General features: G+C 61.9%; 34 protein-coding genes and 3 pseudogenes (1 of these 37 running past the window's edge). 21 read left to right on the top strand and 16 right to left on the bottom strand.

Translation table 11 applies throughout. The annotated features are described in order from the left end of the window. The 4 genes and pseudogenes from F3J14_RS05575 to F3J14_RS05560 all read left to right on the top strand — a co-directional run. The coding region (locus F3J14_RS05575) for an amidohydrolase family protein (protein ID WP_247682136.1) at nt 1-566 on the top strand (566 nt) is incomplete at its 5' end. 48 nt (nt 567-614) lie between these two features. Continuing rightward, nucleotides 615-776 (top strand): annotated as a pseudogene (locus tag F3J14_RS05570) (MerR family transcriptional regulator); the annotation flags it as partial. Nucleotides 777-960: 184 nt separating this feature from the next. Continuing rightward, nucleotides 961-1,917: a hypothetical protein gene (locus tag F3J14_RS05565; protein ID WP_166722145.1), complete on the top strand. Its 957-nt coding sequence runs from the start codon at nt 961-963 to the stop codon at nt 1,915-1,917. Nucleotides 1,918-1,982: 65 nt separating this feature from the next. Continuing rightward, a complete protein-coding gene (locus F3J14_RS05560; RefSeq protein ID WP_166722144.1) occupies nt 1,983-2,432 on the top strand; it encodes a GNAT family N-acetyltransferase in 450 nt (149 codons plus the stop codon). 94 nt (nt 2,433-2,526) lie between these two features. On the opposite strand, the gene F3J14_RS05555 is transcribed toward F3J14_RS05560, so the two are convergent. The 4 genes from F3J14_RS05555 to F3J14_RS05540 form a co-directional block, all read right to left on the bottom strand. Then, a complete protein-coding gene (locus F3J14_RS05555) occupies nt 2,527-5,412 on the bottom strand; it encodes a bifunctional YncE family protein/alkaline phosphatase family protein (protein ID WP_166722143.1) in 2,886 nt (961 codons plus the stop codon). A gap of 269 nt (nt 5,413-5,681) precedes the next feature. After that, entirely contained in the window at nt 5,682-7,616 is a 1,935-nt protein-coding gene (locus F3J14_RS05550; RefSeq protein WP_166722142.1) for an SMP-30/gluconolaconase/LRE-like region family protein, read from the bottom strand. 435 nt (nt 7,617-8,051) lie between these two features. Continuing rightward, nucleotides 8,052-9,359 (bottom strand): dicarboxylate/amino acid:cation symporter, encoded by a 1,308-nt coding sequence (locus tag F3J14_RS05545; protein ID WP_166722141.1) that lies wholly within the window; start codon nt 9,357-9,359, stop codon nt 8,052-8,054. 336 nt (nt 9,360-9,695) lie between these two features. Further along, nucleotides 9,696-10,901, bottom strand: a complete 1,206-nt coding sequence (locus tag F3J14_RS05540; RefSeq protein ID WP_166722140.1) for an MFS transporter — start codon at nt 10,899-10,901, stop codon at nt 9,696-9,698. Nucleotides 10,902-11,204: 303 nt separating this feature from the next. On the opposite strand from F3J14_RS05540, the gene F3J14_RS05535 reads away from it, so the two are divergent. Next, nucleotides 11,205-13,352 (top strand): TonB-dependent siderophore receptor, encoded by a 2,148-nt coding sequence (locus F3J14_RS05535; protein WP_211080325.1) that lies wholly within the window; start codon nt 11,205-11,207, stop codon nt 13,350-13,352. A 125-nt stretch (nt 13,353-13,477) separates the two neighbouring features. On the opposite strand, the gene F3J14_RS05530 is transcribed toward F3J14_RS05535, so the two are convergent. Genes F3J14_RS05530 through F3J14_RS05520 form a run of 3 tightly spaced genes read right to left on the bottom strand, consistent with a single transcriptional unit; the run spans nt 13,478 to nt 15,230 of the window. Further along, nucleotides 13,478-13,663: a DUF1289 domain-containing protein gene (locus F3J14_RS05530; protein WP_057926233.1), complete on the bottom strand. Its 186-nt coding sequence runs from the start codon at nt 13,661-13,663 to the stop codon at nt 13,478-13,480. 2 nt (nt 13,664-13,665) lie between these two features. Next, nucleotides 13,666-14,946, bottom strand: a complete 1,281-nt coding sequence (dmeF, locus tag F3J14_RS05525) for a CDF family Co(II)/Ni(II) efflux transporter DmeF (protein ID WP_166722139.1) — start codon at nt 14,944-14,946, stop codon at nt 13,666-13,668. Between the two features lie 11 nt (nt 14,947-14,957). Beyond that, nucleotides 14,958-15,230 (bottom strand): metal/formaldehyde-sensitive transcriptional repressor, encoded by a 273-nt coding sequence (locus F3J14_RS05520; protein WP_166722138.1) that lies wholly within the window; start codon nt 15,228-15,230, stop codon nt 14,958-14,960. 174 nt (nt 15,231-15,404) lie between these two features. Between F3J14_RS05520 and F3J14_RS05515 the strand changes: the two genes are divergently transcribed. The 8 genes and pseudogenes from F3J14_RS05515 (at nt 15,405) to F3J14_RS05480 (ending at nt 22,461) form a co-directional block, all read left to right on the top strand. After that, a complete protein-coding gene (locus tag F3J14_RS05515) occupies nt 15,405-16,382 on the top strand; it encodes a chromate resistance protein ChrB domain-containing protein (RefSeq protein ID WP_166722137.1) in 978 nt (325 codons plus the stop codon). Beyond that, nucleotides 16,379-17,557, top strand: a complete 1,179-nt coding sequence (locus tag F3J14_RS05510; protein WP_166722136.1) for a chromate transporter — start codon at nt 16,379-16,381, stop codon at nt 17,555-17,557. Before F3J14_RS05515 ends, F3J14_RS05510 begins: the two co-directional genes overlap by 4 nt. Nucleotides 17,558-17,649: 92 nt before the next feature. Continuing rightward, nucleotides 17,650-17,817, top strand: a pseudogene (locus F3J14_RS05505) (chromate resistance protein ChrB domain-containing protein); the annotation flags it as partial. A gap of 137 nt (nt 17,818-17,954) precedes the next feature. Further along, nucleotides 17,955-19,112: an MFS transporter gene (locus tag F3J14_RS05500; RefSeq protein ID WP_348771940.1), complete on the top strand. Its 1,158-nt coding sequence runs from the start codon at nt 17,955-17,957 to the stop codon at nt 19,110-19,112. Continuing rightward, a complete protein-coding gene (locus tag F3J14_RS36070; RefSeq protein WP_166722133.1) occupies nt 19,051-19,254 on the top strand; it encodes a DUF1259 domain-containing protein in 204 nt (67 codons plus the stop codon). Before F3J14_RS05500 ends, F3J14_RS36070 begins: the two co-directional genes overlap by 62 nt. Before the next feature lie 76 nt (nt 19,255-19,330). Next, the gene (locus tag F3J14_RS05490; RefSeq protein WP_166722132.1) at nt 19,331-20,377 is read left to right on the top strand and encodes a YncE family protein; all 1,047 of its coding nucleotides are present in this window, start codon (nt 19,331-19,333) and stop codon (nt 20,375-20,377) included. 153 nt (nt 20,378-20,530) lie between these two features. Further along, the gene (locus F3J14_RS05485) at nt 20,531-21,685 is read left to right on the top strand and encodes a DUF3182 family protein (protein WP_166722131.1); all 1,155 of its coding nucleotides are present in this window, start codon (nt 20,531-20,533) and stop codon (nt 21,683-21,685) included. Continuing rightward, nucleotides 21,682-22,461, top strand: a complete 780-nt coding sequence (locus tag F3J14_RS05480) for an alpha/beta fold hydrolase (RefSeq protein WP_166722130.1) — start codon at nt 21,682-21,684, stop codon at nt 22,459-22,461. Before F3J14_RS05485 ends, F3J14_RS05480 begins: the two co-directional genes overlap by 4 nt. Nucleotides 22,462-22,803: 342 nt before the next feature. On the opposite strand, the gene thrS is transcribed toward F3J14_RS05480, so the two are convergent. The 4 genes from thrS to F3J14_RS05455 all read right to left on the bottom strand — a co-directional run bounded on the left by thrS (nt 22,804) and on the right by F3J14_RS05455 (nt 26,870). Then, nucleotides 22,804-24,012 carry a threonine--tRNA ligase gene (gene thrS, locus F3J14_RS05475; RefSeq protein WP_166722129.1) on the bottom strand — a complete coding sequence of 403 codons (1,209 nt, stop codon included), beginning with the start codon at nt 24,010-24,012 and terminating at the stop codon, nt 22,804-22,806. A 428-nt stretch (nt 24,013-24,440) separates the two neighbouring features. Next, entirely contained in the window at nt 24,441-25,235 is a 795-nt protein-coding gene (locus tag F3J14_RS05465; RefSeq protein ID WP_166722128.1) for an SDR family oxidoreductase, read from the bottom strand. Nucleotides 25,236-25,292: 57 nt separating this feature from the next. After that, on the bottom strand, nt 25,293-26,135 hold the full coding sequence (locus F3J14_RS05460; RefSeq protein ID WP_166722127.1) for a type 1 glutamine amidotransferase domain-containing protein: 843 nt from the start codon (nt 26,133-26,135) through the stop codon (nt 25,293-25,295). A gap of 21 nt (nt 26,136-26,156) precedes the next feature. After that, nucleotides 26,157-26,870, bottom strand: coding sequence for a type 1 glutamine amidotransferase domain-containing protein (locus tag F3J14_RS05455; RefSeq protein ID WP_166722126.1), 714 nt, complete (start codon nt 26,868-26,870; stop codon nt 26,157-26,159). Between the two features lie 121 nt (nt 26,871-26,991). Between F3J14_RS05455 and F3J14_RS05450 the strand changes: the two genes are divergently transcribed. Continuing rightward, nucleotides 26,992-27,900 (top strand): LysR family transcriptional regulator, encoded by a 909-nt coding sequence (locus F3J14_RS05450; RefSeq protein WP_166722125.1) that lies wholly within the window; start codon nt 26,992-26,994, stop codon nt 27,898-27,900. Nucleotides 27,901-28,331: 431 nt separating this feature from the next. Here the strand turns inward: F3J14_RS05450 and F3J14_RS05445 are convergent, their stop codons facing one another. Further along, nucleotides 28,332-29,045: a winged helix-turn-helix transcriptional regulator gene (locus tag F3J14_RS05445; RefSeq protein ID WP_348771939.1), complete on the bottom strand. Its 714-nt coding sequence runs from the start codon at nt 29,043-29,045 to the stop codon at nt 28,332-28,334. A gap of 745 nt (nt 29,046-29,790) precedes the next feature. On the opposite strand from F3J14_RS05445, the gene F3J14_RS05440 reads away from it, so the two are divergent. The 6 genes from F3J14_RS05440 (at nt 29,791) to F3J14_RS05415 (ending at nt 36,292) form a co-directional block, all read left to right on the top strand. Further along, nucleotides 29,791-31,443 (top strand): GMC family oxidoreductase, encoded by a 1,653-nt coding sequence (locus F3J14_RS05440; RefSeq protein ID WP_166722124.1) that lies wholly within the window; start codon nt 29,791-29,793, stop codon nt 31,441-31,443. Continuing rightward, nucleotides 31,421-31,666 (top strand): hypothetical protein, encoded by a 246-nt coding sequence (locus F3J14_RS05435; protein ID WP_166722123.1) that lies wholly within the window; start codon nt 31,421-31,423, stop codon nt 31,664-31,666. Before F3J14_RS05440 ends, F3J14_RS05435 begins: the two co-directional genes overlap by 23 nt. Then, a complete protein-coding gene (locus F3J14_RS05430; protein ID WP_247682134.1) occupies nt 31,663-32,652 on the top strand; it encodes an alpha/beta hydrolase in 990 nt (329 codons plus the stop codon). Before F3J14_RS05435 ends, F3J14_RS05430 begins: the two co-directional genes overlap by 4 nt. Before the next feature lie 211 nt (nt 32,653-32,863). Next, nucleotides 32,864-33,352, top strand: coding sequence for a DUF2384 domain-containing protein (locus F3J14_RS05425; RefSeq protein ID WP_348771938.1), 489 nt, complete (start codon nt 32,864-32,866; stop codon nt 33,350-33,352). A gap of 108 nt (nt 33,353-33,460) precedes the next feature. Beyond that, nucleotides 33,461-34,477 (top strand): hypothetical protein, encoded by a 1,017-nt coding sequence (locus F3J14_RS05420; RefSeq protein ID WP_166722122.1) that lies wholly within the window; start codon nt 33,461-33,463, stop codon nt 34,475-34,477. 633 nt (nt 34,478-35,110) lie between these two features. Next, nucleotides 35,111-36,292, top strand: coding sequence for a HEPN-associated N-terminal domain-containing protein (locus F3J14_RS05415; protein ID WP_348771937.1), 1,182 nt, complete (start codon nt 35,111-35,113; stop codon nt 36,290-36,292). 117 nt (nt 36,293-36,409) lie between these two features. Here F3J14_RS05415 and F3J14_RS05410 read toward each other — a convergent pair whose 3' ends face one another. Both F3J14_RS05410 and F3J14_RS05405 read right to left on the bottom strand, forming a co-directional pair. Next, entirely contained in the window at nt 36,410-37,747 is a 1,338-nt protein-coding gene (locus tag F3J14_RS05410; protein ID WP_166722120.1) for a hypothetical protein, read from the bottom strand. Nucleotides 37,748-37,782: 35 nt separating this feature from the next. Next, complete coding sequence (locus F3J14_RS05405; protein ID WP_166722119.1) at nt 37,783-38,484, bottom strand: hypothetical protein; 702 nt, start codon at nt 38,482-38,484, stop codon at nt 37,783-37,785. Nucleotides 38,485-39,290: 806 nt separating this feature from the next. Between F3J14_RS05405 and F3J14_RS05400 the strand changes: the two are divergent. Next, nucleotides 39,291-40,274, top strand: a pseudogene (locus F3J14_RS05400) (IS66 family transposase); the annotation flags it as partial. A 148-nt stretch (nt 40,275-40,422) separates the two neighbouring features. Here F3J14_RS05400 and F3J14_RS05395 read toward each other — a convergent pair. Then, nucleotides 40,423-45,228, bottom strand: coding sequence for a hypothetical protein (locus F3J14_RS05395; RefSeq protein WP_166722118.1), 4,806 nt, complete (start codon nt 45,226-45,228; stop codon nt 40,423-40,425). Nucleotides 45,229-45,243: 15 nt separating this feature from the next. Next, nucleotides 45,244-46,351 carry the end of an apolipoprotein A1/A4/E family protein gene (locus F3J14_RS05390; protein ID WP_166722117.1) on the bottom strand. Its footprint extends 4,850 nt past the window's final position, so the window shows 1,108 of its 5,958 coding nt (coding positions 4,851-5,958); its start codon lies off the right edge, out of view; it ends in the stop codon at nt 45,244-45,246.

The raw sequence follows: 46,351 nt of genomic DNA, 5'->3' as shown, positions 1-46,351 counted from the left end.
TGCGTGAGGGGTTCGGGGGGTGCATGGTGAGCGCGCGCGGATTGAGGGCAGCTACATGTTGTGGTTGCACGCGTGCACACCCTAATCGTTTTGTACTGAGGCCGGCCGCGCTGGAGCGCGTCGCCGCGCACGGCCTCGCCTGGGATCTGCGCGTGCCGTTCTGGCATCTCCGCGACGCGGCGGCGCTGCTGGCCGATGCGCCCGGTATCGACGTCGTGCTCGAACACGCGGGGCTGCCGTGGGATCGCTCGGAAGCGGGGCTCGCGCGCTGGCGCAGCGGCATGGAAGCACTGGCCGCATCGCCGCGCGTGACTGTGAAGATCTCCGAACTCGGCTTGCGCGATGCGGTGTGGAACGAGGCGGACAACGCGCGGATCATCCGCGACACGATCGCGATATTCGGCTGGCAGCGCTGCCTGTTCGCGAGCAATTTTCCGGTGGCGGGGTTGCGCGTGTCGTATCCGGCGCTGCTGCGTACGTTTGCCCGCGCGATGGCAGACCTCGACGATGCGGCGCGTCAGGCGATCTGGCATGACAATGCGATGCGCGTGTACCGGATTTCGTGAACGGGCTTGACCCGGCCCTTGGGGTCGCCTTTATGCTGGGGGTGACGAATGAGCACGTCCACGCTTCGCTTGAGCGCCTCGGCGGCAGCCGCGCGGCTCGGCGTATCGGTGAAGGCGCTGCGGCTCTATGAGCGGCACGGTCTCGTCGCGCCGGAGCGAACGCCGGCGGGCTATCGCGTCTACGGCTCCGAGGATCTCGCACGCGCGAGTCGGCGGTTGTAATCGGGAAAGTAGTGGAAAAGTTCGATGCTTGGCGGGCACTGTCGGGACACGTCGGACAATCGCCCTGGCCCGATGGCCAACGTCGCGCTCAGCCGAGCGATCGCGCATAACATACAAGGCATCCGAACGAATTCGATTCCTGTATCGTCCACGTCTCCAGCCGACATTTCGCATGACCGCACGCCATGAAAACCGTACCGGCCCGGCCGATTTCGGCCGCCTCGACACCATGAGCCGATTTCGCGTCACTTACGACGGGCCCGCACTCGAATCTTCCGAAATGGACGTGCGCGAACTCGCGCCCGCACTGCTTGCGATCGGGGATTTGCTGGAGGCGTCGACACGGGCACTGTGCGGCGATCAGGTTCGACCGCGCGTGAACGTGCGCGGCAGCTTCAAGACCGGCAGCTTCGGGATCGACTTCACGCTCGCGACCTCGCTTCTCGGCCGCATGCGCGACCTCCTGAGCGGCAACGAAAGCACGGCGCTGGCCAATGCGGTCACGATCCTGACCGCGCTCGGCATCGCCGCGCCGAAGGCGAGGAAGGGTCTCTTCGCCGTCCTCAAGTGGTTGCGCGGGCGCGAGATCCAGCGGGTGCAGATGCAGGACCACACCGCGATGCTGCACGTGGACGGCGAGCAACTCGAGATCGACCTGTCGGTCCTCACGCTGCTGCGCGACGTCGGCGTTCGACAGGCCACCGAGCACGTGCTTGCGCCGCTCGCGCGCGACGGCATCGTGATTTTCGCGACCGGCACCGACACCGAGGTGGTCGAGACGATCACCCGCGATGAGATCGCATGGTTTCACGCGCCCGGACAAACCGACGCGCTCCTTCTCGACGAACATCGAAAGATGGCGTTCTCGATCGTGTCGCTCGCGTTCAAGGACGACAACAAGTGGCGGCTGTACGACGGCGCGTCGACGATTCACGCGGCGATCACGGATGCCGGCTTCCTGTCGCGCGTGAACAACAGCCAGATCAGTTTCAGCAAGGGTGACGTGCTCGTCTGCAATGTCCGTATGCAGCAGTGGCAAACCTCGGACGGAGCGAAAACCGAATACGAAGTCACGGATGTCCTCGAGCACCGCCCGGCCGGGCGGCAGATTCCGTTGGCCGGCCTTTGACCCGCCTCGCGATTGCTGCAATCATTGGCGTCGAAGCTCGATCCCCGAGCGCAACCACATCGCTCATGAAACCGGCGATCCGCCTGCGTCCCGCATCCTCGTCGGACCTGCCCTTTCTGCTGACACTCCGTCGGCTCACGATGACCGAGCATCTGCAACGCGTCGGCGCGCCTACCGACGATGAAGCGCACCACCGGCGCATCGCGGCGAACTTCGACGACGCGATGATCGTCTGCGAAAGCGCCGACACCGGCGTCAACGCGATCGGATTGCTGAAGGTGACGCGCTCCGCCGACGAATGGCACGTTCACCAGATCCAGATCCTGCCGGCCCGACAACGGCAACGCATCGGCGAAGCCGTGCTGCGCGAGTTGCTGGTCGAAGCGGCACGCGCGCACGTGCCCGTATCGCTCAGCGTGCTGCACGGCAATCCCGCCCGGCGACTCTACGAACGCCTCGGTTTTCGCCTCGTATCGGAAACGGAACACAGTGCGAATCTGCTATGGCGCGCGTGAGATCGAGCATCCCAGTCGACCGCCCTCGCGCGCCTTGCAAAAAGCACGTCCCTCCCGCCGGGAGGGACGCCCTCCAGATCAACCGCCCGGACGATCAATCGTCGTCGCGGCTCGCCACCTTCTGCGTCACGCCCCTCAGCTTCGGATACGGCTTCGATCCCATCATGCCTTTCCACAAGACCCGGTTGAACTGATCCGCCGGCACCTCGTCGGCATCGTCGAAGTCGAACTTCGCCGTGACCTTCGCCCAGTACGCCGCGTCATGCGTCGGCGTGACATCGGGCCCGGCCGCGTAGTGCAGCAGGTTCTCGCCCGCCCCTTCGGCCAGTCGCAGCCCGGTACCCTTCAGCGCCGTCGACGCGACGGCCGTATAGCTCCACGACGCCGGGCCATGCACGTCGAACACGTCGCTCATCGGTCGCTGGTAGGCGGTATTCAGGTTCATGTGCTGCGTGCCGAGCACGTCCTCGATGGTCCGCAGCGCGTTGACCTGGCTGTAGCGCGTCCGGATCACCGCGCCCTGCTTCACATACGGCCCGACGATGTACGCCGGCCCGCGATGCGAATCCACGTGGTCGGGACCATCCTGCACATCGTCCTCGGTCACGACGATCAACGTGTCGTTCGCATACGGGCTCTTCGCGACGGCCTCGACGAGCCGGCCGACCGCCAGGTCGTTGTCGGCCTGCTGCGTTTCCGGCGTATTCACGCCGGCGAACGCCGTGCCGAACGCGCCCATGTGATCGTGGGACAGGCGCACCAGCGACAGCGTCGGCAGGTTGCCGCTCGCGACATACTGGTCGAACTCGCGTTTCCACTCGTTCAGGCGCCACTGGTCCGGATAGGTCTGGTCGAAACCGCGGAAGTACACGTCGGTCATCGACGCCAGCCGCGGGTCCAGTGCGGCGACCTGGACGACGCCGGACGCGTGCGGGTCGACGATCGGGTTCGCGGCGGTGCCGATGCTGCCGATGTTGTTGACGAGGAATCCGTAGTTGCGGACCGTGCCGCCGCCAGCGAGCACCGCATCGAAGATGTAGCCGCGCTGGCGGCCGAACGGCGCATCGGACGACGCATGGTTGCCGGTGCCGGGCAGCAGGTTCGCCGCGCCGCCCGGCAGGCCGGCGGCCGCGTTGCTGTAGTTCGTCGTGCCGGCCGGGCCGGCTGCCGCATCACGCTGCTGCACCGATTCCCAGTTGACCGGCACGCTGCGGTTCGTGCCCTCGCTCTCGTACGACAGGCCGCGATTGACCGCCGCGTAGTTGATTTGCTGCGTGATCGTCTCGGTATTGGTGACGCGCCCCTGAAGCGCCCAGGACCAGCCGTCCATGCTGCCGTCGCCAGGGTTCATGAAGTTGTCGAGCGTCACGAACTGGCTCGCCAGCCGATGGAAGTTCGGCGTGATGTTCCGGCCGAACTGGGCGAGCCGCGGATCGCCGTCGGCCCCGTTGCCGATGTCGCCGAGTACCTGGTCGAACGTGCGGTTTTCCTTGACGACGTAGATCACGTGCTTGATGTGACGGCGCAGAAAGCCCATCACTTCGTTATCCCGGTCGTTGTCTTCCGGCCGATAGAAGTTGTTGCGCGCGGCCTGCTGCGTCAGCTTCGGCAGTTCGCCCGCCGCGGGCACCGGCGCGCTCACGAGCGACGCGCGCTCGAGCTGAAACTGGTATTCGTTCGACGCGCGCGACGCGGCGGCCTGCGCCGGGGTCGCGCCGGACAGGTGGTCCGGGTTCGGGCCGGTCGTGCTCTTGCCGTTCACCACGTACATCCACGTGCCGTCCGCGCTGAACGTCACGTCGTGCGGCTCGAAGGCGGTCGGAATCAATCCGGTGACGCGATACGCGCGCTCGCCGACGAGCGGAATGACGGCGATTTCGTTCGCGCCGGCGTTGGTCGCATACAGCGTTCGGCCGTCGCGCGACAGCGTGACCGCGTACGTCGCCGCGCCCGTGTGCGTCTGGCCGTGCGCCAGCACACCGGCCGGTGCGCGCGCGTCGATCCGCGTCACGATCGCGTTGGTGTTCGTGTCGATCACCGCGACCTGGTCGGCGTTGTCCTGCGCGACGAACAGCCTCGATTGCGACGCGTCGAGCGTCATGCCGAGCGCGTTGCCGTCCAGCTTGATGCGCTTGACCAGCCGCCCGCGAGACGGCGACGACACGTCGACGGCGATGATTTCGCGATCGCGATCCGACGACACATACGCGACACCGTTGCCCTTCACGACGACCGCGAACGGGAACGTGCCGCCGGCGTCGCCGCTGCGGCCTTCGTTGCCCGCAAAGAACGGGCGCAGGTCATGCTCGTAGCGCACGTTGTTGGTCGCGGTATCGATCACGCTGATCGAATCGTTGTAGTTGTTCGCGACCACCAGCGTCTTGCCGTCGGCCGACAACGCGAGGCCCGCCGCGTTCGGCTGCACGCGGATGCCGACGCCCTTGCCGCCGTGGCCGAGCGCGATCGTGGTCGACAGCGCCCACGTGCCGCCGTGCTGCGCATAGACGTAGACCGCGTCGTCGCTGCCGCCGGTCGCGTAGAGCGTGCTCCCGTCATGCGAGAACGCCAGGCCGACGAATGCGTTGGTCTGCTGAAGCACCTGCCGGAGCACGGGGCGCGTCTTGTTCGCCCCCGCAACGTCGTACAGGAAGATGAATTGCGTCGAGTTCGCGGTGTCGACGGAACCGTCCGGTTTGTACAGCGAGTTCTGGCCGGCGGTGATGATCGCCAGCGTCTTGCCGTCCGGGCTCAATTGCGAACGCACGGCCTCCCCCGCGACGAAATGCGGATAGGCCGGCAACCCGGGATTCAGGAACTGCTGGACCGCGCCACGAACGGCCAGCGGCGTGACGAACTGACCGCTCGGCACGCGAGCGGCATCGGCGGCGTCGAACCCGTCCGCGTGCGCCTGCGACGCAAGCAGCACGGCCGACATGATGGCTCCGAGCCGGAGCGCGCGCTTGACCTGGCTATGTTTCATAGGAATCCTCTGGAACAGTGGGGGCGATTATCGTCTGACGTGTCCGGCATGATCCTGGCCTTGTCTGCCCGTGTCGCGCGGTGGCGAGGGCCTGTGCCAAGCGATCGAATGGGTTGCGTCGGCTATCGCCGACGTGCCGGAATTACAGCGCCGCCCAGTGTCAAGCGGATGACCGGCTCCATTGCCGGCCGACCTATTACATATGGTTACAGCGAAGACGTTTCGATGACAGCCACCGTGGTGTCATCGTCGCATTCGACGCGCCGCCCTCAAGGCGTCCACCGATAAACGGTGATGCTGTTCCCCTTCACGTTGTTCTTCGTCACCACGTACTCGCCGTTCGAGCGGCGGTACGCGCGCACGCTGTACATCGCATCGATCGCGCTGCTGGTATCCACCGTCGCCGGGCTGGCATTGACGAGCGTCGTGTCGAGGTTGCCTGTGTCGAGGTTGAATGCGTCGATGTTCGGCCACAGCGGCCCGCTGCTGCTGAACCAGTAGCCGACGAACAAGTGATTGCCGGCTGCGTCGATCGACTTCGCGCCGCTATGCGGCAGCGTGATCACCGGATTCGGCTTCGTCGTGTTGCCCGCGCTCCAGCCGTGATACACCTCGATACGCGTACCGATCGACGTCCAGTCCGTACTCCCGACCACGCCCTGCGCAAGCACCATCGTGTCGCTGTCGGCGAGATAGACCACGCGCGTCAGCGGCTGGATGCTGGCGGGCACCGGCGTCGGCACGCCCGGCCCCCACGAAGGCTTGCCGCTCGCATCGAAGCCGGTCAGCGGATAGTGATAAATGGCGCCGGTCTTGTCGAGGCCGGCCCATACGCCGCCCTTGCTGTCGAGGCTGAAGCCGGCCGACACGCGCCGGGTCGTGTTGAACGCGGGCCCCGGGATCGATCCGTCGGGAATCGCGACATAGCCGTTGGCCGCGTTGAAGTGGAAGAAGTAGTAAACCGGCGGATTCTGTCCCGCTGCAACGAGGATCCGGTTCGCCCCGACCGACGTCAGCAGCCCGAAGTGCTCGTCGCGCTGCGTGTCGTTCATGTTGATGCGCGGATCCGACGGATACGTGAACGGATCGACCGTATTCGCGACGAAGGTGCCGCCCGCGGTGCCGCCGTAGATGTGCGTGCCGCTGTAGAACAGCGCGCCGTCCGTGACCGGATCCGGTGCGGCGATACCTTCGAAGTTGAGCGACTGCAGCGTCCACCGCAGGCTGCCGGTGCTGCTGTACGCGTGAATGTCGGTCGCGCCGTTGCGGCCGAGATCCCAGCTGCCGCCCCACGGGTTGTTGAGCACGTACAGATTGCCGCCCGTGTCCTTGCCGATCCCGACGATCCGGGTGAAGCGCTTCGCGCCGACCTGCCCCTTGATGCCCGCCGTCGTGTCGAGATAGCCGCCGCGCACGCCGAACGTGCCAGCCAGCGCGGGCCGGCCCGATACGGTATAGCGCTTGATGTTCATGTCGGGGCCTTCGTCGCCGACCAGCAGCTCGCCTGCCGCCGCATCGACATAGAGCGCCGACGGCTGCGAGCCGGCTGCGAGCCGGATCGTGTTCAGCAGCGCACCGGCCGGGCTGAATTCGACGATCGCGCCGGCGCTTTTCTGTGCGACCCAGACGTTCCCCGCGCCGTCGACTGCGAGCGCGCCCGGCGCGGACACGCCGATGTCCCGCTGCCAGACGCCGTCGGTCGTGAACACCCGCACGCGGTTACCGTAGAAATCGCTCGCGTAGAGCAGCGAGCCGGCCGTGGCGAGCCCGGTGACGACGTCGATGCGCGGCTGGTTCGTCGCGGCGGTGACCTGAATGAGCTTGTCGCGAAAGCGCGTCGCGCGGTTGTAGCGCCCGACCGCGCCGCTGCCGTAGCTGCTGCCGGGCTGCAGCGCGACGAACAGCGACGTCGCGTTGCCCGTGATCGCGCTGCCCTGGAATTCGGAATGCGCGCCGATCGAGCCGACACTCTTGCCGTTCTGGTAGATCGCGACGCCGCCCTCATCCTCGTCCCACATCGACGCGGTGTAGATCACGCCTTCGGGCGCGACCCACATCGAACGCGCGACGTTACCGACGTGCGCCGCGAGCGTGCCATACGTGTTCGCCAGCCAGTCGGTGGTGTTGCCCGCGTAGCCGGACGGCGCAATCGCGGCGATCGCGGCGGCGAGCAGCACGGCCCGAATCGATTTTCTGGCGACCATGGCTGAGGTTCTCCTGAATGGTGGAATCATTTACCCGAGGGGCAGCCGGATGGTTTGAATTAGGCAATGCGTAAATACTTCCGCTAAATCATCCGGTGCAGTCGGTATTACATCGGGCGTGCATTCGATAATCGGCAGCGTCGAGAATAGCTTTATATAAATCAAAAAAAATTACGAACCGCTCGCGCAGACGGCGTGCGCAATTGCGCGAGAGTGAATGATCACTCACGCGTGCACGCTTGATATCAGGGAAGTCAGGCTTGCGCCTTCGGGAATATCGCCGCCGGCTCGAATGCGACGTATTGAAATAACGGAGGGTTTTTCGGCAATTCGGGAAAATCGCCGGATGCGGGTAAACGAATGACCGCTGGGGGTATCGCGCCGGCCTGAATTCAGGTCGAATTCAGGCCGGCGCACATCACGACAACAGGGAAATCACGCGGACGTCGCCGTTTCCCGCACCTCCACCTGCTTGATCTCGCCGCCGCCGCCCGAATCCGCGTCGTCGCGCGGATCGCCGAGCTGGCCCTCCCACTTCGCGACCACGGCCGCCGCGATCGAGTTGCCGACGGCGTTGGTCGCCGAGCGCCCCATGTCGAGGAACATGTCGACACCCATGATCAGCAGCAGCCCGGATTCCGGCAGATGGAACTGATTGAGCGTCGCTGCGATCACGACGAGCGATGCGCGCGGCACGCCCGCCATCCCCTTCGACGTCACCATCAGCATCAGCAGCATCGTGATTTGCGTGCCGAGCGGCAGGTCGATCCCGTACACCTGCGAGATGAACAGCACCGCGAACGTGCAGTACATCATCGAGCCGTCGAGGTTGAACGAATACCCGATCGGCAGCACGAAGCTCGAGATCTTGCGGTTCACGCCGAACCGGTCGAGCGCGTCGAGCAGCTTCGGATACGCGGCTTCGGAACTCGCGGTCGCGAACGACAGCAGGAACGGCTCGCGAATCAGGCGGATCAGCGTGAACGCGCGCTTGCCGAGGAACGTCACGCCCGCGAGCGTCAGCACGCCCCACAGCAGCGCCAGCGCCAGATAGAAGCTCGCCATGAACTTCGCGAACGTGAGCAGGATGCCGAGCCCTTCCGTCGTGATCGTCGACGCCAGCGCGGCAAACACGGCGACCGGCGCGAACCACATCACCGCGCCCGTCACCTTCAGCATGACCTGCGCGAGATCGTCGATCACGCCGGTCAGGCGCTTGCCGGCGTCGCCGAGCGCGGACAGCGCGGTGCCGAAGAAGATCGAGAACACGACGATCTGCAGGATCTCGTTGTTCGCCATCGCCTCGGCGATCGACTTCGGCACCAGGTGGACGACGAAGTCCTTCAACGTGAATGTGGCCGTCTTCAGGTTCAGCGTCGCATCGGCGGCCGGCAGCGGCAGGCTCAGGTGGCTCCCCGGCTTCAGGATCGTCGCGGTCACGAGACCGAGCACCAGCGACGTGAACGACGCGATGAAGAACCAGCCGAACGCCTTCACGCCCACGCGGCCGACCGACCCGCTGTCGCCCATCTGCGCGATGCCGACCGTCAGCGTCGCGAACACCAGCGGCGCGATGATCATCTTGATCAGCCGCAGGAACACGTCGGACAGCAACGACACGTAGCCGGCGACTTCCCTGGCCATTTTCGGGTCGGGAAACGCGCTATGACAGGCGTAGCCCACGGCGATGCCCAGCGCCATCGCGATGACGATGTACCGGGTGATGTTGTGCTTCTTGTTCATTAGCAATCCAAATTACGGAACATGTGTTTCCAACGGCAGGTCGATCGCCGGCATCGAAACGGGAACGGAATTCCGCGAGCGCGGCGCGCGCCATTTCGACTGCCGGAGCCCGTCCGTGGGCATGGCCACGGCGAACGGGGGGCATTCTATCGCAAACCCCGGACGATCTTTCAATTCTGAAAGGGAGGATGGCGAGGCAAGGCGGGCGTAGGCGCCGGAGCAAGCGTTCTGCCGCAGCGGGACTGGGCCACGCCGCCGGTTCGGGATAGGCGCACTGTCGCGCCGGCGGTCAGCCTGGCCGTCCGCGGGACATCCACGAAACCGCCATGCGACGCATCACGCCGCCGACGTGCCCGGTCTCGGCATGAACCGGCACAGGCACAGCGGCACCACGACCAGCGCGGCGCCCGCGAGAAACGTGGTCGACGCGCCGAAATGCGTCCACAGCGCGCCGGCGATGCTGCTCGCGAGCAGCATGCAGATGCCGCTCACCAGGTTGAATACGCCGAACGCGGTGCCGCGCAGCGTGGCCGGCGAGGTTTCCGACACCATCGCGGCGAGGATGCCCTGCGTAAAGCCCATGTGCAGCCCCCACACGGCCACGCCGACGAACATCGAGATCGTCGACGTGCCGATGCCCAGCAGCAGGTCGGCCGCGATCAGCAGCACCATGCCGGCCGCGAGCAGCACGCGGCGATCCAGCCGGTCCGACAGGATGCCGACCGGCCAGGCGGACAGCGAATAGGCGACGCTCATCGCGACCATCACCGCCGGGATCCATGCGGCGTCGAGCCCGGTCTGCTGCGCGCGCAGCACCAGGAACGCCTCGCTGAAACGCGCGAGCGTGAAGGTCGCGCCGGCCGCGACGACGAACCAGTAGCTGCGCGGAAACTCGCGCAGCGCGCGCCAGCGCAGCGGCGAGCGGAAGCGCCGTTGCGATTCCGCCCGATCGGGCTCCCGCACGCCGAAGACGATCAGCGCGATCGCGATGAAGGCCGGCACCACGGCAAACCAGAGCACGGTCCGGATGCGGTCCCCGAACCACAGCATCAGCGCGATGGCGAGCATCGGGCCGAGAAACGCGCCCACGGTATCCATCGACTGACGCAGGCCGAAGCACGCGCCGCGGATTTCGGGCGGTGCGACGTCGGCCACCAGCGCGTCCCGCGGTGCGCCGCGAATCCCCTTGCCGACGCGATCGAGCAGGCGGGCCGTCACGACCACGGCCGGGGTGGACGCCAGCGGAAACAACGGCTTGGTCAACGCCGCGAGGCCGTAACCGAGCAGCAGCAGTCCCTTGCGGCGCCCGAGCCAGTCGCTGATCGCGCCGGAGAACACCTTCACGATCATCGCGGTCGCCTCGGCCGCCCCTTCGAGGATGCCGAGCGCGACGACGCTCATCCCCATCGTCGACACCAGATAGATCGGCAACAGCGCATGGATCAGCTCGGACGACAGGTCCATGAACAGGCTGACGAGGCCCAGCGCCCACACGGTCCGCGGAATCGCAGGCTTGCCGGCAATCGGTGATGGAACGCTCATGACGGGTTGACATCAAGGTTGGGGGCGGCGTACGCCGGGGTTCCTGTCGCAGCGAGCACTTACTACGGCGAATCCGTGCGGGACCCTGTGTCCTGCGAGATTCTCGAGCACATTCTGGACGAGACCAGCGCACATATCGACTGGATCGACACGCAATGCGTAAGAGCAGCCCCATCGCGCGGCACAAACATCAGACAAATCAACAATCCAGTGCAATGCAACACTTGTTGACCTTCGAATCCTTTCAAATGATAATGCGTCGCGTTACGAAATTACGAATCATTACGCACGATAGGTTGGGAGATGAGACGAGTATTGCACCCGGCACGACGAGCCGTCCTGGCCGCCGTTGCGTGCCAGCCGATCATGGTTGGCGCAGCCTTCGCGCAGGAAAACACCGCTGCGCCGACGAGCACGACGACCAACATGTTGCCGGCCGTGTCGGTGAGCGCGAGCGCCGTTCGCGATCCGGGAGAAGGCTACAACCCAACGAACGCGGTCAGCGCCACCCGGATCGACGCACCGCTGCGCGATATCCCGCAGACGGTGAACGTGATCACGGCCGAAGTGATGCGTGATCAGCACGCAAATTCCCTGCAAGACGTGTTGAAGAACGTCGCGGGCGTCGGGTTTTCCACCGGCGACGGTCAGCGCGACCAGGTCACCATTCGCGGCTTCTCCGCGATTGCCGACCAGTTCGTCGACGGCATTCGCGACGATGCGCTCTATTTCCGCGATCTGTCGAACGTCGATCGGGTAGAAGTCGTCAAGGGCCCTGCTGCCGTTCTTTATGGCCGGGGTTCTTCAGGTGGACTAATCAATCGTGTGACGAAAAAACCCGGAGTCGACGTCACCAACCTCGGTGTCAGCTACGGTTCGTGGGCCGATCGTCGGGTCGAAGCCGACGTCGGCCGCGTGCTCGCGAACGGCGCGGCCTCGTTCCGGATAACCGGCGCGCACGAGGAAGCCAAGAGCTATCGGTCGCAGCAGTTTCTGAATCGCACGGCGGTCGCGCCGTCGTTCGAATTCCGCATCGCGCCGAAGACGACGGTGTTGCTGCAGGCCGACTACCTCGAAGATCGCCGCGTGACGGACTTCGGCATCCCGGCCTACAAGGGACGGCCGGTCGACGTGCCGGCATCCGCCTATTACGGCGCGGCGAACGCCGGCGAGGTCGACTACTCGCGATCGCGTGTCTATTCGAGCACCGCGACGATCAAGCACGAGTTCAACGAACAGTGGTCGATCCGCAATGCCACTCGCTACTATCACTATTCGCTCGACCGGAACAACACGCTCGTCGGCAGCGTCAACGAAGCGAACCGGACGTTCACGCTGAATCACGGCAACGTCTATCGCGAGGAACACGGCTGGTTCAACCAGACCGATCTCACGCAAAAAGCCACGCTGTTCGGCATGAAGCACGAGTTGCTGTACGGGATGGAATTCGGCCAGCAGAACAAGGATCTCGTCAATTATTCGACTGCCGTCGCCGGCGCGAACGGCAAGCCGATGAATTTCGACCTGTTCGCGCCGGCGCTGCCGACGCTGCCGCTGCACACGTCGACCACGCCGGCCGCCAACAACCTCGGCATCTTCAAGACGCTCGGGTTCTACACGCAGGACCTGATCAGCTTCAACGATCAGTGGAAGGCGCTGGTCGGCATCCGCTACGACCGCTTCGAGCAGGAGACGCTCGACCGCCGTCCCAAACAGCCGGGCCTGTCGCGTACCGACACCGCATGGAGCCCGCGCCTGGGCCTGGTCTGGCAGCCGACTCGGACGCAGTCGTACTACGTGTCGTGGAGCCGCTCGTTCCAGCCGTCGGGCGAGGCGTTCTCGCTCGCGGCCAACAATGCGGAACTCGCGCCGGAAACGACGACCAACACCGAGATCGGTGCAAAGTACGACTGGCTCGGCGGCAAGGCCACCACGACGATCTCGGTGTTCCGGCTGGATCGCAGCAACATCAAGATCACCAACGGGGCCGGCACGGCGCTGATTCCGATCGGCGAGCAGCGGACCGACGGCGTGGAACTCAGCGGCGCAGCCGAGCTCAGCCACGGCTGGCGCGTGCTGGCAGGCTACGCGTACCTGGATGCAACCGTCACGAACTCGACCGCTGCATTGCAGGGCAAGCGGGCAACGCTCACGCCGCGTCACTCCGGCAATCTGTGGCTGACCAAGAATCTCGGTAGCGGCTTCGGCGTTGGCGGCGGCCTGAACTTCGTCGGCGGGCGGATGGCCGATCCGCAGAACACCGTGACCTTGCCGGGTTACGTGACGGCCGACATGATGGCCTGGTACGCGCGCGGCCCGATGTCGCTTCAGTTGAACCTCTACAACCTGTTCAACAAGGGCTATATCGTCTCGGCACACGGCTCGAACGCGAACCTCAACCTGCCGGGGGCACCGCGCAGCGTCATGGCGACGTTGCGATACGAGATGTAGAAGCGGTGCGTTGCCGATGACGCGTGCCGGGCCGGGCCGGCTGGCGGCCCTACGCGACGTGCCTCGTCGGCAAGATAGGGACGCGGTCGCGCGGCGTGTCGCTGTCCGGCCGCGCAAGCCTGCAATCAGTCGGTCGTGTCCCGCGTCAGCTTCGCGTGCCGCCGCGCGCGGTCGTTCACGATCTGGTGGCGCCGGTGGTCCGTCATCTTCTTCCAGCCGCGCGCTTCTTCGCGCGTGCGCAGGCATGCCACGCAGTAGCCGGTCCGGCCGTCGAACGAACACACGTCGACGCAAGGGGATTTGACCGCCATGTCTACTGCCCTCGCGTCGCCGGCACCACTTCGACGGTGACATGCGACAGGTTGCCGAAGCGCTGGAGCACGCCGTGATAGAAGCGCGCATCCCGCTTCGGGTCCGCCGTCGCCACCGACACGACCGCGCTCATGTGCCCCGGCCCGAGCCGCCAGACATGCAGGTCGCCGACGCGGTCGCCAACGCCTTCGATTGCATCGCGCACATTGTCCGTCAGACGACGGTCCGAATTCATGTCGAGCAGGATGCCACCGGTGTCGCGCATCAGGCCGTACGACCAGTTCGCGATCACGAGCGCGCCGATGATGCCGGCCAGCGGATCCATCCACACCCAGCCGAACGCGCGCGCGAGCAGCAGCCCGACGATCGTCAGCACGGACACGGCCGCATCGGCGATCACGTGGATATACGCGGAACGGATGTTGTGGTCGCGCGCCGCCGCCGCGGACGCGCCATGGTCGTGCTCCTCGAACGCCAGTGCGTGCTCGCGGCCGTTCAAGCGGACGATCGCCTTGAATTCATGTGGCTCGGGAATGTCGTCGGTCGACTCCAGGTAAGCGCCGCGACTTTGCATCGCGAACGTCTGCCGCGTGCCGTCCGGACGGATCGTCGTCACCGACACGGCGCTCGCCTCGACGCGCTTCGTATCGTTCGTCGCGGGGGCCACACGGAAAACCGGCGGGACGCCATCCTCGAACACCGATACGAGAAACACGCCTTGCCGATCGAAGATCCGGTGCGCGTCCTCCTCGTGTTCGTGAGCGTCGTGCGCATGCCCGTGGTGATGGTGATGACCATGACCGTGGCTATGGCCATGATGATCGCCGCTCAGCAGCCAGACGCTCGCGACGTTGACGAGCAGGCCGACAACCGCGATCGGAATGGCCTCGCCGAAATGAATCGGTACCGGGGCGAGCAGGCGCGCAACCGCCTCGTACCCGATCAGCAGCGCGATCATCGCGAGCACGATCGCGCTCGTGAAGCCCGCGAGATCGCCGAGCTTGCCCGTGCCGAACACGAAGCGCGGGTCGCTCGCATGCTTGCGCGCGTAGGTGTAGGCGAGCGCGGCGATCAGCATCGCGCCCGCATGCGTCGACATGTGCAGGCCGTCCGCGATGAGCGCCAGCGAGCCGAACATCGACCCGCATGCGATCTCCGCCACCATCATCGCCGCGCACAGCGCGATGACCATCCAGGTCCTGCGTTCGTTCTGCTCGTGCGCCGCGCCGAGAAAGATGTGGTCGTGCCCGGCGCCGAAGGCGTCGTTCCTGAAGCCGTTCATTTCGCCCTCGATTACTTGAAGTAGCTGTGGACGACTTCGATCAGCTGTTCGGTCGCGCTGCCTTCATCGGCGTGATGTTCGGCGTCGACCAGATGGCTGCGGATGTGATCCTCCAGCACGACCGCGAGCAGGCCGTTCATCGCGCCGCGGCCGCTCGTGATGAGGCGCAGGATTTCGTTGCAACCGCGCTCGTCCTCCAGCGCGCGTTCGATCGCTTCGACCTGTCCCTTGATGCGGCGGACACGGTTCAGCAGCTTCTGCTTTTCCTGGATGGTGTGGCTCATGGCAGTCCCTTCATATACCGGGGGGGACTATATATCAGATCGGTTTTCCATATAGGGGGAGGGGTATATCCGCCAAACGTCAGACGAAGAAGGGGATTGCCCCGCCGCCATGCCATCGCAGCCCTTGCCAAAGTTTTCTTGTAGAATTCATAACGCTTGCGTAGCATCTTCTACATGAATACGCTCACGACATGGTCGCTCCTCGTGCTCACGCTTCCCACGCAGAACGCGACGGCGCGCATGCGGTTCTGGCGTTCCCTCAAGGCGAAGGGCTGCGCGGTATTGCGCGACGGCATCTATCTACTCCCGCACTCGGAGGAGCATGAAGCGGCCCTGCGCGAGCTCGCAGACGCGATTGCCGAGAGCGGCGGCACTGCCCACCTGTTGCGCGCGCCGAGTCTCGACGCGTCACAGGACCTGGAGTTCCGGACGCTCTTCGATCGAGGCGACGACTACACCGCCTTCATTCAGACCCTCGCGGAAGCCCGCAAGACCTTTGCCGGACAGTCCGCCACGGAACTCACGCGCTTGCTACGGCGCGTGCGCAAGGACTTCGACGCGATCCGGGCAATCGATTACTTCCCGAGCGACGCAGCGACCCGCGCCGAAGTCGCGCTGCAGGACTTCGTCGCGCTGGTCGATACCGTGCTGTCGCCGGGCGAGCCGCACGCTGCCGAGCGCCCCGTCCGCCAGCTCGCAATGGACGAGTACCAGGGACGAACCTGGGCGACGCGCCAGCGCATGTGGGTCGATCGTGTCGCCAGCGCGTGGCTGATCCGCCGCTTCATCGACACCCGCGCACGCTTCATCTGGCTCGCGTCGCCGGCAGATTGTCCCGCCGACGCGCTGGGCTTCGATTTCGACGGCGCTGCATTCACCCATGTCGGCGAGCGCGTCACGTTCGAGGTTCTGCTCGCGAGTTTCGGGCTCGACGCGAATGCTGCACTCGTGCGGCTCGGCGAGATCGTGCATGCGCTCGACGTAGGCGGCCCCGCGGCGCCCGAAGCGATCGGCTTCGAGGCCGTGATGGCCGGCACGCGCCAGCGCGCGGAGAACGACGACCAGTTGCTCGAGCACATGAGCGCCGTGCTCGACGCGCTGTACGCGCATTTCTCATCGACCGGAAAGAACGGGAACGGAGCCAGGTCATGACCACCGCCATCGCCGCGACCGAACCGACCTACTCGCTCGGCGAGCTGGTCGCCTACATGCTGCGTCTCGGGACGTTCGGCTTCGGCGGGCCGGTCGCGCTCGCCGGCTACATGCGTCGCGACCTGGTCGAGCGTCGCGGCTGGATCACGGAAGCCGACTACAAGGAAGGACTCACGCTGGCCCAGCTCGCGCCGGGGCCGATGGCCGCGCAGCTCGCGATCTATCTCGGGTTCGTCCACTATCGTCTCCTGGGCGCGACGCTCGTCGGATTCGCGTTCGTGCTGCCGTCGTTCCTGATGGTGCTCGCGCTCGGATTCGCGTACGCACACTTCGGCGGGCTGTCGTGGATGCAGGCGGTTTTCTATGGTGTCGGCGCCGCGGTGGTCGGCATCATCGCGATGAGCGCGTACAAGCTGACCACCAAAACCGTCGGCAACGACAAGTTGCTTTGGGCGATCTTCCTGACGCTCACCGTCGTCACGTTCGTCACCGAATCGGAAATCGCGTGGCTCTTCATCGCGGCCGGCTTGATCGGCTGGCTGTGGCGCGCGCCGCCCAAGTGGCTGCATCGGGGCGGGCTGAACGCGGTGGCCGCCGCCAACCTGCCGGCCGCCAGCGGAATACTGAGCGGCATCGACCTGCCGCAGCTCGTGCAGATCGGCGCGTTCTTCACGAAGGCGGGCGCGTTCGTGTTCGGCTCCGGGCTCGCGATCGTGCCGTTCCTCTACGGCGGCGTCGTCACCGAACATCACTGGCTGAACGACAGGCAGTTCGTGGATGCCGTTGCGGTCGCGATGATCACGCCCGGCCCGGTCGTGATCACCGTCGGCTTCATCGGGTATCTCGTGGCCGGCTTGCCCGGCGCGTGCGTCGCGGCACTCGGCACGTTCCTGCCTTGCTATCTGTTTACCGTCATTCCCGCGCCGTACATGAAGAAGTACGGGCACCGTCCGGACGTCAAGGCATTCGTGGACGGGATCACCGCCGCAGCCGTCGGGGCGATCACGGGCTCCGTCCTGGTAATCGCGAAACGCTCGATCGTCGACATACCGACCGCACTGGTCGCCGTCGCAACCGTGCTGCTGCTGTGGCGCTTCAGGAAGCTGCAGGAGCCGGTCATCGTCACTGCGGCGGCGCTCTTCGGGCTCGTGGCCTATCCGTTGCTGCATCATTGATTCATGCTGCGGGGTCGCGACCAACACGCATCGGGCGATGTTCGAGCGGCGGCATTGCCGCATAACCTCGCCCGCTGAACAGGAGAAACACGATGAAGCGGATGACGCGTGAACGGCCGAAAATCGATCGCATCGCATGTCCGTGGCCGATCACCCGGTTTGTCGACGACGCTCCGGAATTTCTCTATGTCCCGGCTCCGGCCGTCCTGCGATTGGCGGGTGAAACGGGGGCGGCTCCATGCGACGTGCCGGATGTCGAGCGTGATGTACGACGCGCTCTACGCGTGGTTCCTGCGTGATGCACGTGCCTGGCAATCGGTCCGTGTCCTGGCTCGCCGGCCGAATGCTGCCGGCCGGTGCCGACCGGGCTGCATGGCTCATCTTCGCAAGCCGCGGCATGCGCGGTTTCTGCGATGGATTCATTGCCGTGCTACTGCCCGCGTATTTGCTGTCGCTCGGGTTATCGCAACTGGACGTCGGGTTGATCAGCACGACGACGCTGATGGGCTCCGCGATTGCGACGATCATGGTCGGCATGCTGGCGAGCCGCTTCACGCAACGGCGCATGTTGATGCTCGCCGCGACGCTGATGGCGGCAACGGGTATCGGCTTCGTGAGTTTCGCCACGTTGTGGCCGCTGCTCGTCGTCGCTTTCGTCGGCACGCTCAATCCAAGCTCGGGTGACGTCAGCCTGTTTCTGCCGCTCGAACAGTCGCGTCTGGCGGAAGCCGCCGGCGGCGACGCCCGCACTGCACTGTTCGCACGATACAGCCTCGTCGGGGCCGTATCGGCGGCGATCGGTTCCCTGACGGCGGGACTGCCGATCTGGATCGCGTCGCATACCGGAATCCCGGCGCTTGGCGCGATGCGCGGCATGTTTCTCGTCTACGCGGTGACGGGCGTTGCCGTCTTCCTGCTGTATCGGCGATTGCCGCGCCCCGATACCCACGCGTCGAAGGCGGCGCCCCCGCTCGGCCCGTCGCGCCCCATCGTCATGCGGCTTGCGATGCTGTTCAGCGTCGACGCGTTCGCGGGCGGTCTCGTCGTCAACTCGCTGTTGTCGCTGTGGCTGATGCAACGCTTCGGGCTCTCGATCGCCGCCGCTGGCCAGTTCTTCTTCTGGGCCGGCCTGCTTTCGGCCGGCTCGCAGCTCGCTGCCGCTCCGCTATCGCGCAAGATCGGCCTGCTGAACACGATGGTGTTCACGCACATCCCTTCGAGCGTATGCCTGATCGGCGCAGCGTACGCGCCGTCGCTACCGCTCACGTTAGCGCTGCTGCTGATGCGCAGTGCACTTTCGCAAATGGATGTGCCAACGCGGACCGCCTACGTGATGGCAGTCGTCACGCCGGCGGAACGACCGGCGGCTGCCAGCTTTACAACTGTGCCGCGCAGCCTCGCGGCTGCCGTCGCGCCGACGTTGGCGGGAGGCTTGTTCAGCCTTGGTTGGCTTGGCGCGCCTCTGGTCGCATGCGGCGCACTGAAGATCGCGTATGACCTTTCGCTGCTGGCGGCTTTTCGACGCGTCGAACCAAACGACGAGCGGGCGCGATAAATGCGGCCGTGCCCTCCATCGGCACATGCCCGGAGAAACGCCGCGCATTCCGTTCCTGCATTACGAGGGCAGCGGCAAAGCCGTCGATCCGGCGAAAGCGGTCAAAACCGCTCCGGATGCGCAAAGCGCAGTCGGGCGATAACGCCGCCCGGCGTTGACGACCATGCCGCCGACGAGCATGCGTGCCGCGGCGGCGATCGTGTCGCAGGAGATGTGTCATGAAAACTCGGCGCCCCGGACGCGTGAACCGCGCCGTCGGAAATTACCTCGTCATTCTCGTTCTGTCCGCCATTGCGGGGGCGTTCGTACCCGCCATTGCGCAGACTGCCGCGCAAGAAGGCAAGGATCGTTTGCCGCTGACCCACGTCGTCGATATCCCATTGCCGGGGCGGCCGACCCGGCTCGACTACGAAAGCTACGATCCCGCCCGCCATCTGCTATTCATTGCGCATCTCGGCGACGGCGAGGTGATCGTCGTCGACATGAATGCGTCGCGCGCGGTCGCCCGCGTTCCCGGCATTTCCTCGGTTCATGGCGTGCTCGCCATTCCGGAGCTGTCGCGCGTCTATGCATCGGCGACGGGAACGAACGAGATCGTCGCCGTCGACGAAGCAACCCTGAAGGTCGTCGCACGGATACCGGGTGGCCGGTATCCGGACGGCATCGCCTATGCGCCCGACATGCACAAGATTTATGTATCGGACGAGACCGGCAACACCGAGACCGTCATCGACGTTCAAAGCAATCGGCGTGTCGCGACGATTCCGCTTGGCGGCGAGGTCGGCAACACACAATACGATCCGGCATCGCGGCACATTTTCGTCAACGTTCAGACGCGTAACGAACCCGTCGAAATCGATCCGACCGTCGACCGGATCGTTCGGCGGTTTGCGTTGCCGGGCGCCGACCGCAACCACGGGCTGCTGATCGATTCCAGCGACGGGCTCGCGTTCATCGCGTGTCAGGGCAACGACAAGCTGCTCGTCTTCGATATGGCTGCACGGCAGGTCGTCCAGGCATTCGGCATCGGCAAGGATCCGGACGTACTCGCATTCGACCCGGCGCTGAACAGGCTCTATGTGGCCGCCGAATCTGGCGTGGTGTCGGTCTTCGGCATCAACCGCTCGAAGGTAAGCCTGATCGGCGAGGGCTGGGTGGGTTCCGACGCTCACGCGGTCGCCGTCGACCACGACACGCACCGTTCGTATTTTCCGCTGAAGAATCTCGACGGACGCCCGGTGCTGCGTGTCATGGCGCCGCGCTGACCCGGCCGGAGCCTCCCGTCCGCCCCGGCATGCCAGCCCGGGAACGTAGGCGAATGAATCTTGCTACACCACCGCCACGAGCGGATTCGACAGGCGATACCGCCCGCGACGATGCATTCCTGACAATCGCGCCGCCGGCGCGAAGGGGGCGATTTGAAACCACGGGTCAACCTGGCGCGCGTAACGCCGGCACTGCCGGTCGTCCTCATCCATTTTCGGGACGATGGGACGCCGCACGTCGGTCATGGAGCCGACACGCTGCGCCAGCTCGGCGCGCAGATCGCCGAACTGAAGGGAACACGGCTTGCGGGCGAGTTCCGTCGGACGGAACGATACCCCGCAAACCGTTACGTGATCCCGAACGACACGCTCACCGTGTCGCAGGCACGCGAACTGGGGGTCCGATCAGTACGCGACCTATTCGGTGGCGTCGTGCCGTTTCCGTTCGTCGCGACCAAGGTGATTGCCCATCGTCTGGTCGAAGGGGCCCGCGTCAAGCCGCCCGGTTGGTCCGTCCCGTTCGCGGAACGCACCGCGGCGCTCGGACTGCCCGGTTACTCCGCGTTTTCGCGCGAGGATGCGTGCGATGCCGCGCAGCGCCTGTGGCAGGACGGCCGCGTGCGAATCAAGCGGCCCTCCGGGATTGGCGGAACGGGGCAGACACTCGTGGCCGACATGGCAGAACTGGAAGCGGAGCTTGACGCGTTCGGCGACGTGGCGTTGCGCACCGGCGGCATCGTCGTCGAGCGCCATCTCGATTCGATCGAGACGTTGAGCGTCGGGCAGGTCACGCTGGACGATCTGGTGGCGAGCTACTGGGGCGTTCAGCATCTGACCGTCAACAACCACGGCCATGAAGTGTATGGCGGCACCGACCTCGTCGTCGTCCGCGGCGGCTTCGACGTGCTGGCGCGGCTCGACGTCACGGCCGAGGTCAGTGAGGCGATCGCGAAGGCATGCGCATTCGATGCCGCCGTGCAACGCGATTACGCGGGGTTTTTTGCGTCGCGGCGCAACTACGATGTCGCGTTCGGCACCGATGCACAAGGCGTGCGCCATTGCGGCGTACTGGAGCAGTCGTGGCGGATCGGCGGCGCATCCGGCGCGGAAATCGGCGCGTTGCGCATGTTCAGGACGGACCTGGAGGTGGACGCAGTGGCCGCCGCGACGCGCGAGATTTACGGCGACGACCCGGTGATACCGGCCGGTGCGCAGATCGTCTATCGCGGTGTCGATGCGCAGGCCGGCGCCCTCACCAAGTACTACATGGTCGATCGTCATCCCTTCCGAAGGAGCAGCGAGACATGACAGCGGAGCATTATCGTGTGCGCATCAAGGTCGAGAACGGCTACCTCGACGGTACCGTGCTCGCGCCGAAGACCACCGTGGCGGGCGTTCTGTTCGTGCACGGCTGGGGCGGCAACCAGGAGCAGTATCTCGAGCGGGCGCGGCAGGCGGCGGCACTCGGATGCGTCTGTCTGACGTTCGATCTGACCGGGCATGGACGTACGCTGGAGGAGCAGCAAAACGTGACGCGCGAAACCCATCTTCGCGATTTGCTCGCCGCTTACGACACGCTCGTTGACCACCCGTTGATCGACCGCGATGCCATCGCCGTGGTCGGCAGCAGCTATGGCGGCTATCTCGCGACCATCCTGACGGAGCTGCGCCCCGTGCGCTGGCTGGGCCTGCGCGTACCGGCGCTCTATCTCGACGACGGCTGGAATACGCCGAAGCGCGCGCTGCACGTCGAGCACGATCTCGTCGCGTATCGCAAACGCATCGTGCCGGCGTCCGACAATCGCGCACTGCGCGCGGCGTCTCGCTTTCGCGGCGACGTGTTGCTCGTCGAATCGGAGCACGATGAGATCGTGCCGCACACGGCGATCGCCAGCTATCTGCAGGCATGCCTGTCGGCGCATTCGCTGACGTACCGGATTCTCGAAGGCGCCGATCACGGGCTCTCGGACGCTGCCAGCCAGCGCGCGTACACCGCCCTCGTCGAGAAGTGGCTGGTCGAGATGATCACGGGTCAGCGTGCGGGTGAGCGCGGATCCGCCGGACCGGGCCCGACGGACGCATAGCGCGCCTGTCGGCAACCGATGCCGCACGCATTGCCGGACTTTGCTGATGCAATCTAACACCGTGAAATTGCTCGTCGCCGTCGAAGGCTGCGACGGTTCAGGGAAAATCTACCCTGATTCATGCGTTCGAGGCACGGGCAACACGGCGGAATGTCATTTTCCTGGACGGCCTCATACGGTGCAGACTCACGATAACCTTCGGCCCATTGAATTACTCGCTCGCTGGCTTCTCTCATAATTTTATTAGAATTACTTATTGAATTGTGGTTGTTGATGGATTCGACTGATCCGCCACGTGCCCTCTATTCGCCTGAGGTCGCCGAAAACATCCCTGTTTTCAGGTCAGAACACCCGCGTCGCAGACGGAACGCGCGCATGCTGCTTCAGGTACGCGAGCGCATCGTTGATCGTCAGCACGTGCTGCTCCCCGTCCCTCAATCGTAACGACACTTCGCCAGCCAGCGCCTCCTTGCGTCCTGCTATCGCGACGATCGGCGCGGCCAGTTCCCTCGCATCGAAGATCTTGCGCGGCAGGCGCTCGGCACGGAAATCCCGAAGCACCCGACAGCCAATGTCTTCGAAGGCGAACGCCGTGTTGTCGGCAAATTCGCGGTCATCCTTCACAATGTTCGCAACGACGATCTGGTCCGGTGCCAGCCAAGTGGGCAACCATCCCTCGTAGTGTTCGAGAAGAATACCGATGAACCGTTCGAGGCTTCCCAGCACCGCGTGGTGCAACATGACGGGCGTCGCCTTCGCACCGTCCTCTGCGACATATGACGCACCGAGCCGCTCCGGCAATACGAAATCGAGCTGGATCGTCCCGCACTGCCATTTCCGTCCTTGACGATCGAGCAGATGAAATTCGAGCTTGGGGCCATAGAATGCCCCTTCTCCCGCCTGGATCGCAAAGTCCAGACCTGCCGCTCGCGCAGCGGATGCCAGCATCGCTTCCGAGCGGTCCCAGACGGCATCGTCACCCGCGCGGACCGCCGGCCTCGTTGACAAAGCCACATCGAATTCGCCGAATCCGAAGTCTGCGTAGATCGTCTTCAGCAATACGCAGAATCGTGCGACTTCAACCTCGACCTGATCCGGCATGCAGAGCACATGAGCGTCGTCCTGCGTGAACGCACGGGCACGCATGAGGCCATGTAGCGCCCCGGACGGTTCGGCCCGGTGGACCGCGCCAAATTCAGAATATCGGATCGGGAGATCACGGTACGACCGACTGCCTTTTTTGAAAATCTGCACGTGGCACGGGCAACTCATCGGTTTGAGACAGTACGGGTTGTTGTCACTCTCGAGCGAAAACATGTTTCGCCCGAACTTCTCCCAATGGCCGCTCTGTTCCCAAAGATCGCGCGAGACGATCTGAGGAGTCCGCACTTCAGCAAAGCCGGCCTGACGCATCCGGACCCGGATGTATTCCTCGACGACCCGATAAAGAACCATGCCGCGCGGATGCCAGAAGATGGCGCCGGGACTTTCATCCTGCTGGTGAAACAGATCGAGTTTGTTGCCGAGCACCCGGTGATCGAAATCGTCCATCATGTTCTCCGTTGACGTTGGTACGGCCGAACGGAGCATAAAAAAAGCCCCGTCCGTTTCCGGCGGGGCTTGAGGATGGTGTGAGGCACTGACTTACGACGTGCAACCTCCCCCCGGCCCGCCATTGGCGGTCGTGGTGGTGGTCGTGGTAGTCGTAACGAAAAGTGCGTTCATGTGGCTAATCTAGGCAACCTGTTAACGTCTGTCAATAGAGCGCTCGAATCTAACTTCAGCAACGCCACTTCCTGATTCATTAAGAATCCTCAATCAGCAAAACAAATGAAAGCGACAGAAGGCTGGGAGAGGGGCTTACTGGGCTGGAAGTTGTTCGACAAGTTCCCGCTGCGCTTGCACCAGCACCGCCTCACAACCTTGCTTCGCTTCGACGAGCGCGACGATGACATGGGCGGACATATCGACGCACCTGTTCAGAGAATCGACCGAAAGGTGCCGCCTTCGACGCGCACCGCCGCGCCGTTGGACGCCGCGCCCAACGGACTGGCCAGCAATGCCACCATGGCAGCGATCTCGTCGGCTTCGATCATGCGGGCGATCAGGGAGCTCGGGCGATAGGTCTCAAAGAAGTGCGATTCGATTTCCGCATCGCTCATACCCGGTCGCGGCGCGGTCTGCCGCAAATACGCGACGATGCCTTCAGAGCGCGTCGCAGACGGCAGCACACTGTTGACGGTCACGCCCGTACCCTTCGTCAGTTCGGCCATGCCGCGCGAAACCGCGAGCTGAGCCGATTTGCTGACGCCGTAGTGCACCATGTCCGGCGGCGTGAACGCACCGACTTCGCTGGACATGAAGATCACACGCCCCCAGTTCTTCGCGAGCATGCGAGGAAAGTAATGGCGTGACAGTCGCACCCCCGACATCACGTTGACGTCGATCATTCGCAGCCAGTCGTCATCGGTGATTTCGGCGAACGGCTTGGCTTCGTAGTAGCCGAGATTGTTCACGAGAATATCCGTATCCGGCTGTGCGTCGATCAGTTCGGCAACGCCTCGCGCGCCGCTCACGTCGGCCACAATTCCGCGCACGCTGCCCTCAGGGACGTCCGCGGAGATCTGAGCGACGGCTTCGTCGAGTTTGTCGCGGTGACGCCCCGTGATCGTGACCGACACGCCCTCGCCGACCAACGTTCGTGCGATAGCCATGCCGATGCCGGCGGTAGCACCCGTGACGATCGCGGTTTTGCCTTCAAGTTGCAGATCCATGTGTTGTTTCCCCTTTGCATCATCGAAGAACCGGCGATGCCGGTCCGTTGCGTGGCGTTACTTCAGCCGCTTCAGCATTTCACCGGCGACGTCGAGTGCGGACGCCGGGTTCTGTCCGGTGATCAATTCGCGATCGGTCACCATGTGCGGGGTGAACGGAACCTCGTTGCTGCTATAGATGCCGCCGGCTCGTTGCAACGCGGTCTGCGGATAGAATTTCATCGCTCCGCCGCCGAGCAGTGCTTTGGCCTGCTCTTCTTCCGCGTTGCTGATCACCGTCATCCGGTAACCGGCATAGATCCATTTCGGATTGCCGTCGCCTGCGTTTCCGGCGGCGAGTCTTCGCGTAAAGCCCGACGCGTCCGGCAGAGTCGACAGCAGCGCAATCGGACCATGGCAAACGAGCGCCGTGGTTTTGCCGCGCGCATGAAAATCGGCCAGCAGCCTGCCCACCGCGGGACTGGTCAGAAGATCCTGCATCGGCGCATGACCGCCGGGAACATAGACGGCATCGAAGTGGCCGTAACCGATCTGCTCGACCCGCGACAGACTGATCATGGGAGAGTGCGCACGCGACGTGATCTGCAGCTTGTCGAGCAAAGCCCGGTAGTCGCGCATCGCCTTTTCGTCGCCGTTGAAGTACATCTTGTCGGCAGACGTGGCATCCATCGTGGGCGCCTTGCCCTCGGGTGTGGCGAAGGTCACCTGATGGCCTGCATCAAGCAGGGCCTTCACGGGCTGCATCAGTTCGTTCAGGTAGAAGCCCGTCGCGAACACCTTGCCGTCCTTCAGATCGAGGTGATCGGAATCCGACAACACCACGAGCACGTTGGCCGCGTGAGCACTGTACGCTGCAATGCCGAGCATGACGGCAACGGCGAGCTTGCGCATCGAATGCATAGCGTTCTCCATGGGGAAATTTCAGGCCTGTCCTGAACGGTTCAGCAACAGATAGCGAATCGCCGCGCCCACGCCGGAAGCCGACTGCGGGTTCTGGCCGGTCACGAGACGCCCGTCGACGACGACCTTCGCCGTCCAGTTCGATACCGGATGGTGATGCGCACCTCGCTGCGTCAACGTGCTCGCAAGCAGGAAAGGCACGACGCGGTCGAGCTGGACCGCGCGTTCCTCTTCATCCGTGAATGCGCTGAGGTTCTTGCCGGCAACCAGGTAAGTACCGTCGCCCAGCGTCACATCGACCAGCGCGGCCGGACCATGGCATACCGCGCCGACCACGCCACCCGCCTCATAAATCGCGCGAGTCACCTTTTGCACGTCGGCATTGCCCGGGAAATCCCACATTGCACCGTGGCCGCCCGCAAAGAAGACAGCGGCGTATTTCGACGCGTCGACATCGCCCAGGCGCTGCGTGTGGCGCAGCGCGTCGCGGAAAGCACTGTCGTTCCAGTAGCGCGCGTTGACTTCATCCGTCAGGTCGAGACCATCGACCGGCGGCTCGCCGCCCTGAATCGACGCGAATTCGACCGGGATGCCCGCCGCGTCGAGTTCGGCAAGCGGATGCGTCACTTCGCCGAGGTAAAAGCCGGTCGGCTCGCCGGTCGCGCCTTTCGTCGCGTGGCTCGTGAGTACGAACAGCACGGACAGGCCCTGCCGGTCGCGAGGTACACGATTCATGGTTTGCTCCTTGATTTCAGTGAGTGACCGGACGACGCAGTCACGATGCGCTCACTTTATTTGGACCATTCAAGGAGATAAACTGAGTCAAAAGCAAATATTCTGTTCTTTGGAGGACAAGATGGCGCGAAGATTCGACCATCTCGGTGACGTGGAAGCATTCGTCACGGTGATCGACAAAGGCTCGATGACTGCGGGCGCGGTGGCGCTGGGCAGCACACCGTCCGTTCTCAGCCGCGCCATTACGCGTCTGGAGACCCGGCTGGGCGTGCAATTGCTGCGCCGTTCGACTCGACGGTTGAGCCTGACGGAGCAAGGCAGGCTCTATCTGGAGCAATCGCGCGCGGCGTTCTTGCTGATCGACGACGCCGAGCGTGCCATTCAGGGGCACGGCGGCACGTTGACAGGCCATGTCCGCCTCAGCGTACCGACGACGTACGGACACTATCGTCTGCCGCCGCTGCTGCGGCAGTTCACGCAGCAGCACCCGGAGGTTCGCGTGGAGTTGAACATCGCGAACCGGAACGTGGATCTGGTGGCCGAAGGGTTCGATCTGGCGATCCGGCTCGGTGAATTGCCGGACAGCGGCCTGGTCGCACGCAAGCTCGAGGACGCGCCGCTATGCCTTGTCGCGTCGCCGGAGTACGTGGCGCGCGCAGGCATGCCGGAAAACGTGGCGGATCTGGCGCACCATCTCTGTTTGCCTTTCATGCTGCCCAGCAGCGGCCGTATCGCGCCCTGGGTGTTCCGGGACGGCGGGCAGGACGTCGATTGGCTCCCGCCGTCGAACGTCGCGGTTTCCGACGACGTGCTGGGGGTCGTTTCGATGGCGCAGAGCGGCGCCGGCATCTGCCAGACCTATGACTTCATTGTTCAGGATCGCGTGCGGGCCGGGCATCTCGTCGAAGTGCTGCCTCATCTTCGTGGCCGCTCACGGCCGTTTTCGGTGATCTATGCGCCGCATCGTCGGTTGTCTGCGGCGTCGCGGGCTTTGATCGACATGATTGTTGCGTCTACCGCTGATCACTGAAGGGACAACAGAAGGGTTGGGCTGGCTCAGCTTGGCGAACGTGAATTTCTTGCGATTGCGTAACGCCATCCATGACGACCCCCGACCGTGCCGATCCGGGGTACGACCGGGGAGATCCTCACCAATTCGGATCGTGACTGAGACTGAGGGCGGGACTCATGCCTCCGATTCGAGGCGTGAGGGTATTTATTAGTGAGGCCGTGCGCTCGCCGAGCAGATACTGGTCGGCCAGGGAGCTCGTTTGAACCCAAAGATTTCTGCGCCGTTACCTTCATGGCGCGTCTTCTCGCATCGGTTGCCAACCAAGCTTGCTTACATGGCAAGCCGGATTCGCTGCGCGATGATGCAGGCAGCGCAAATGGATGGCCGGAATTCGTGGGGTATCTGAAGCTTTGGATATTTGTGAGTCTCAGCCGAACTTCGGCAAGACATCAGGGCTTGTATTCGAGAATCTTGAATACCTGTGTGAACGCCTGCTTGCTTCCTTGCAGGAGGGATACACGCCCTTCGCGGAGTGCATGCGTTGGAGTGACTTCGCGCAAAGCCAGAGCCATGAATGTCCCCATGTCGCACTGTATCTTGACGTCGGGGGGCTCAGTGCTGGGACCGGAGCGGATCAGCACCTTTCCGCGGTTCACCGGGACATGGAAAACCTCCGCGCCCACATGGAACTCATACAATGTTTGTAAGCCGGCGCTCGCTGCAGGATCGCTCGCCCCCGTCAAGCACAGCGCGATGAGTTCCGCACGGGCCGTGGACGGATCGATGCGTTCATCGAGCGGCAGGCGCAGCCCCCAGAGCCCGAGTGCAATCACAGGCTTGCGCAGTTGTTCACCCATTTCCGTCAGTTCATAAGCTGGCGTAGCGGCGGACGTTGGCAACGTGGTCGGTTGAACGACATCGTTCTCTACCAGCATAGCCAAGCGCTCGGACAGCCTATTTGCTCCCATGGCCGGCAAGATCGCCAGCAGATCCTTGAACCGCTTCGGGCCCAGCAAGAGTTCGCGGATCACGAGAAGCGTCCAACGATCGCCGAGGACGTCTAATGCCCGGGCCATTGGGCAAAGTTGACCGTAGGTTTTGTTTGGCATGTCACATTGTACAAGGCCCTGCTTAAGCAAAGCCGGTTGGAAGGTGATGGTCACGGCTCAGACTGGAAATCGACGGACGGCCTTGCGGACACCTGCATCCGTAGGGAATCGATGTTCCAGACGAGGCGCGCCCTGCCATCGCGAATCTGCCGCCGCGCAGGGTATCCGTTGAGCCACGTCCTGAATTTCCTCGGGGCAACACACCCAGTGCACACGTCGGGTCGTCCCAGAAGGCGGTGACCGGCCACGCGATCGCTGCCGCAGCGAAAGGGGTATTCATTGTCGCGCCTTCTCGCGCAGAGACGCCATGGCAAGCGCGGCGGTCTGATCGAACGGCAGTGGGACCTTGAGGTCTCGCGATGTCAGCGTCGTAACCGGACCCATGCGTTTTCTCCAGTCTTGGGGTTCTGAGCGCGCACCACACACCATACTATATTGTTTGTATAGTATTTGCGCTATACAAAGCGTATAGTGTTGTCGTCCGTGGTCGCAACGTCGGTTCCGCACTTGTGCTTTTCGCCCCGGTCGGGGCGGTCCGATACTGCGCCCAAGCTAACGCGGCGTGATGGTTGGCGGACTGAACGAGGTCTTCGCTTACAAATACGGAGACCTTAATGATTGGAGGCACTCATTTCATTCGTGCGACTTGATCCCCACGAGATCGTTGTGGATCGCGGTCCTTCGTCGAATACGCTGCTGCAGACTACTAGAACCAGGAAAACGGAGACAAACCCATGGACGTCTTATTCGCTAATGTGCGCGTGGAGACCGCGATCGCCGAAGGCTCGAGGTGCCCCCGATGAGTACTTCATATGATTTTGACTACATCGTCATCGGTTCGGGTTTCGGCGGTAGCGTGTCCGCCTGCCGCCTCACTGAAAAAGGCTATTCGGTTGGTGTGATGGAGATGGGGCGGCGTTGGACTGCAGAGGATTTTCCCAAGACCAACTGGGACGCACGGCGCTGGATGTGGCGACCTGGTTTGAAAATGTTCGGTTTCTACAATATGCGTTTGTTCCGCCACGTCATGGTCTTGAGTGGAAATGCAGTCGGCGGTGGTTCCATCACATACGCGAACGCCTTACTGGTACCACCCGACAAGGTGTGGGACGAGGGCTCGTGGGCAGGGCTGAAGGACTGGAAACGCATCATGCCCCAGTACTACGCCATGGCGGAACGAATGCTCGGCGTAACCGAGAACCAAATTCTGGGCGAGGCCGATTTTCGGCTCAAGAAGATGGCGGACATGCAGGGCGTAGGCGATACATTTCACAACGGCCGTGTGGCGACGTTCTTCGCGCCAGAAGGTGAGGCCGGCGGCAAAACCTATGCCGATCCCTACTTCGACGGCGAAGGTCCGGAGCGCGGGACGTGCGTCGGTTGCGGTGGCTGCATGGTCGGTTGCAAGCACAACGCCAAGAATACGCTCGACAAGAATTATCTTTATTTTGCTGAGAAACGTGGCGCGCAGGTTTTTGCCGAAACCAGGGTGGTGGACGTGCGCCCACTCGACGGCAAGGAAGACGGAAGCAACGGCTACGAAGTCTTCACTGAGCGCTCGACCACCTGGTTCAATAAGCAACGACGCAGCTTCCGCTGCCGCGGGGTGGTATTTGCCGCGTCCTCATTGGGCACAATGGAATTGTTGTTCCGGCTCAAGCAGAGCGGCTCCCTACCGCGCATCAGTGATGACCTCGGCAAGCGCGTGCGCACAAATGCCGAGTCTCTCGTTGGCGTGCGCTTTCCGGCCAAAGACAAGAGCATGTCGCTCGGCGTAGCCGGTGGCGCCGGCGTCTATATCGACGAACGGACGCACATCGGCGCGGTGCGCTATCCGGAAGGTTCGGACGCTACAGGTCTGATGATGACCTTACTATCTGGCGGGCGTGCCGGATGGACGCGGATTTTTACCTGGCTATGGACGCTGGCAACACATCCGGTGAAAGCAATACGCGTGCATAACCCCTTCGGATTTGCACGCCAGACCATACTGTTCGTTGTAATGCAGACGGTGGACGCCTTTATCAACATGCAGTTCAAGCGTCGCTGGTATTGGCCGTTTGGCAAGCAATTGTGCACTGAAGGCGGCCCGATCCCTACCTTCATCCCTGAAGCCAACAACTTTGTTGAAAAGGGGGCGAAGGCGTTGGGCGGCATCCCGACGACGTTGCTGACGGAAATTCTATTCAACATTCCGACCACGGCGCATTGCATGGGCGGATGCGCAATGGCGGACTCGCCCGAGCGCGGCGTGATGGACGCTCAGAACCACGTCTTCGGTTATCAAAATTTGCTGATCTGTGATGGCTCGATGCTCAGTGCCAACCTTGGTGTGAATCCCAGTCTCACTATCACCGCGCTGACTGAGCACGCGATGTCCCACATTCCAGCAAAGTCGTCGCACGCTCCCCATCGTCCGAGTGTCTCCTATGACCACTCCGCATACAACTAACGCCACCCCGTTGAACCAGCCCTTGAGCCTTCCCAATGGCGGCGTGCTCCACAACGGTCTCGCCAAGTCGTCCATGAGTGAGGCGCTGGGTACGTACGACAACCATTTGACGCGCAGATCCGTCGAACTGTATCGGCACTGGGCGGCTTCAGGTATCGCACCAAGTACATGCGGGCTTAATGGCGGACACGATTTTTTTGCTATTGGCGTCGTCAAAGAATGATCATGGAGATTAATGCAATGCGTCGTCTATTGAAGTCAGGTGTCATCGGACTAGCCCTGGCCGCAACGCTCATTTCCTCGCCAGTTCGGGCAGTCGAGTTATCGTCAGCTAACGAGAAGACGAGTACGCCGATACAGCAACAGGAACTCGAAGTCAGCTGGAAGGACGTGCCAACGCAGACCATCACTGCAGGCGGAGTGGATTTCGCGTATCGGGAGCTTGGGAAGGAACATGTTGGCACACCGGTGATCTTCCTTACCCACTTGGCTGCCGTGCTCGACAATTGGGACCCCCGAGTGGTGGACGGCCTCGCGGCGGAGCATCATGTGGTCACGTTCGACAATCGTGGTGTCGGAGCTTCCAGTGGCGCACCATCGAATTCGATTGAGCAGATGGCCGATGATGCCATCAACTTCATCAAGGCCATGGGGTTCACGAAGGTCGATCTTTTTGGCTTTTCGATGGGCGGCATGGTTGCCCAGGAAGTCGTGCTGAAGCAGCCGCAACTCGTCCGCAAGATGATTCTCGCGGGAACGGGTCCTGCCGGTGGGGAAGGCATCAGTGCCGTGACCAGCGTTACCTTTTACGACATGCTTCGAGGTTTCCTCACCGGCCAGGATCCGAAGCAATATCTGTTCTTCACTCGTACGCCAAACGGTATCGAAGCTGGAAAGGCGTTTCTGGCGCGTTTGACGGAGCGTTCGGAAAACCGCGACAAGAAAATCTCCGTGACCGCTTTTCTGGCTCAATTGGAGGCGATTCGCGCATGGGGCCGGAAAGAGCCTGAGAACCTATCGCTGGTGCAGAACCCGGTGCTAATTGTCAACGGCGATAGCGATCGGATGGTCCCAAGCAAGAACTCGGAAGATCTGGCGCGGCGCCTGCCGAACAGCATGCTCATCATCTACCCTGATTCGGGCCATGGCGGGGTGTTTCAGTTCTATGCCGACTTCGTGCCGAAGGCGCTCGAGTTCCTTGGCCAATAAGTTTGAAGTAGCGCCCATAAGTGTGGGCTCGCAGAAAAGGTGTCTTTGGGCCCCTCGACAGATCAAGGGCTTGGACATCTTTTTTGAGAACACCGCATGCTTCTTGTCTCAGAAAAGATGTCCGCAGCCCGGAAATTCTCGGAAAAGTTGTCCTTCGGAATGTCACGGCCCTGCCTAGGCGCCTCGACGGAACTCGGCGACCGGCAGCGCAATGGAGGAACGTTTCAGCGGCCAGCGATGTCGGCACTTCTTGTGCTATAAATGTGCACATAGTGTGCGCCGAGAAAGCTTCCATGAACCCCAGTCTGGCCCGAGATTCAACGCCCCACCCCTCGATTTCGATCACTTCCTGGCGTCTTTGAAGGACTCGGAGAGCGCTGCTCCGATCGTCTCGGCGCGACGCTTCGCGGCCGCCCTGCATATCGATATGCGGACACTCGCACGGCTGGCCCATGTCCATCGCAATACCATCAGTCGTCTTCCCGGCGCCGAAAGCGTGCAAAAGTATCTTCGAGACGCGCTGCGGGTCATCCGAGCTGCAACCGATATCTCCGGAGATATACGGAGCACGCTGTTTTGGTATCGCAATGAACCGCTGCCGACCTTTGGCTACAAGACTGCCGAAGAGCTGATATCAGAGGGACGCACTGAAGACCTGCTGCGTTACGTCACATCGCTCGAGGCCGGTGCGGCCGGATAGGGTCGGGTATCCACGTTGCGGGTCTGCAAAATCGTGGCCGCTCTCATGTCATAGCCGGCGTATGCTCGGCGTGTTTACCGGGGCAGCACAGTCTCCGACGATTTGGAAGTGGTGCCGAGAGGGCTGAGCCGTAAATCTGTTCTACAGGATTGCCTTCGTCCAGCATTGCAATGTCCTACTGCATCCGCATTTCTTCCCGGAAATTTTAATTGGAAGTTTTTTAATATGGCATCGAGTCACGAAAAGCTTGACGAAAAATATACAGACATAACCAATAATAAAAGAACCTACGATCCTTTGATTGTAGACGATGGTTTGCCGTCAAAATGCTTGCTGTGTCCTTGCGAGGAACTCGACGAGCGAGGCCATATCATCCCGAAGTTTGTGATGAGATGGTTGAAACGGGCAAACAAGATAAATAATTTTTATTTTGACAATGATGAGAAATCCAAAGTATCGGACACCATGTCGCTCAGGATTTTATGTCCGGATTGCGAGGACAAATTCTCATCGCAAGAAAAATTTTTCACTGACAATTTTTTCAAGCGATTTTATCGAGGTGAGCAGGAGTTGGCTGCCGGAGATAACATTTATCACTTTGCGATGTCAGTGGCATGGAGGATTCTAGCCGTAACGCCATTGATGAGAGAGCATGCCGGGACCAATAAATACTACAAATCCCTCAGCGATTGGACGGCCCACTTTCTGAACTCGCCCGCCGAAAGAGTTCCGGTTGATGTGTACTTTTTCCATGGCAAAGAGATTGAGGAGAACATCAGCTCAGACTCAATTAATCGGAATCTTCTTAAATACTCCATTTCTCAGGGGATATTTTGCCAAAATTTTAGAAAGATGTTCGGTAGAGAGGCGTTCCGCATTACTAAAGAGCCAGTACCGTTGGTCAGATTCAAGTTGGGAATTTATTATTTTCTTGTTGCCCCATCCGGTTATTTGCAGACTTTAAGTTTCAAAAAAATGATTGACTCTTGCGAAGGCGACCGAGTTCACGTCCTTCACCATTCCGAGGAATTGATGGGATTTTTAAGGCATGCATCGAACGGCGATTTTAATGAGGTTAATGGCTCTGTCATTCCGGAAAATTTAGAGTACGATATGCTGAGGTGATGCTTTTATGCATGCCCATCTGCGCAAACACGCCAACTCCCGCTAAGGCCGATCTGCTGTTCCGGAGAAGCGGGCTTCGATGACCGGACCGTTCCATTACCGGTCTTACGACGGCACGACAATGGGTCGGCAACGACCACTGGAATTGTTCGTCGACGTCACAATGGGCAGGTGACATCCCACAATCGAACGGCTGACGTCGATGCCAGTGCGGTGCGACCATTCGTCGACATCGCGGATTTCGCACGCCAGGCGTAGCTCGGCCGGTACGACCTGAGGTGCTCACGCGCCAACGCGCTACGCACGCTCGCGGACTGCAACCATCGCGACGCGCAGTGGCGCACGGCCGCCGCGGCACCCAATCGGGATGTGCGCGATGACACGACGCCGGCCCCATAGCCCAATCCCGATTGGGTGCCGCGACGGTCTGCCGATCGTGGCTGGATCCCGATCATATCGACGCGAGACTCACTGCCTGATTGGCTACAAAATTCCGCCTCAGGTCACCCGTGCCCCATCTGTGGAGGAACAAACCGGATAAGCTCCCGCACAAGCAATCGTATGCGGACTCCTCTTCAACTAGTTGTTCACGCGCGCAAGGACAGCTAGGTGCTCGTGGCATCGTGAGATACGATGGCGGCGTACTGCCCCCCAATTCCGATCAGTCATTCTGCATTTATCAACCTACCCATGAGCCTGGATCGCGTTTGCTCCTCTTGCTTCTCTGATCATGACTTGCGTGCTTGGGTTCGGAACCAAGATGGCCCCCGTGGCTGCTGCGTCTGCAACAAGTTTGACTCCCCAACAGCGGAGTTCCACAAAATTGTGAATCGCATCGAGGAATGCCTTAGGCGTTACTACGGTAGAGCGGTTGATCAACTTGGGTATTGTTCAGCGGAAGGGGGATATTTAGGGGAGCACTGGGATTCGTGGGACATGCTCGCCAAGGTCGGGTTGGATTTTCCTCGAGACTATAGCGGAAGGCTGAACTCGGCTATTGCTGGCGCCATGATTGATGAGCCCTGGTGCGACTTCGATGTCGGCGCGCTTGACCTTGATCATGCGTTGTGGAGCAGCTGGGAATCGTTCTGCTCGACAGTAAAGCACGAACGGAGGTTCTTTTTTCACGCCAGCGGCAGGGACGACCAAGACTCGTTCACTCCGGCATCACTGTTGAGTAGCATCGCTCATGCGAGTGAAGACCTCGGTTTGATAACGGAGATTCCCCCCGGATTGGGATTTTGGCGTGCTCGGCCAGATCTTCAGAAGGGGCAGCGCGTCGGGGCATCGAATTTTGGGCCACCTCCAGCCCACCTCGCTCGTCAAAGCAATCGCATGAATCCTGCCGGTATCCCGATGCTATATCTCGCATCGTCGCAGGCGACAGCTCTAAAGGAAACTCGCACGGAACAAGCAAAGGTAGGGCGCTGGCGCACAGCGCGCTCGATACGGATTCTAGATCTTCGCCGCCTACCACCTGTGCCTGGCGTGTTTTCCGATTCCGCACGCGCACCAGCCCTGACGCTCAAATTCCTGCATGACTTTGCCGACGACATCATGAAGCCGGTCGCGCGGGACGAGCAGGTTCATATTGACTACCTGCCCTCACAGGTTGTTACTGAGTTCATGCGTGACCATTCGTTTAAAGCCGGAGCGCTGGACGGAATTGCATACAGGAGCACCGTCCATCGCGGTGGTTGGAACCTCGCACTTTTCCTCGGAACGATCGATCTAGGGCTTGCGAAACGCGAATGGGGCCCCAGACGTCCACTCGCATTTACGTTCGACAAGTCGATGTGGGCCACTTCTGCCTAGGGCCGCATCCTACCAATAGCACAGGACAAGTGGTGCAGATTCGACCGTTCGGCGGAACTGAAATGGCGCTTTCAAAGAGATGGTCTATGTGCGCTGAGGGGCGTACGTGGACCGCGTCTACAGATAGACCTGATCGTTGTCATCAGTACGCTTTTTGTCAAACAGCTTTCCGAATCGCTCAGAAAAATCAACGCCCTGGTTGGAGTCACGAATTTCCCGTAATCTCTCAATCTCCTCATTGAAGATGCTACGAAATTCAGTCAGCAAATCGACTAGTCCAAGATTAGAAAGCGCGCGCTCCACTAAGTCAGGTCGAGCACAGACGCGTCTTGCCAGATAGGCAGGCTCGCGTTCGACATCGAACTGGCAAGCCGCATCATCATCGGTTGGCCGAGGCGTCAAGAAGGACTCGAACTGCTCCGGATACACGGAAGGTGATCCGGTCTCCAGAAGCCCAAAGATGATTGAACGCTCCCGTAGATCCAAGGATGCCAAGGCAGACTCACAACCCTTCGAGGCACTATGCAGACGCAGGAAGGTGTCCCGATCCAGACCATCGACGGGGATCGACACGCCAATCAGAAGGGCGAGCGATCTTGTTTTCTGGATAATGTTACAAGCCCTTTGAAAGTCCCTGGAGCCCAGCTTATAGGTTGAACAAACATCGTCTCTCGCTTCAATGAAAGCTGCACTTCCCCATTGGTCACGAGGTGGCAATCGGCTAGCGATCACTACAAGCTGTTCACGATTCAGCTTGCTGGTAAAAGTGCCCGTCGAGTACTCAAACACCAGCGCATCAAGACAACGCTCTAGTTCCTCGAGCAATTCACACAGTTCAGCGTATCCTTCCGCAAAGTATTGGAGGTTGATATGCGGGGTATCACTTAGATGAAGACTCGAGTCCTCGGCATTTGAGGAATATCTGAACGTTTGACCGGATTTGTCGATCTCATCGATTCCAATAACGTACGGTTTTAAATTCTCCACGAGTACGCTCAGTCTCTGATCTGCAGCTTTGCTGCAGATCGCATCAAGGTCCGACCACACGTCGAGTACGCTGTGCGTGAGTTCCGTTGCCTGCGGCTTCGAGAGGCCGTGCGATGAGTTTGGCGATCGCATCTTGAAGATCTTCCACGCCCGTGGCAGAGCGCGCTTGAGTGCCAGCTCGACATGGTGTCTGGCGGAGTAGCAGATCGGATAGACGAGCGTATCGATTAACAGACTTTCCCCCCAATGCTCATCCGCCGCAGCAGGCTTGGCTACACCCAGAAGCTTCAGCATCACCTCGGCAGCGGACTTGAACCCGTCGGCGTAGCCTATTGAGTTGTCAAACGATCCAGTGTTTTTGCCAACGCACGCGTTGAGATGCCAATTTTCTCCACGGCCCAGATAGGCCTTGATTAATTTGTTATCGGTATTCACATCGACGGGGAAGGTGCTCGAATTTTTGTCCATATCTATACGGTTAAAGCGTTGGCGGCACGGCGTCGTCACAAGGTCGCCTGTGGTCGGCGATTCCGTCGGTAGCGGAACGGCTCGATCACTTCGTCCATCCAATCGGCGAGGCGGTCCACGGCGTCCAGCACGCTCATCAAGTGATCACCGGTCACCGCAATCCGCGGCGCCATCAACCACACGCTATCCCGGTTCATGTCAACGTCTGAGAGGAGGTTTCGTTCGAACTCGTCGAGAAAGAATGGGCTTTTCAGGCGAGCGAGTTCTCGCGTGGAATGGCTAGGGCGATTCATTGTGAGTGAATCCTGGTGCTGCACACGGTTGCGCACAAGCACCACTTGCTCGAGCAGTTCGAGGTCTATCCCGCTGTCGCCGAGGTGAACCCCCAGATGCGTCTCGAACAGGGCGCAATAGCCGGCGACGAGACCGCGCTTTTTCATTACCTTCGCCGTCTCGTCATCGACGGCGAGGCCCGTCAGACGTTTCCACGTATCGAAGAAGATTTTCAACGTGTCCGAAAGCATGGAAACGCATGAGTAACCAAGCACGTGCAGCGAATCGTCAGCCTCTTGCCATTCAACTTGAAACGGCGGCTCCCCGTCCTCGCTGTACGGCGGCTCGAACGGATCCACACCGCGCTCGATCTGATCCTTGCGCTGCGCGTACGGCGCCGCTGACGTTTTGTAGAGTTGACGGATGAAGTTCACCCGCTCGTGCAGAAACCAGCCGACGTCCATCGAATTCTCCCCCGTTTCGTTTCAGAGACGGTAGCACGGATGAAGGCTGATCACGTCGTACGTAACTCAGCGCGATAGTCGCTCGGCGCGCGCCTGGCGCAAGACGGCCAGTCGATACCTCACGCTTGGGTTTCCGTCGATCAGACTATTGCAGTGCACGTATGCACTCTCAATTTCCTCGGGGACGCATGCCACCGGCGAAATGTGCGAAAAGTCCCAGCCACATCGACATCGCGCCACGCTGGGACGCGTCACCGTGACAGGCTTCTCGCACTGTGGACAAACGTCGACCAGTTGAACCTCGTGTACGGGACATGCCGTCATCCAGGTAAGACGATGTGCGGCAAGCATGATTCCGCCGTCTACCAGAGCGAACATTCAAGTATGGAAGTCGTTCAGTGGCTGGACTCCCATCACTTGCGGTGGATGCATCGCAAACATTGACCTCTCGGCGCTGGTGGCGATAAACCCCGCCTTGCCGAAGTTTACCGGGAGCCAAACACACGGATGCAGGCGGGCGGGTGAAGTCTGCCATGTCGTTGTCTCGCCAGGGGTCTTGGCAAGGAAGGCATCATGGATGATGAAGTGTGTACGACCCACACGCACGCGGCATGCCTTCGCGTGATGCAGACCACGTCTGGGCGCTATCGCGGAATCGTCCACTTGCACCGCATCGGAGAGGATCCCGGCACCTCTGAGCAACACGATACCGAAGGGGATTTTGCATCGGACGTGGAGGCGCGTGACGCCGCACGAACGCTCGCATGTTGATTTCCACCGAGTCTTAACCCACCGATTTCATCTAAATCGAACTGCGGCAGCAGCTCTCGTCGCGCGCGCTCGAGATCGAACATCTGAAGCTGACGATCGCCAAGCTGCGCCGAATGCAGTTCGGGCGGAAATCGGAGAAGCTGGATCGCCAGATCGAGCAGCTCGAATTGCGGCTGGAGGATCTGCAAGCCGACGAAGGCGCCGCCGATGTGGCGGCCGCTCACGAAACGAAACGGCCGCGTCGCGAAGGTGCGAGCCGCAAGCCGTTGCCCGATAACCTTGAGCGTGAAGAGCGGACCCACTTGCCCGCTGCCGATGACTGCCCCCGATTGCGGCGGTCAGCTCAAGCTGCTGGGAGAAGACGTCGCCGAACAACTCGAGTACGTGCGAGCGCACTTCCGCGTGATCCGTCACCGCCGTCCGAAACTGGCCTGCGCGTGCTGCGATCGCATCATGCAAGCGGCGGCGCCGAGTCGACCGATCGATCGCGGCATCCCGGGCCCGGCGCTACTCGCGCACATTGCCGTGTCGAAGTTCGCATACCACATCCCGCTGCACCGCCAGGCAGTCATGTATGCGCGCGACTGTGTCGAGATCGATCCCGGCGCAATGGGCTACCGGATGGGCAGGATCGCGGGTTTGCTTGTGCCGCTGGTCGACGCGGTGCGCCGCTACGCGTTGACCGGCAACAAGGTCCACGCGGATGACACGCCGCTGCCGGTGCTGGCGCCCGGTAATGGCCGCACGAAGACCGGGCGTCTCTGGGTCTACGTGCGCGACGATCGGCCGAGTGGCTCCAACGAGCCGCCAGCGGTCTGGTTCGCCTACACGCCCGATCGCCGCGGCGAACATCCGCAGCGGCATCTCGCTCATTTTGCCGGCGTGCTGCAAGCTGACGCGTTCGCTGGCTACGCCGACTGTATCGCGGTGGTGTCGTCCAGGAAGCTGCCTGTATGGCGCATGCACGTAGGAAGATCCACGACCTGCACGCCGTACGTCCCAACGCGGTGACTGAAGATGAACACGTAGCCCATCGATGGACTCAGCTTTTGCTCGTCGAGCGCCAGAATCGGCAGGCGTGGCGGTTGAAGCGACCACCCTGTTGATGTCCGCATTCCCAGTAGCTCAGATTTCAAATGCGTTTGACAACGGACATATGTAGCATCCTTAACCTACGTTGATTGGCCCGATGTACTCGGGAACTAGTCGCATACGGGCTTCATTCGAACGCTGGCCAGTGGGCAGTGATGAGTCCTGGAGTCGCTCTTCGCGAGGGAACATGGCTTCGACCATCTCGACCCAAGTGGCTGGCAGCGCCTCCGCAGGACCGGCAATGTTCCGTCGCTGAAGTTTCATCACTACTGCGCGCTGGCTGATTCCAGGCTCCGGAGTCAAGGCCTCAGCCTTCAGGATGGTCTTATCGAATCTGATTGGTCCGGCACCGACCGTGGAGGCTGCATAGACGCCGACTAACTCGCCACCATCCTGGGCTATGCGTCCTCGCATTAGATCGCGCTGGGGGTTGAAAACCAGAAGCAGAGACGGGCAAAGCTTCTCCGCGCTCTGTAGTCTTGGCATTGCAGCGCTCGAGAGTTCATATACATCGCCCACGCGCTTGAGCGCAAAACCATCCGCGGGCGTGACCTGCTCCTGCTCGAAGCTGCCGATGAAGGTGAGCCATCGGGAGTCTGTGTAGTCGCTCGCGTCGACACGGTACGTCACCGCGTCGTGACTCAGTGAGTACGGGATTTCGGCATCCCCGCGACGACCAAGCGGGTACGCTGCCTGCTCAAATGGTGCCTTTTGCGCCTTAAGTTCCCACGTCTCCATCTTTGCACCGCGGAGATAGACATGCACTAGTGGGCGCCACGTGATCTCGGCCTCACCCCACCGATCGCGATGCCAGGTAACCAAGTAGACCAAGCTCTCATCCTGCCCCGGTGCCACAACGCCATCCGGCAATTTGACGTCGTAGGAGCCACCATCAATCTCATAGCCGACATCAATCTTGTCGAGAGGTGCGGTCGCATAGACGGCGAAATCCTCCGGGATCCAGCCATCTTCGACCCTCCTTGAATCTAGCGAGCCTTCCTTACCGCCTAGCAGGCTGTCCAGTATGGAATCTGGAACCACAAGGCGGCGCAGTCGACACTTGGCAAGCAGCCATCGACCGCCCCCTCCCACAGGACGGACGACGGCCCCGGTCTGAGCCGGCCGACCTCCAACGACGCGGTCGTAACCCAGTCCAAAGGGTATCTCTAGTCGCAACGTCGCCTGGGGTTCCATCTTGCCTTTCGTCGGGTCCCCGCCAGGATCCTGTAGCCAGGGGCTGCCATGAAAGATCGGGTTGGGTCCAATTTCCTCCAAGCCCTCCGCCCAGGTGCTCACTACATCGAGTTCCAATCGCTCGGCGATGCCACCGAAGGCACCGGTGTCGGAGGTGTCGTAGAGGGGGTCCCTCAGAACGATTAGATTTCCGGGATTGACCTGACGCTTCGCCCCTGCTTCGAGAATCGACGTGTGTGATAGAGGGATGGCCTCTTGCCAAACTGGCGGCGTTAGTCGCTTACGTGGACTGACTCCGTTCACACGCGCGTATGCGAAGGTTGGCTTGATGCTGGCCTTCAATGCAGTCGACAACAGTGGTTCAAATCGTGGAATCGGCGTGATGACCATACCCATGTGCGTCGCTGGCCGAGGCGTTGCGAGCTTTAGCGGCGCCATCAAGAGTGCGCCCAGCAGCCAGTTGCTTCCGCCACCCTGCCTAGGTAGCAAGGCCGTACTGAAGTTTGCGTCGTCAACCGCAGGCATCGTGTCAGTCGTCCCCGAGTAGAGCGACAGCCAACTCTTTAAGTCCGCACTTCTTGGGATCGTGACCGGGTATCCGGACCACTGCCAGCGTTTGGACTCTAGTCTCGCGCCGCGGACCCAATGGGCGCTATGGCTTTGCCCTGTCCTAGTCAGCCTTACGTTCAGCTCTTGAGCCTGCGCAACTGTGCCCGGACTTGCGATCTCGAACTCGTTGTCGCGGAAGTTGAACTCACCAACTGCAGGCGCATCCGGCAGGGCTTCGACATAGTGGCGGATCACGCGTCGGCTGGAGTAGTCCGCGCCGTTGCGCTCGTAGGGCCTATCGCGTTGGAGCGCTGGATCGTTCACCAGCGCGTCCTTCTTGAAGCGTGCAAAATTGCCGTCCACAGAGTCTCCTGCCACGACCGTGACGGCCTCGAGGATGGCGCGTGTGCCCGCAGGAACAGTGACAAGATAGCCACCAGCGATCGGCGTACATGCGCATGCGGGTGGCCCCGTGTTCGGGACGCGCTTGACGGTGATCATGGAGAACAGGTTTCGCTGCCAAACGGCCCCGGACAGGTGCTGCAGTTTCCACCGCTGCGACGACGGAGTTCCGTATGGCAGGTGGTGCTCGGAAAGCCAGCGCACGCGCAGTTCGACGGCAACCACGGCTGGGTGCGGGATCGCATTCATTCCCGCCTTTGCGTCCCCGAGCTTCGATCCGGATTCACGCAATGACTTGACTTGGTCGTCGGTCAGAGTCTGCACGGCTGACCAACGGTGGGGCCTCGGGAGCATCAGGTCGGCCGACAGCCAGCGCTGCACGAAGCCCGGACTTGCTGTAGGCGCATACAACTTGATCTGCTGTTCTGGCTTGGAGTCGACATAGCCGGTACCGCCATATAGAACGGCAACACGGAAATCGCTGTCGTCTCCGTCACGCGTCCGAAACGACAGAGTCTCTTGCGCGACTCCGTGGTCTTCTGACGGCCCGAAGGTGGGAAGGCCTGGCGGCTGCCGGGAAAGGTACTGGTGCGAGTCGACTCCCCAGTACATCTCGTCGATGTCGCTCGCATCGCGCGGCAGGCCTGGAAGCGTGTCACTACCTATCGACGGCTTCATCCAGAGTTCGGACTCCAGAATCACGCCGGCGTTGTCCATAGTGCCACGGACAGCGCGGTAGTACGCCGAGTACGCGAGCGGCGGCACCTCGCGTGCCGTGGGCACCCGTTCGAACATCTCGGGCAGCTTTTCCTCGTTGTCGCGTGGTGGCGCGGGAGGCGCCGTGAACAGTGGCATTCCGGCGTAGGAACTCACCTGCTCTACGAGGCCATCTGACCGAGTCGCGCCCTGAGAATCTAGGAACAGCGTCACGCCACCTCCGGAATCAACGAGTGGCGCGCCGAACCCGCCGTTGGTCGCAGGCTTGATGTTGAAAGTCGTGATCCACTCGCCCCTTCCCCAGGCGACGGTGCCGTCGGCTTGTGGTGCACCAGCACGTAGCGCCAGGATGCAGCCTCGGATTGCGCGCTCTTCATTCTTTGCTGGCGAATAGCGCAACTGCAGCGGCGGATCCTCGGCCTGCGGCATGCTGGGATCCAGCAGTTCGGCGATCGCGTCTCGCCCGGCCTGGAAGGCTGGAACTAGGTCGATCTGCGCTTGGTTTGCCATTCGCGAGCGAATAGCCGCGATGTAGGTTGCCTCCTGGCGGTTCAACTCGGAAGGGAGGTCCTCCTGTGCGTGGACGGCCTCCCAGAAGCCCTCGCAGTAGTCGATCTGGCCATTCATCATGCGCAGGACGTCGTCGTCCAGCACCGGGTCGCTGATTGAGTCCTGGATGGCCATCGCCTTCTTCGCCGACGAAATCAGAGCGCGCGCGACCTCCGCTCCCTCTCCGGCAATTGCAACATGAGGAAGCACTGCGGCCAGCCAGGCCGCCCAGATCGGATGCGCGCTTCTGCCGGCTCTGCTCATGTGCTCCTGCAGGTGGCGAGCGGCGGCCAAGTCCTCCTGGGAGATGGAGTCATCCGAAGCAGTCGACCTAGTCGCTAGCAGCCTTGCAGATTCTTCCTCGGCTTCCAGTCCAAGTTCCTTCAGGCCCTCTGCGAATGAGGTAAGGACAAGCTGGGGAAAGGCCGCCTGGGACAGCTTTGCGTCGAAGGCAAGCAGAATCTTATGGGCGTTCTCCTCGCGATCCTCCTGCTTCTTGACCGGGAACACGGAAGTGTAGGAGCCATGGTCGAGGACGAACTCGTAGGCCGAGCCGACGGCGACCATCTTGAACAGTTCGTCCTCTCCACACCCCAAGAGTTGCACGAATGTCCGACAAAGGCCTCCGGCGTCGCCCTTGCCAACGTCCGTTGAGTCGAGCCAAAGCTTCATGGGCCAGAAGCGCCGCGACACCTCGGCGTAGAGCTGGCGATCAGGAGCGCGGCTGCGTACCAGGACCGGCGCAGGGGCTATCGGCGGCAGTTCCACCTCGTGCTCGACGTGTTCGACGCATTCGACGATGCAAGCGGAGAACTTGTAGTCGACTGCCCGGACTGTCTTAACAGGGCCGTCGTACGCGAACTCGAATTGCGGGGGTGAGCCCGCTCCGATCCGGGTAGCCTTCCCCGTAGGAGCCACCATGTGGCCGTCGAGGTAGAAGACCGGCACGGCAGCAACGAGCTGTCCTGCAATGTCGCTCCTTTTGGCTATATGCGCGGCGGTGGTGCCGAGGAGGGAATCTGAGATCGGCGCAGGCAACTGAGACAAGCCCGGCGACATGATGGGATAGGTGTAGGACTCTCCCGATGGGCCTCCCTCCGCGAATCCCATCGCGTTCGGATGCCCAAAGACATGCTGGTCCAGCCGTTCCCTTGCACGAGCCCGAAGCAGTCCAGTCTTGGACGAATCAAGTTTCGGCACGATCTGTCTCGCGGTGCCGATGGTCGCCCAGTCACCGTGGGCGTCGGGTGTCATGAGCTGCCACTCGATCTCCCTGTTTAGCCAGGGAGTCAGCCACTCGCCAAAGCCACGCGCGCAATCCTGCTGCGCGATCTCGGGAACTGCCGAAGGATCGTAGTGGTCCGTCGAAGAAGCCCAGGGCATACCCAGCAGGCACGAGAAGGCTGCAGAGTCCGCGTTGCTGATGTGGGGGCTGTAGTGGATCCCAGCGATCCAGCCAAAGCTAGCCATGTTCGACCTCCGACTTTAGAAATGGTGAGTCACGGACCGCTTGAAGCGGAAGGTATAGAACCAAGATATCTTTACCTCCACATCCAGGCGGCCCGTACCCTCGGTCTGCCCGCCTGAGTGGCTCGCCTCTAGCAGCAAGTTGACGTTCGCATTGACGAAGCCGACGATGACGGCGGACCCTGTCATCGAAAGACCGATTGCGATGCGGTCTCCGCCGGTGTTGATCTCGATGTAGCAGTACAAGAGGATGCTGAACGAGCCGCTCGCCACGCCTGCAAGGTTGAACGCCCGAACGGCTCCGAGGCTCAATCCGACGCTGACCGATGGCTCGACCTTTCCCTCAAGGTACTTCGCGCGTGTCTCGAGCCAGCAGCCTCCGCCGAGCCAGGAGATCTGGACGAAGATTGGCGCCTGCTTGTTGCCCAGCGAGAAGGCCGTGGTGATGGACAGGCCGCGGTGCTTTTCGAGCCTGAGCCCGAGGCTAGATCGCATGTCGATGGGACCTATGCTCACAACACCCAGGTCCGGAAGGTCGTCGATTACGATCGTCGTGCCCGCGCTCACCCCGACGGGGCGGCCGCCTTCCTCCTCGATCTGGATAGCAGGCGGGATCTTCTTTTTGAAGTTTGCGATGAACTCGCTGACAAACTTCAGCGCAGGGTGGAGCTCGACGTTGTCCGGCTTGAGGCCGAAGTCAAATCCGCTAGCACCGTCGTACTTTAGGGCTACCTGCCTGAAGGTCACGAGTCGCTGGCCACCTCCCATGAGGACCCAGTCGGCGGTCAGGCTTGCATTGGTTTTGCTGACGGGTTGCTGGACCGTCGTGCCAACCACCCTTGTCTCCACGCCGCTGAACGCGACAAGTGCCATGTGCTCGAGGCCGACCGCGACGGGTCCCAGGGCGAACAGGTCCTGGTAGGGCTGCGAGTCGAACGCAACATTGGTGTCGACCCAGGCTCTGCGCGTCGACTTCTCGAACCCGTGTGTGACGCGGACGTTTTCCGAGGTGAGCTTCGGAAGGTCGAAGTTCTTGAAGAGCCCGCTGAAGTCGATTCCGGCGAACTTCTTGAAGATCTCGGAAAACTTGTACTCGCCGTCCTTGGCGAAGTCGGGGATGAGTTTG

Origin of the sequence: Burkholderia sp. Tr-862 (assembly GCF_011753085.1) — a bacterium.
Lineage (GTDB): Bacteria > Pseudomonadota > Gammaproteobacteria > Burkholderiales > Burkholderiaceae > Burkholderia > Burkholderia ambifaria.
The sequence above is the reverse complement of the archived record's forward strand: the minus strand, read 5'-3'. Positions and strand labels throughout refer to the sequence as shown.

Bases quoted from the DNA above. Each gene is read 5' to 3' on its own strand.
- F3J14_RS05490 (WP_166722132.1), top strand. From the start codon at position 19,331: ATGAAAACTCGGCGCCCCGGACGCGTGAACCGCGCCGTCGGAAATTAC.
- F3J14_RS05555 (WP_166722143.1), bottom strand. From the start codon at position 5,412: ATGAAACATAGCCAGGTCAAGCGCGCGCTCCGGCTCGGAGCCATCATG.
- F3J14_RS05440 (WP_166722124.1), top strand. From the start codon at position 29,791: ATGAGTACTTCATATGATTTTGACTACATCGTCATCGGTTCGGGTTTC.
- F3J14_RS05435 (WP_166722123.1), top strand. From the start codon at position 31,421: ATGACCACTCCGCATACAACTAACGCCACCCCGTTGAACCAGCCCTTG.
- F3J14_RS05500 (WP_348771940.1), top strand. From the start codon at position 17,955: ATGCGCGGTTTCTGCGATGGATTCATTGCCGTGCTACTGCCCGCGTAT.
- F3J14_RS05565 (WP_166722145.1), top strand. From the start codon at position 961: ATGACCGCACGCCATGAAAACCGTACCGGCCCGGCCGATTTCGGCCGC.
- F3J14_RS05515 (WP_166722137.1), top strand. From the start codon at position 15,405: ATGAATACGCTCACGACATGGTCGCTCCTCGTGCTCACGCTTCCCACG.
- F3J14_RS05460 (WP_166722127.1), bottom strand. From the start codon at position 26,135: ATGCATTCGATGCGCAAGCTCGCCGTTGCCGTCATGCTCGGCATTGCA.
- F3J14_RS05540 (WP_166722140.1), bottom strand. From the start codon at position 10,901: ATGAGCGTTCCATCACCGATTGCCGGCAAGCCTGCGATTCCGCGGACC.
- F3J14_RS05545 (WP_166722141.1), bottom strand. From the start codon at position 9,359: ATGAACAAGAAGCACAACATCACCCGGTACATCGTCATCGCGATGGCG.
- F3J14_RS05455 (WP_166722126.1), bottom strand. From the start codon at position 26,870: ATGAATCGTGTACCTCGCGACCGGCAGGGCCTGTCCGTGCTGTTCGTA.
- F3J14_RS05510 (WP_166722136.1), top strand. From the start codon at position 16,379: ATGACCACCGCCATCGCCGCGACCGAACCGACCTACTCGCTCGGCGAG.
- F3J14_RS36070 (WP_166722133.1), top strand. From the start codon at position 19,051: ATGACCTTTCGCTGCTGGCGGCTTTTCGACGCGTCGAACCAAACGACG.
- F3J14_RS05395 (WP_166722118.1), bottom strand. From the start codon at position 45,228: ATGGCTAGCTTTGGCTGGATCGCTGGGATCCACTACAGCCCCCACATC.
- F3J14_RS05410 (WP_166722120.1), bottom strand. From the start codon at position 37,747: ATGGACAAAAATTCGAGCACCTTCCCCGTCGATGTGAATACCGATAAC.
- F3J14_RS05520 (WP_166722138.1), bottom strand. From the start codon at position 15,230: ATGAGCCACACCATCCAGGAAAAGCAGAAGCTGCTGAACCGTGTCCGC.
- F3J14_RS05430 (WP_247682134.1), top strand. From the start codon at position 31,663: ATGATCATGGAGATTAATGCAATGCGTCGTCTATTGAAGTCAGGTGTC.
- F3J14_RS05405 (WP_166722119.1), bottom strand. From the start codon at position 38,484: ATGGACGTCGGCTGGTTTCTGCACGAGCGGGTGAACTTCATCCGTCAA.
- F3J14_RS05465 (WP_166722128.1), bottom strand. From the start codon at position 25,235: ATGGATCTGCAACTTGAAGGCAAAACCGCGATCGTCACGGGTGCTACC.
- F3J14_RS05530 (WP_057926233.1), bottom strand. From the start codon at position 13,663: ATGGCGGTCAAATCCCCTTGCGTCGACGTGTGTTCGTTCGACGGCCGG.
- F3J14_RS05560 (WP_166722144.1), top strand. From the start codon at position 1,983: ATGAAACCGGCGATCCGCCTGCGTCCCGCATCCTCGTCGGACCTGCCC.
- F3J14_RS05450 (WP_166722125.1), top strand. From the start codon at position 26,992: ATGGCGCGAAGATTCGACCATCTCGGTGACGTGGAAGCATTCGTCACG.
- F3J14_RS05425 (WP_348771938.1), top strand. From the start codon at position 32,864: ATGGAGGAACGTTTCAGCGGCCAGCGATGTCGGCACTTCTTGTGCTAT.
- F3J14_RS05415 (WP_348771937.1), top strand. From the start codon at position 35,111: ATGGCGGCGTACTGCCCCCCAATTCCGATCAGTCATTCTGCATTTATC.
- F3J14_RS05550 (WP_166722142.1), bottom strand. From the start codon at position 7,616: ATGGTCGCCAGAAAATCGATTCGGGCCGTGCTGCTCGCCGCCGCGATC.
- dmeF (WP_166722139.1), bottom strand. From the start codon at position 14,946: ATGAACGGCTTCAGGAACGACGCCTTCGGCGCCGGGCACGACCACATC.
- F3J14_RS05535 (WP_211080325.1), top strand. From the start codon at position 11,205: ATGAGACGAGTATTGCACCCGGCACGACGAGCCGTCCTGGCCGCCGTT.
- F3J14_RS05480 (WP_166722130.1), top strand. From the start codon at position 21,682: ATGACAGCGGAGCATTATCGTGTGCGCATCAAGGTCGAGAACGGCTAC.
- thrS (WP_166722129.1), bottom strand. From the start codon at position 24,012: ATGGACGATTTCGATCACCGGGTGCTCGGCAACAAACTCGATCTGTTT.